The 54847-nt window shown below is 68.3% G+C and carries 54 protein-coding genes, 3 tRNA genes, 6 pseudogenes and 1 riboswitch (1 of these 64 cut by a window edge); of the genes and pseudogenes, 26 read left to right on the forward strand and 37 right to left on the reverse strand.

All coding sequences use genetic code 11. From position 1 onward, the window contains the following. Positions 1-320: 320 nt before the first annotated feature. Positions 321-1088: a PP2C family protein-serine/threonine phosphatase gene (locus MBEBAB_RS16970; RefSeq protein ID WP_021695961.1), complete on the forward strand. Its 768-nt coding sequence runs from the start codon at positions 321-323 to the stop codon at positions 1086-1088. After that, positions 992-1894 (forward strand): serine/threonine-protein kinase, encoded by a 903-nt coding sequence (locus tag MBEBAB_RS16975; protein WP_242397013.1) that lies wholly within the window; start codon positions 992-994, stop codon positions 1892-1894. The genes MBEBAB_RS16970 and MBEBAB_RS16975 overlap by 97 nt, the downstream gene beginning before the upstream one ends. Before the next feature lie 143 nt (positions 1895-2037). Here MBEBAB_RS16975 and MBEBAB_RS00535 read toward each other — a convergent pair whose 3' ends face one another. Beyond that, entirely contained in the window at positions 2038-2355 is a 318-nt protein-coding gene (locus MBEBAB_RS00535; protein ID WP_021695963.1) for a MarR family winged helix-turn-helix transcriptional regulator, read from the reverse strand. 110 nt (positions 2356-2465) lie between these two features. Between MBEBAB_RS00535 and MBEBAB_RS00540 the strand changes: the two genes are divergently transcribed. Continuing rightward, positions 2466-3065 carry a glutathione S-transferase family protein gene (locus MBEBAB_RS00540; protein ID WP_021695964.1) on the forward strand — a complete coding sequence of 200 codons (600 nt, stop codon included), beginning with the start codon at positions 2466-2468 and terminating at the stop codon, positions 3063-3065. Between the two features lie 72 nt (positions 3066-3137). Here the strand turns inward: MBEBAB_RS00540 and rpmG are convergent, their stop codons facing one another. After that, positions 3138-3305, reverse strand: coding sequence for a 50S ribosomal protein L33 (rpmG, locus tag MBEBAB_RS00545; protein ID WP_021695965.1), 168 nt, complete (start codon positions 3303-3305; stop codon positions 3138-3140). Between the two features lie 163 nt (positions 3306-3468). On the opposite strand from rpmG, the gene MBEBAB_RS00550 reads away from it, so the two are divergent. Continuing rightward, positions 3469-4083, forward strand: a complete 615-nt coding sequence (locus MBEBAB_RS00550; protein ID WP_021695966.1) for a hypothetical protein — start codon at positions 3469-3471, stop codon at positions 4081-4083. Here the strand turns inward: MBEBAB_RS00550 and MBEBAB_RS00555 are convergent. The 6 genes and pseudogenes from MBEBAB_RS00555 to MBEBAB_RS00575 form a co-directional block, all read right to left on the reverse strand. Beyond that, positions 4080-4943: an SMP-30/gluconolactonase/LRE family protein gene (locus MBEBAB_RS00555; protein ID WP_021695967.1), complete on the reverse strand. Its 864-nt coding sequence runs from the start codon at positions 4941-4943 to the stop codon at positions 4080-4082. The two genes, MBEBAB_RS00550 and MBEBAB_RS00555, sit on opposite strands and share 4 nt — an antisense overlap. Continuing rightward, positions 4940-5299, reverse strand: a complete 360-nt coding sequence (locus MBEBAB_RS15400; protein ID WP_081703363.1) for a type II toxin-antitoxin system PemK/MazF family toxin — start codon at positions 5297-5299, stop codon at positions 4940-4942. Before MBEBAB_RS15400 ends, MBEBAB_RS00555 begins: the two co-directional genes overlap by 4 nt. Continuing rightward, entirely contained in the window at positions 5286-5501 is a 216-nt protein-coding gene (locus tag MBEBAB_RS00560; protein ID WP_021695969.1) for an AbrB/MazE/SpoVT family DNA-binding domain-containing protein, read from the reverse strand. The genes MBEBAB_RS15400 and MBEBAB_RS00560 overlap by 14 nt, the downstream gene beginning before the upstream one ends. Before the next feature lie 23 nt (positions 5502-5524). Next, positions 5525-7599: pseudogene (gene parE / locus MBEBAB_RS00565) on the reverse strand (DNA topoisomerase IV subunit B). A 63-nt stretch (positions 7600-7662) separates the two neighbouring features. Next, a complete protein-coding gene (locus tag MBEBAB_RS00570; protein ID WP_242397000.1) occupies positions 7663-9015 on the reverse strand; it encodes an O-antigen ligase family protein in 1353 nt (450 codons plus the stop codon). 61 nt (positions 9016-9076) lie between these two features. Continuing rightward, positions 9077-11405: pseudogene (locus MBEBAB_RS00575) on the reverse strand (ATP-dependent helicase). 138 nt (positions 11406-11543) lie between these two features. Here MBEBAB_RS00575 and MBEBAB_RS00580 point away from each other — a divergent pair. After that, positions 11544-11726, forward strand: a complete 183-nt coding sequence (locus tag MBEBAB_RS00580; protein WP_021695973.1) for a hypothetical protein — start codon at positions 11544-11546, stop codon at positions 11724-11726. A 12-nt stretch (positions 11727-11738) separates the two neighbouring features. Then, positions 11739-12065 carry a hypothetical protein gene (locus MBEBAB_RS00585; protein ID WP_021695974.1) on the forward strand — a complete coding sequence of 109 codons (327 nt, stop codon included), beginning with the start codon at positions 11739-11741 and terminating at the stop codon, positions 12063-12065. Positions 12066-12114: 49 nt separating this feature from the next. On the opposite strand, the gene MBEBAB_RS00590 is transcribed toward MBEBAB_RS00585, so the two are convergent. Together MBEBAB_RS00590 and hemF are read right to left on the reverse strand one after the other, a co-directional pair. Then, positions 12115-12339 carry a ribbon-helix-helix domain-containing protein gene (locus MBEBAB_RS00590; RefSeq protein ID WP_021695975.1) on the reverse strand — a complete coding sequence of 75 codons (225 nt, stop codon included), beginning with the start codon at positions 12337-12339 and terminating at the stop codon, positions 12115-12117. 79 nt (positions 12340-12418) lie between these two features. After that, positions 12419-13297 carry an oxygen-dependent coproporphyrinogen oxidase gene (gene hemF / locus MBEBAB_RS00595; RefSeq protein WP_021695976.1) on the reverse strand — a complete coding sequence of 293 codons (879 nt, stop codon included), beginning with the start codon at positions 13295-13297 and terminating at the stop codon, positions 12419-12421. Positions 13298-13410: 113 nt separating this feature from the next. Here hemF and MBEBAB_RS00600 point away from each other — a divergent pair, with 113 nt between their 5' ends. Next, entirely contained in the window at positions 13411-14649 is a 1239-nt protein-coding gene (locus MBEBAB_RS00600) for a dipeptidase (RefSeq protein ID WP_021695977.1), read from the forward strand. Here the strand turns inward: MBEBAB_RS00600 and rsmA are convergent. From rsmA to MBEBAB_RS00630, 7 genes and pseudogenes are all read right to left on the reverse strand, one after another. Beyond that, positions 14646-15455: a 16S rRNA (adenine(1518)-N(6)/adenine(1519)-N(6))-dimethyltransferase RsmA gene (gene rsmA, locus MBEBAB_RS00605; protein ID WP_021695978.1), complete on the reverse strand. Its 810-nt coding sequence runs from the start codon at positions 15453-15455 to the stop codon at positions 14646-14648. The genes MBEBAB_RS00600 and rsmA overlap by 4 nt on opposite strands. Then, positions 15452-16455, reverse strand: a pseudogene (gene pdxA, locus MBEBAB_RS00610) (4-hydroxythreonine-4-phosphate dehydrogenase PdxA). The gene rsmA and the pseudogene pdxA overlap by 4 nt, the downstream one beginning before the upstream one ends. A 27-nt stretch (positions 16456-16482) precedes the next feature. Beyond that, positions 16483-17829 (reverse strand): peptidylprolyl isomerase, encoded by a 1347-nt coding sequence (locus MBEBAB_RS00615; RefSeq protein ID WP_021695980.1) that lies wholly within the window; start codon positions 17827-17829, stop codon positions 16483-16485. Positions 17830-17971: 142 nt separating this feature from the next. Next, complete coding sequence (locus MBEBAB_RS00620; RefSeq protein WP_021695981.1) at positions 17972-19540, reverse strand: LPS-assembly protein LptD; 1569 nt, start codon at positions 19538-19540, stop codon at positions 17972-17974. Positions 19541-19593: 53 nt separating this feature from the next. Then, positions 19594-20292, reverse strand: coding sequence for an LPS-assembly protein LptD (locus MBEBAB_RS16980; RefSeq protein WP_242397001.1), 699 nt, complete (start codon positions 20290-20292; stop codon positions 19594-19596). Between the two features lie 93 nt (positions 20293-20385). Beyond that, positions 20386-21492 carry an LPS export ABC transporter permease LptG gene (gene lptG / locus MBEBAB_RS00625; protein ID WP_021695983.1) on the reverse strand — a complete coding sequence of 369 codons (1107 nt, stop codon included), beginning with the start codon at positions 21490-21492 and terminating at the stop codon, positions 20386-20388. Continuing rightward, positions 21489-22634, reverse strand: coding sequence for an LptF/LptG family permease (locus tag MBEBAB_RS00630; RefSeq protein ID WP_021695984.1), 1146 nt, complete (start codon positions 22632-22634; stop codon positions 21489-21491). Before MBEBAB_RS00630 ends, lptG begins: the two co-directional genes overlap by 4 nt. 137 nt (positions 22635-22771) lie before the next feature. Here MBEBAB_RS00630 and MBEBAB_RS00635 point away from each other — a divergent pair, with 137 nt between their 5' ends. The 5 genes from MBEBAB_RS00635 (at position 22772) to MBEBAB_RS00655 (ending at position 25682) form a co-directional block, all read left to right on the forward strand. Further along, positions 22772-24247: a leucyl aminopeptidase gene (locus MBEBAB_RS00635; protein ID WP_045318607.1), complete on the forward strand. Its 1476-nt coding sequence runs from the start codon at positions 22772-22774 to the stop codon at positions 24245-24247. Between the two features lies 1 nt (position 24248). Further along, positions 24249-24713, forward strand: a complete 465-nt coding sequence (locus MBEBAB_RS00640) for a DNA polymerase III subunit chi (RefSeq protein WP_021695987.1) — start codon at positions 24249-24251, stop codon at positions 24711-24713. Further along, positions 24695-25066: a hypothetical protein gene (locus MBEBAB_RS16985; protein ID WP_231378940.1), complete on the forward strand. Its 372-nt coding sequence runs from the start codon at positions 24695-24697 to the stop codon at positions 25064-25066. Before MBEBAB_RS00640 ends, MBEBAB_RS16985 begins: the two co-directional genes overlap by 19 nt. Before the next feature lie 17 nt (positions 25067-25083). Next, entirely contained in the window at positions 25084-25383 is a 300-nt protein-coding gene (locus MBEBAB_RS00650; RefSeq protein WP_045318623.1) for an I78 family peptidase inhibitor, read from the forward strand. A gap of 104 nt (positions 25384-25487) precedes the next feature. Further along, complete coding sequence (locus MBEBAB_RS00655) at positions 25488-25682, forward strand: hypothetical protein (RefSeq protein ID WP_021695990.1); 195 nt, start codon at positions 25488-25490, stop codon at positions 25680-25682. Here MBEBAB_RS00655 and MBEBAB_RS00660 read toward each other — a convergent pair. Both MBEBAB_RS00660 and MBEBAB_RS00665 read right to left on the reverse strand, forming a co-directional pair. After that, positions 25679-25930, reverse strand: coding sequence for a DUF2164 domain-containing protein (locus MBEBAB_RS00660; RefSeq protein ID WP_021695991.1), 252 nt, complete (start codon positions 25928-25930; stop codon positions 25679-25681). The two genes, MBEBAB_RS00655 and MBEBAB_RS00660, sit on opposite strands and share 4 nt — an antisense overlap. Continuing rightward, positions 25927-27816 carry an ABC-F family ATP-binding cassette domain-containing protein gene (locus MBEBAB_RS00665; protein ID WP_021695992.1) on the reverse strand — a complete coding sequence of 630 codons (1890 nt, stop codon included), beginning with the start codon at positions 27814-27816 and terminating at the stop codon, positions 25927-25929. The genes MBEBAB_RS00660 and MBEBAB_RS00665 overlap by 4 nt, the downstream gene beginning before the upstream one ends. A 178-nt stretch (positions 27817-27994) precedes the next feature. Here MBEBAB_RS00665 and ndk point away from each other — a divergent pair, with 178 nt between their 5' ends. Continuing rightward, entirely contained in the window at positions 27995-28414 is a 420-nt protein-coding gene (gene ndk / locus MBEBAB_RS00670; protein ID WP_021695993.1) for a nucleoside-diphosphate kinase, read from the forward strand. Between the two features lie 69 nt (positions 28415-28483). Then, positions 28484-28681: a YMGG-like glycine zipper-containing protein gene (locus tag MBEBAB_RS00675; RefSeq protein WP_021695994.1), complete on the forward strand. Its 198-nt coding sequence runs from the start codon at positions 28484-28486 to the stop codon at positions 28679-28681. A gap of 38 nt (positions 28682-28719) precedes the next feature. Here the strand turns inward: MBEBAB_RS00675 and purN are convergent, their stop codons facing one another. Both purN and purM read right to left on the reverse strand, forming a co-directional pair. After that, positions 28720-29355, reverse strand: coding sequence for a phosphoribosylglycinamide formyltransferase (gene purN, locus MBEBAB_RS00680; RefSeq protein ID WP_021695995.1), 636 nt, complete (start codon positions 29353-29355; stop codon positions 28720-28722). 7 nt (positions 29356-29362) lie between these two features. Then, complete coding sequence (gene purM, locus MBEBAB_RS00685; RefSeq protein WP_021695996.1) at positions 29363-30400, reverse strand: phosphoribosylformylglycinamidine cyclo-ligase; 1038 nt, start codon at positions 30398-30400, stop codon at positions 29363-29365. A gap of 81 nt (positions 30401-30481) precedes the next feature. Here purM and rnd point away from each other — a divergent pair, with 81 nt between their 5' ends. Next, the gene (gene rnd, locus MBEBAB_RS00690) at positions 30482-31633 is read left to right on the forward strand and encodes a ribonuclease D (protein ID WP_021695997.1); all 1152 of its coding nucleotides are present in this window, start codon (positions 30482-30484) and stop codon (positions 31631-31633) included. Positions 31634-31639: 6 nt separating this feature from the next. Here the strand turns inward: rnd and MBEBAB_RS00695 are convergent, their stop codons facing one another. From MBEBAB_RS00695 to phaC, 11 genes and pseudogenes are all read right to left on the reverse strand, one after another. Further along, positions 31640-32002, reverse strand: a complete 363-nt coding sequence (locus MBEBAB_RS00695) for a VOC family protein (protein ID WP_021695998.1) — start codon at positions 32000-32002, stop codon at positions 31640-31642. Positions 32003-32016: 14 nt separating this feature from the next. Continuing rightward, positions 32017-33504: a Ppx/GppA phosphatase family protein gene (locus MBEBAB_RS00700; protein WP_021695999.1), complete on the reverse strand. Its 1488-nt coding sequence runs from the start codon at positions 33502-33504 to the stop codon at positions 32017-32019. Positions 33505-33520: 16 nt separating this feature from the next. Next, positions 33521-35740: an RNA degradosome polyphosphate kinase gene (locus MBEBAB_RS00705; protein ID WP_021696000.1), complete on the reverse strand. Its 2220-nt coding sequence runs from the start codon at positions 35738-35740 to the stop codon at positions 33521-33523. 45 nt (positions 35741-35785) lie between these two features. Further along, positions 35786-38401 (reverse strand): type I DNA topoisomerase, encoded by a 2616-nt coding sequence (gene topA / locus MBEBAB_RS00710; protein WP_021696001.1) that lies wholly within the window; start codon positions 38399-38401, stop codon positions 35786-35788. A 95-nt stretch (positions 38402-38496) separates the two neighbouring features. After that, a complete protein-coding gene (gene dprA / locus MBEBAB_RS00715; protein WP_021696002.1) occupies positions 38497-39582 on the reverse strand; it encodes a DNA-processing protein DprA in 1086 nt (361 codons plus the stop codon). After that, positions 39579-40217 (reverse strand): glycerol-3-phosphate 1-O-acyltransferase PlsY, encoded by a 639-nt coding sequence (gene plsY, locus MBEBAB_RS00720; protein ID WP_021696003.1) that lies wholly within the window; start codon positions 40215-40217, stop codon positions 39579-39581. The genes dprA and plsY overlap by 4 nt, the downstream gene beginning before the upstream one ends. A gap of 12 nt (positions 40218-40229) precedes the next feature. Continuing rightward, positions 40230-41531 carry a dihydroorotase gene (gene pyrC / locus MBEBAB_RS00725; protein WP_021696004.1) on the reverse strand — a complete coding sequence of 434 codons (1302 nt, stop codon included), beginning with the start codon at positions 41529-41531 and terminating at the stop codon, positions 40230-40232. Next, a pseudogene (locus tag MBEBAB_RS00730) lies at positions 41528-42501 on the reverse strand (aspartate carbamoyltransferase catalytic subunit). Before MBEBAB_RS00730 ends, pyrC begins: the two are co-directional and overlap by 4 nt. Positions 42502-42556: 55 nt before the next feature. Beyond that, a pseudogene (locus MBEBAB_RS17880) lies at positions 42557-42679 on the reverse strand (AEC family transporter); the annotation flags it as partial. 92 nt (positions 42680-42771) lie between these two features. Beyond that, on the reverse strand, positions 42772-43149 hold the full coding sequence (locus tag MBEBAB_RS00735) for a hypothetical protein (RefSeq protein ID WP_021696007.1): 378 nt from the start codon (positions 43147-43149) through the stop codon (positions 42772-42774). After that, positions 43146-44894, reverse strand: a complete 1749-nt coding sequence (gene phaC, locus MBEBAB_RS00740) for a class I poly(R)-hydroxyalkanoic acid synthase (protein WP_021696008.1) — start codon at positions 44892-44894, stop codon at positions 43146-43148. The genes MBEBAB_RS00735 and phaC overlap by 4 nt, the downstream gene beginning before the upstream one ends. 6 nt (positions 44895-44900) lie before the next feature. Here phaC and MBEBAB_RS00745 point away from each other — a divergent pair, with 6 nt between their 5' ends. The 7 genes and pseudogenes from MBEBAB_RS00745 (at position 44901) to MBEBAB_RS00775 (ending at position 49113) form a co-directional block, all read left to right on the forward strand. Beyond that, positions 44901-45173: a hypothetical protein gene (locus MBEBAB_RS00745; protein ID WP_045318609.1), complete on the forward strand. Its 273-nt coding sequence runs from the start codon at positions 44901-44903 to the stop codon at positions 45171-45173. 26 nt (positions 45174-45199) lie between these two features. Continuing rightward, entirely contained in the window at positions 45200-45631 is a 432-nt protein-coding gene (locus tag MBEBAB_RS00750) for a hypothetical protein (RefSeq protein WP_231379017.1), read from the forward strand. A gap of 75 nt (positions 45632-45706) precedes the next feature. Continuing rightward, positions 45707-47526: pseudogene (recJ, locus tag MBEBAB_RS00755) on the forward strand (single-stranded-DNA-specific exonuclease RecJ). Positions 47527-47583: 57 nt separating this feature from the next. Then, positions 47584-47658: transfer RNA gene (locus tag MBEBAB_RS00760), tRNA-Glu, on the forward strand. 176 nt (positions 47659-47834) lie between these two features. Beyond that, complete coding sequence (locus tag MBEBAB_RS00765) at positions 47835-48413, forward strand: cold-shock protein (RefSeq protein ID WP_021696012.1); 579 nt, start codon at positions 47835-47837, stop codon at positions 48411-48413. Positions 48414-48453: 40 nt separating this feature from the next. Further along, a complete protein-coding gene (locus MBEBAB_RS00770) occupies positions 48454-48966 on the forward strand; it encodes a DUF192 domain-containing protein (protein WP_231379016.1) in 513 nt (170 codons plus the stop codon). 70 nt (positions 48967-49036) lie between these two features. Next, positions 49037-49113 (forward strand) — tRNA-Pro (locus MBEBAB_RS00775). A gap of 46 nt (positions 49114-49159) precedes the next feature. Here the strand turns inward: MBEBAB_RS00775 and MBEBAB_RS00780 are convergent. Further along, complete coding sequence (locus MBEBAB_RS00780) at positions 49160-49927, reverse strand: EAL domain-containing protein (protein ID WP_021696014.1); 768 nt, start codon at positions 49925-49927, stop codon at positions 49160-49162. A 78-nt stretch (positions 49928-50005) separates the two neighbouring features. After that, on the reverse strand, positions 50006-50569 hold the full coding sequence (locus tag MBEBAB_RS00785; protein WP_021696015.1) for a manganese efflux pump MntP: 564 nt from the start codon (positions 50567-50569) through the stop codon (positions 50006-50008). 73 nt (positions 50570-50642) lie between these two features. Beyond that, positions 50643-50739, reverse strand: a riboswitch (yybP-ykoY riboswitch). A 95-nt stretch (positions 50740-50834) separates the two neighbouring features. On the opposite strand from MBEBAB_RS00785, the gene MBEBAB_RS00790 reads away from it, so the two are divergent. The 3 genes from MBEBAB_RS00790 to MBEBAB_RS00800 all read left to right on the forward strand — a co-directional run bounded on the left by MBEBAB_RS00790 (position 50835) and on the right by MBEBAB_RS00800 (position 52628). Continuing rightward, complete coding sequence (locus MBEBAB_RS00790) at positions 50835-52040, forward strand: potassium/proton antiporter (RefSeq protein ID WP_021696016.1); 1206 nt, start codon at positions 50835-50837, stop codon at positions 52038-52040. Between the two features lie 71 nt (positions 52041-52111). Then, positions 52112-52417 carry an ETC complex I subunit gene (locus MBEBAB_RS00795; protein WP_021696017.1) on the forward strand — a complete coding sequence of 102 codons (306 nt, stop codon included), beginning with the start codon at positions 52112-52114 and terminating at the stop codon, positions 52415-52417. 134 nt (positions 52418-52551) lie between these two features. After that, positions 52552-52628 (forward strand) — tRNA-Arg (locus MBEBAB_RS00800). Positions 52629-52639: 11 nt separating this feature from the next. Here MBEBAB_RS00800 and MBEBAB_RS00805 read toward each other — a convergent pair. The 3 genes from MBEBAB_RS00805 to MBEBAB_RS00815 are packed head-to-tail and all read right to left on the reverse strand — an operon-like array spanning position 52640 to position 54312. After that, on the reverse strand, positions 52640-53419 hold the full coding sequence (locus MBEBAB_RS00805) for a tetratricopeptide repeat protein (protein ID WP_021696018.1): 780 nt from the start codon (positions 53417-53419) through the stop codon (positions 52640-52642). Further along, positions 53386-53841 (reverse strand): hypothetical protein, encoded by a 456-nt coding sequence (locus MBEBAB_RS00810; RefSeq protein ID WP_045318611.1) that lies wholly within the window; start codon positions 53839-53841, stop codon positions 53386-53388. The genes MBEBAB_RS00805 and MBEBAB_RS00810 overlap by 34 nt, the downstream gene beginning before the upstream one ends. Before the next feature lie 42 nt (positions 53842-53883). After that, on the reverse strand, positions 53884-54312 hold the full coding sequence (locus MBEBAB_RS00815; protein ID WP_021696019.1) for a GSCFA domain-containing protein: 429 nt from the start codon (positions 54310-54312) through the stop codon (positions 53884-53886). A gap of 38 nt (positions 54313-54350) precedes the next feature. On the opposite strand from MBEBAB_RS00815, the gene MBEBAB_RS00820 reads away from it, so the two are divergent. After that, positions 54351-54847, forward strand: the start of a protein-coding gene (locus tag MBEBAB_RS00820; RefSeq protein WP_021696020.1) for a phytanoyl-CoA dioxygenase family protein. The gene runs 622 nt beyond the window's last position; only the first 497 of its 1119 coding nucleotides appear in the window; it begins with the start codon at positions 54351-54353; its stop codon lies off the right edge, out of view.

The raw sequence follows: 54847 nt of genomic DNA on the forward strand, positions 1-54847 counted from the left end.
GGGGAACCCTCAGTGGGGGGACCTTTACCCTGCACTGGTGAGTGGTGGGGCGCTGCCGTCCCGTCCCGGATAGCCGCTGGCGCGGCTTCCGGGATGACAAGGGGCTAGGCTTGGCTCCGTCGGGGCTGTCGGGATGCGCCCCATTGCCCTTTCGCACTGCACAATCCATGCTCGCTCCCCTGACGTCGCCAGCGAGGGGATATGCCGGACGACAGGCTGGAGGTCGCGGCGGGGTTCGCTACGGAGCGGGGGCCGCGGGCGGATAATCAGGACTTTGGCGGGGTGCACCTGGCTCGCCCGAGGAGCAGCGCCTGCATGGGGTGATCGCGGCCATTGCGGATGGCGTCGGCGGGGCCCGGGGCGGGCGCGTGGCGGCCGAGCTGGCGGTGCGCAGCTTCATCGACGGCTATCTGGACCAGAAGCCCCTGTCGGGGGTGGCGGCGTCGGCGACGGCGGCCTTGCGCGGGTTCAACCGCTGGCTCCATGCGACCGGGCGCAGCGACCCCAAGATGGAGGGCGCGGCGGCCACGTTCACGGCCATGATCCTGCGCGGGCGCGAAGCGACGGTGGTCCATGTGGGCGACAGCCGGGCGTGGCACTGGCGCGACGGGGTGCTGACCCGTCTGACCGACGACCATGTGCTGAACCGGCCGGGGCAGGACCACATGCTGTTCCGCGCCGTGGGCATCGAGTCCGACGTGAAGCTGGACGTGCGGGTGCAGGCGCTGGAGCCGCACGACCGGTTGCTGCTGACCACCGACGGGGCGCACCGGGCGCTGAACGAGGCCGAGATCGGCCGCATTCTGGGCCGCCGCGCCTCGCCGGACGCCGACGCCCAGGCCGTCGTCCAGGCGGCGCTGGCGGCGGACGGGCAGGACAACGCCACCGCCATCGTCATCGACGTGATCCGCACCGGGGCGCTGGACTGGGCGTCGCTGGGGCCCGCAGCGAGGCCCTGCCCATGCCGCCGCCGCCGAAGGCCGGCGAGATCGTGGACGACTGGCGGCTGGAGCGGCAACTGGCCGACGGGCGGCACACGCGGCTGTTTCTGGCGCGGGATCGGCAGGGGGGCGACCCCGTGGTGCTGAAATTTCCCAAGCCCGGAAAGCTGCCCGAGGCGGACCTGCGCGCCATCCTGCTGCGCGAGGCCTTCATCGGCCAGCATGTGGACAGCCCCCATCTGGGCCGGACCCTGCCGGTCGACCCGGCGCGTCAGAGCCGGCTGTACAACGTCCAGCCCTTCTATGAGGGCGGCACCCTGCACGGGCGGCTGTCGCGGGGCGAGCCCATCCCCATGGCCGAGGGGGTGGCCATCGCGGCCTGCATCGCGCGGGCGGTCATGGCCCTGCACCGGCAGGGGGTCGTGCACCGGGACATCAAGCCGGACAATGTGATCCTGGGCCCGGACGGCGGGGTCAAGCTGATCGACCTGGGCGTGGCCAGGGTGGAGCGGGTGGAGGAGACCGGCGCGCGGGCCCCGGGCACCCCCGGCTTCGTGGCCCCGGAGATGTTCGCGGGCGACAGCGACGGGGACGAGAAGACCGACCAGTTCGCCCTGGGCGTGACGCTGTACCGGCTGTTCGCGGGCGAGGCGCCGTGGGGCGAGATCGATCCGGACAGCCGCCTGCCGTACGAGCGGCCCACGCCCCTGACGCGGCGGCGGCCGGACGCGCCCGCCTGGCTGGAGGCGGCGATCATGCGGGCCATCGCGCCGGACCCGGCCCACCGCTGGGCCGACGTGCAGGATCTGGTGCAGGCGCTGGAGAGCGGCGGGGCGCTGGCGGTGGAGCCGGCGCGCGAGATGTCGCTGCTGGAGCGCGACCCGGTGCGGTTCTGGAAGGGAGTCAGCCTGGTGTTGCTGATCGCCCTGATCGTGTCGCTGGTGCTGGGGTAAGAGCACCGCGGATCAGGGGCACCCTACCGCGTTCAGGCCGGCTCGCAACGCGTCCCCACCGCCGTCCAGTTCGACCTCGAGCGCGCCGTGCACGGCGATCCAGATGGGGGTGGCGCGGGCCAGCAGGGCGCGGCCCTCGTCGGTCAGGGTCGCGCGGCGCTGCGCCGGTCCTCGGGATCGATTGAAACGGTCGCCAGCCCCTGACGCTCCAGCGGCTTGAGGTTGGCAGTCACGGTGGACCGGTCCATGGCCAGCAGGGTCGCCAGCGCGCTGATGGGCGGCGGCGTGGGGCGGTTCAGGCCGTTCATCAGCGAGAACTGTCCGCTGGTGATGCCGAGAGGGCGGAACGCCTCGTCGAATCGCCGCGCCAGCCGTCGCGCCGCCCGCTGGGCGTGCAGGCACAGGCAATGGTCGCGGATGTGCAGGGTGGCCTGGAAGGCGGCGGGGATCGTCTTTGACATAGCTGTAATTATGTTGATATCAACGTAAAACGCAAGCAGTGAAACGGAGAGGAGTGCGTCATGATGCAGGTGTCCGCGTTTAAGTGGGTCCCGCCTTTCGCCCAAGGCTGGTGCGTGACCTCAGGGTCCGGTGGGCTCTGGAGGAGGCGGGGTTCGGCTATGACGACCACCTTCTGGGCCCCGAGGATCAGGCGTCGCCTACGTACCGGGCCTGGCAGCCGTTCGGTCAGGTGCCGGCCTTTCGCGACGACCGGGTGGAGATGTTCGAGTCCGGCGCCATCGTCCTCTATCTGGCCCAGAAGTCTGATCAGTTGATGCCTCGGGATGAAGCCGGGCGGGCCATGGTCATGACCTGGATGTTCGCGGCCCTGAACAGCGTGGAGCCCTTCGTCACCAATCTGGTGCTGATCGACCTGTTCTATGAAGGCGAGAGCTGGACGGTGGAGCGCCGTCCGCAGGTCGAGGCCGCCCTGCGCCGCCGCCTGGATGATCTTCAGACGGCGCTGGGCGAGCGTCCGTGGTTCGTGGGCGGCCAGTTCAGCGCCGCCGACATCCTGATGGCCACGGTGCTGAGGAACCTGCGGCACCTGGACATCCTGACGGACTATCCGGCGCTGTCGGCCTATCTGGAGCGGTGCACGGCGCGGCCGGCATTCAGGCGGGCCCTAGCCGAACAGATGGCGCCGTTCAAGGCGAACGAGCCCGCCTGAGCCGGGGGTCAGGCAAAGCAAAACGCCCGGTCGGGCGACCGGGCGCTTTCAATTCAGTCAGCAGATCAAGGATTACTTGATCTTGCCTTCCTTGAATTCGACGTGCTTCTTCGCGACCGGGTCGTACTTACGGACGACCATCTTCTCGGTCATGGTGCGGGCGTTCTTCTTGGTGACGTAGAAGAAGCCGGTGTCCGCCGTGGAGTTCAGGCGGATCTTGATGGAAGCCGGTTTGGCCATCGGGACTACCTTGGAGCAAGCGTCGAAACGTGAGTCTCGGCCGCGAAAATCGGAGCGGCGGAACATACTCAGGCCCGCGCCAAAGTCAACGGCGGGGCGGACCTTGTGCGCGTGTGCGCCGGTTTTCCTTGTGCGGGGCGGCCTGGCCGTTAGGCTGACGGCCATGAAAAGCACCCTGAAGGCCTTCAGCGCCCCCGTCGTCATCCTGTCCGCCCTGGCCATCGCCGCCTGCTCCCAGCCCGCCAATGACGAGGCTCCGGCGGCGGAAACCGGGACCGCCGACGCCCAGGACGCCTTCTTCGCCAATCTGACCGAGCTGTGCGGCCAGCGGTTCGAGGGCGAGGTGGTCACCGACGACCCCGTGGACGACGATTTCCGCGCCCAGCGCCTGCTGATGCACGTGCGCGACTGTTCCGACACCGAGATCCGCATCCCGTTCTGGGTCGGCGAGGACCACAGCCGCACCTGGGTCATCACCCGCAACGACGACGGCGGCCTGACCCTGAAGCACGACCACCGCGACCCGGACGGCACGGAGCACACCCTGCACTGGTACGGCGGCGACACCGAGACCGAGGGCACCGCCACGCGTCAGGAGTTCCCGGTGGATCAGTTCTCCATCGACCTGTTCAACCGCACCGACGCCCAGGTTTCGACCACCAATGTCTGGGCGGTCGAGGTGAACCCCGGCGACACCTATGTCTATGAACTGGCCCGCGAGAACCGCCTGCTGCGCGTCGCCTTCGACCTGACCGAGCCGCTGGAGGACCAGGGCTAGTCCACCTCGATCTCGAAGATCGTCACGGACGAGGCGACAATCTGGGGGACCAGAAGGCGGCCGCGGCGGGTGTCGTAACCGATGGCGGCGGGCACGGGGATGTCGGCCGCCACCGCGCGGGCCTCGCCCCCGGCGCTGACGTGATAGACGTTGTGACCGTTCTGGCTGGCCACCAGCAGGCCGCCGTCGGCGAGGGGAACAATGCCGTCGATGCGGCCGGTGGGCAGGGTCAGTTCCCGCACCACCGCGCCGGTCTGCGCATCGCGGAAGGTCAGCACGTCCGACAGCAGGCCCCCGTGCACCACCAGGCCCTCCGCCGTCACCGCGACGCCGTTGACCCGGTGCAGGTCGGCCGATCGCGCGACGAACGCCTCCACCGTCCCGTCCGGCTGGATGCGGTACAGGGCGCCGGGGTCGGTGTCGGTGCCGGAATCGGTGACATAGGCGACGCCCGCCTCGGTGACGTACAGGTCGTTCAGGCGCACCGCGTCCGGCACGTCGATGGAGCGCAGCGGCGCGCCGGTGCGCCGGTCGAAAATCCGGATGGCTCTCTGGTCCGCCACATGGATCTCGTCGCCCCGGATGAACAGGCCCAAAGGCTCATGGAGGCTAAGGCCGTCGACGCCGCCCTCGATCCACTTCAGCTCCAGCACCGCGCCCTCGGGCGACACCAGCGAGACGAAGCCGTCGTTGCCGGGCCCGCGCGGCCCCAGGTTGGCGACGATGTAGCGATCCTCCGCCGCGTCGTAGCGGACCGCCTCGGAGTTCTGGAACCCTACGTCGGCGATCACCTGCTGGGCGGCGGCCGGCGCGGCGAAGGCCAGGGCGGTGGGCAGGGCGAGCCGGGCGAGGGTCTTCATGGCTGATCTCCGGGAGGAAGGGTCAGTATGGCGTCCAAGCGTCGATGCACTGCGCTCAAGACGATGGGCGGGGCTCGGCCGATTGGCGAGAGACGTCCGGTTTCGACGGTGGCGATTTTCGCCGTCCTGATCACCGACGGCGCCGGCAAGCCGGCTTCGCCATAGTCATCCCCAAAGGACACGTCGCCGTCCCATGGTCGATTTTCGGCGCTTGTGATCATGAGAATCCAGACCAGACGCCCCGCGGGTCCCAAGGGCATGCTGGAAACCACCAGCGCGGGTCGATGCTGCTCGGTATTCCGATCCGTGTAGGGAAAGGGAGCCCGAACGATATCGCCGGGCTCAAAGATCGGCATAGGCCCGACGATCCGCTTCGCCGTCCCACTCGTCAAAGGTCGCGAAGGGGTCGTCCTGAACGGGCGCTCTGGCCTTGATCAGCGTGACCCGGCCATCCTTGATCTCATAGGCCAGTTCATCGCCTTCCTTCAGACCAAGCGCGTTGCGGACGGCCTGAGGAATGGTCGTCTGGGCCTTGCTGGTAAGACGGCTGGTGATCATGACGTAAGGATAATCCTTACCTGCTACACGTCAAGCTCCGCCACCGCGAACCGCGCGTTCTGCTGGATGAAGTCGAAACGGGCCTCGGCCTTGCGGCCCATCAGACGCTCGACCAGATCCATGATCTCGTCCTCGCTCTCAGGCAGGGTGACGCGGGCCAGGGTGCGCTTCTTCGGATCCATGGTGGTCTCCTTGAGCTGGGCCGCCATCATCTCGCCCAGGCCCTTGAAGCGGCCGATCTCGACCTTCTTGCCCTTGAAGGTGGTGGCCAGCAGTTCGTCCCTGTGCGCGTCGTCGCGGGCGTAGTCGCTGAGCGGTCCGGCGCTGATGCGGTAGAGCGGGGGCAGGGCCATGAACAGCCGGCCCTGACGGATCAGGTCCGGCATGGCACGGTAGAAGAAGGTGATCAGCAGGGCGGCGATGTGCGCCCCGTCCACGTCGCGTCGGTCATGATGACGATGCGCTCATAGCGCAGGTCATCGACGCTGAACCGACTGCCCGCCTGCACGCCCAGCGCCAGCATCAGGTCGGTCAGCTCCACGTTCTGGCGCAGCTTGTCGGCGGTGGCCGACGCCACGTTCAGGATCTTGCCGCGCAGGGGCAGGATGGCCTGGGTGGTGCGGTCCCGCGCCTGTTTGGCCGAGCCGCCGGCCGAGTCGCCCTCGACGATGAACAGCTCTGTGCCCTGTGCCGCCTGGCGCGAGCAGTCCGACAGCTTGCCGGGCAGGCGCAGCTTGCGGGTGGCGGCGGCGCGCTGGACTTCCTTGTCCTTGCGGCGACGCAGACGGTCCTCGGCCCGGTCGATGACAAAGCCCAGCAGGGTCGAGGCCTGTTTGGGACTTTCGGTCAGCCAGTGGTCGAACGGGTCGCGCACCAACTGTTCGGTTAGGCGCTGCCCCTCGGGCGAGGACAGGCGGTCCTTGGTCTGGCCCTGAAACTCGGGATTGCGGATGAACACCGACACCATGGCCCCGGCGTTGGCGATCACGTCCTCGGCGGTGATCAGGCCCGCGCGCTTTTCGCCCGACATCTCGCCATAGGCCTTCAGGCCCTTGACCAGGGCCGAGCGGAAGCCGGCCTCGTGCGTCCCGCCGTCGGGCGTCGGCACGGTGTTGCAGTAGGACGAGACGAAGCTGTCGGCGTCGCCGAAACCGATGGGCGACCAGGTCACGGCCCATTCCACAGCCCCGGCCTCGCCCTTCTTCTCGACCCGGCCCGCGAAGGCGGGGGTCACGGTGTCGATCTCGCCGATGCGCTCGGCCAGGGCGTCGGCCAGACCGCCGGGGAAATGCAGGGTCGCCTCGGCGGGGGTGGCGTCGGTGATCCGCTCCGGCGCGCAGGTCCATCTGATCTCGACGCCCCGGAACAGATAGGCCTTGGACCGCGTCATGCGGTACAGCCGCGCGGGCTTGAAGGCCGCGCCGTGGCCGAAGATCTCCTCATCCGGGCGGAAGCGGATCAGGGTGCCCTTCTTGCGGCTGGTCCCGACCTGTTCGATGGGGCCCAGCGGGTGCCCCCGGCTGAACGACTGCCGCCATTCATGCCCGTCGCGCCAGACGGTGACGTCCAGCCGTTCCGACAGGGCGTTGACCACGGACACGCCCACGCCGTGCAGGCCGCCGGAGGTCTCATAGGCCTTGCCCGAGAATTTGCCGCCCGAGTGCAGCACCGTCATGACGACCTCGAGCGCCGACTTGCCCGGGTGCTTGGGGTGCGGATCCACCGGGATGCCCCGGCCGTCGTCGCGCACGGACAGGAAGCCCTCGGCGTCCAGATCGACGGTGATCAGTTTGGCGTGGCGGGCCACGGCCTCGTCCATGGCGTTGTCCAGCACCTCGGCGAACAGGTGGTGCAGGGCCCGTTCGTCGGTGCCGCCGATGTACATGCCGGGCCGCTTGCGCACCGGCTCCAGCCCCTCGAGCACCTCGATGGACGAGGCGGAATAGGCGTTGGCCGCCCCGCCCGTGGGGGCCGGATGCGTCTCTACCGGCGCGGCCACGGCCTCGGGCGCGGCGGGGGCCTGGACCTTCAGTTCGGGCTTGTCCGCCTTGGGGGCGGGCTCGGGAAGGTCGTCAAACAGGGAAGCGGGAGAAGTCATGCGCCAGTCTTGCCGCGATTCGGGGAGCGATCAGCTAAGCCCCGACGCCTTCGGTAGCAAGCGTCAGCGGTTCAGCGCGCGGGCATGGACGGGCAGGGGCCGCGCCACAGGCCGTCGTGCGGGCGCGCGCCGTCGGGGGTCGTCGATGACTTCCGGCGGCGTCAGGGGCGCAAAGGCCCGCGCCAGCACCGCCATGAACAGGACCCACGGCAGGTCCTGGTGCCGCAGCAGAACGCTTTCCGACAGGCTCAGCAGCAGGAAGGCGGCCAGATAACCCGCCGCCCAGAAGCCTTCCTGACGGCCCGCCACGGGCAGGCGCAGGAAGCTGCCCATGACGCCGATCACCACCACGGCGCCCACGGACCAAACCCCGATCCAGCCCAGCTGGATCAGCACCTCCAGCCAGCCCTGGTGGGCCGAGGGCACGTCCCACTGGTTCTGGACGCGGATGTAGTTGGCCGGGTCGGAATGGAGGCCCCAGAAAGCAGCGTAGCCGTAGCCGGTCATGGGCCGCTGCTCGCTGAAGCGGCCGATGGCCTCCCAGATTTCGGTGCGCCCGGTCAGGGACGGGTCCTTGCCCAAGGCCTCAAGAATGAACTCCGGCGCGGAAATCAGGATGCCCACGCCCGCCGCCACGGCCACCACACCGGTCCAGACCCCCGCCACGGCCAGAGCCGGCCCCACCTTTCTCAGCACCCACAGCCCGCCGATAATCCCGCACGCGGCCATCAGGCACAGCAGGGCGGTCTTGGACTGGGTGCCCAGGATCATCAGCACGCAAAACGGAAAGGCGACCATGGCCAGCGCCCGGTGTGGCCCCGGCGAGGCCAGCACGGCGGCGGCGGACACGGCCCCCGCCACCATGACCCAGCCCATGGTGTTCTTCTCGTACCAGACGCCGCGCCACAGCCCGGCGTTGACGTCCTGGTGAATGCCGATGGAGGGCAGGGCCACCACGAAGATCAGGCTGAGCACCGCCAGGATCAGCGCCGTCTGGGTCAGCAGCACCGGCAGCCGTCGCCCCGGCCAGGCGGCGGCCAGATAGACCGCGAAAAAGGTGCTCATCACCAGGGCGATCACCCGCCGGATGGTGATGTCCGGCGCCAGCGACCAGTAGCGCGAGGCATAGGCCAGCAACGCCAGAAGAAGCAGGAGAAACAGCGGAAACCACAGCCGCGCCATGGCCTCATACCGCGACGCCATCAGGCCGAGGATCGCCACATAGGCCGGCAGCCACATCAGCCGCAGCAGGCTGGAGTCCGCGCCCCCGCCGCTGGACGGCGCGAACACCGGCCCGAGGATGGCGCCCGACAGCATGATCAGCAGCCCGATCGACGCCACGCGCTCCCACAGGGCCGGCTCCCGGTAACCGGGCGGCGGCGTCCTGTGCGGGGGTGTGGCGGGTGTGCGAGTCACGCGGTGGAGGTTGCGCGCCGGGCGTTAAGGATTGGCTTACTGGGAAGCGTGGCCCTCGGGCCTACGTCTTCTCCACGAACGTATCGATCACCTTCTTCTCGCCGGCCTTCTCGAAGTCCACCACCAGCTTGTTGCCCTCGATGGCGCGGATCGCGCCGTAGCCGAACTTCTGGTGGAACACGCGCTCGCCGCGCGCCCAGTTGGACGACGCCTTCGGGTCCCCCGTGGCGATCAGGCGGCCCTTGCCCTCGATGACGGCGTTGCGGGCCATGCGGTCGCGGGGCGTGGTGGAGGCGGTGAAGCTCTGGGCGCGCTTCCAGCCGGGGCTGGAGTATCCCGCGCCGAACACCGGCGTGTCGTCCCAGCGGGACTTGGCTTCCTTCAGACCCGGCCCGGCGCCGTAATAGCCGGTGTCGCTCTCGGCCTGCACATGGTCGATGGGCAGTTCGTCCACGAAGCGGCTGGGCAGCTGGCTGGTCCAGCGGCCATAGACCAGACGGTTGGCGGCGAAGCTGATGCGCGCGTCCTCGCGGGCCCGGGTGACGCCCACGTAGGCGAGGCGCCGTTCCTCCTCCAGACCCTTCTCGCCCTTCTCGTCGATGCTGCGCTGGGACGGGAACACCCCTTCCTCCCAGCCGGGCAGAAAGACCAGCGGGAACTCCAGCCCCTTGGCGGCGTGCAGGGTCATGATCTGCACCGCATCCTCGCCCGCGCCCCGGTCCAGATCCATGACCAGCGAGACGTGCTCCAGATAGGCCTGCAGGCTGTCGAACGCCTGCATGGACTGGGTCAGCTCCTTGAGGTTGTCCAGCCGGGTCTGGCCGCTCGCCCGGTCGGCGCGCTGCATGTCGGTGTAGCCGCTTTCCTCCAGAATGGTTTCGGTCAGCTCGCCGTGGGTCACGGTCCCCGCCATGGCCCGCCAGCGGTCCAGGTCGCGCACGAAATTGGACAGGGCCGTGCGGGTGCGGGCCTGCAGTTCGTCGGTGTTGATCAGGCCGCGCACGGCGGTCAGGGCGGACAGGTTGTGCTGGCGCGCGATGGCCAGGATCTTCTGCACCGAGGTGTCGCCGATGCCGCGCTTGGGCGTATTGACGATGCGCTCGAACGCCAGATCGTCGTCCTCGGACTGGATCAGGCGCAGATAGGCGTGGGCGTCGCGGATCTCGGCCCGCTCGAAGAAGCGCGGTCCGCCCACGACGGTGTAGGGAATGGCCAGCAGGACGAACCGCTCCTCGAACGCCCGCATCTGGAACGAGGCGCGCACCAGAATGGCGATGTCGCTGTATTTGCGGCCCGCGCGGCGCTGGGTCTCGATCTCGTCGGCGATCAGGCGGCTTTCGGCCTCGCCGTCCCAGACGCCCTGCACCCGCACCTTCTCGCCGCCGTCGGCCTCGGTCCAAAGGGTCTTGCCCAGACGGCCCTTGTTGGCCTCGATCAGGCCCGAGGCGGCGCCGAGGATGTGCGAGGTGGAGCGATAGTTGCGCTCCAGCCGGATCACCTTCGCGCCCGGGAAATCCCGCTCGAAGCGGAGGATGTTGTCCACCTCGGCGCCGCGCCAGCCATAGATGGACTGGTCGTCATCGCCGACGCAGCAGACGTTGCCGGTGGAGGACGACAGCAGCCGCAGCCACAGGTACTGGGCCACGTTGGTGTCCTGATACTCGTCCACCAGGATGTATTTGAACCGCCGCCGATAGTCCTCGGCCAGGCCGGGTTCTTGCCCAGGATGGTCAGGTTGTGCAGCAGCAGGTCGCCGAAATCGCAGGCGTTCAGTGACACCAGCCGCGCCTGATAGGCGGCGTACAGACCCTTGCCCTTGCCGTTGGCGAAGTCCTCGCCCGCCGGCAGGGTGTCCGGGGTCCAGCCGCGGTTCTTCCAGTGGTCGATCATCCCGGACAGGGATCGGGGCGTCCACCGTTTGGTGTCGATGTTGGCCGCTTCCAGCAGCTGTTTCAGCACCCGTTCCTGATCGTCCATGTCGAGGATGGTGAAGCTGGATTTCAACCCCACCAGCTCCGCATGGCGGCGCAGGATCTGGGCGGCCACGCTGTGGAAGGTGCCCAGCCAGCGCAGGCCCTCGGCCGACGGCCCGATCAGATGGGTGATCCGCTCTCGCATCTCCCGCGCGGCCTTGTTGGTGAAGGTGACCACCAGCAGCTCCCACGGCCGGGCCTTGCCCGTGGCCAGGATGTGCGCCAGCCGGGTGGTCAGGACCCGCGTCTTGCCCGTGCCCGCGCCCGCCAGCACCAGCACCGGCCCCTCGGTGGTCTCGACCGCCAGCCGCTGTTCGGGATTGAGCCCGGCCATGTAGTCGCCGGCGCCCTGCGGGGCGCCTCGGGCGGGCGGGCGCGGGCCAGGTCGGAAATGCGGGGAGACGGAAGATCGGTCACGAAACGAAAGGCTGCCTGATGCGGATTCGGAAAGGGAGAACATAAGTAGCACGCAGCGACGCGCCAGCGCGACCGCAGGGAACCGCAAGGCTTCGATCCCGTTCCGGCTCCATCAGAAAACAATGGGAGGATTCAATCATGGCGGAAGACGGCAAGGGAGGCGGCAACTCCGGCCTGGCGTTCATCGTCGGCGGACTGCTCGTGGTGGTGATCGTCATCGCCTGGTTCCTGTTCGCGGGCGGCGGCATGCCGGGCGGCGAAAAGGACGTGGACATCGATGTCAGCATGCCTGAGGCGCCCGCAGCGCCCGCCGGCGAATAAGGAGCACGCTTCATGACCGACCCCAACCTGCCTCCGACCTCGACCCCGCCCCCGGAAGAGCCCCGGCCCCAGACGACCATCCACAACAATGCGCCGCCGCCCGAGAAATCCGGCGGGGGAGGCAGCGGCTGGCTGATCTTCATCGTCGGCGGCCTGGTTGTGCTGGTGGCGATCCTGGCCTGGGTGTTCTGGTCCGGCGGCGCCATGACCCCGACGTCCGAGGACCGCGACGTGGACATCAGCATCGAGGCGCCCACTCTGCCTGATATGCCCGAGCCCCCGGCCAACCCGCTGCCGGAGGCCCCGGCACCGGATCCGGCGCCCGCCACGGCGGAATAAGCTTCGGAAAACAGACTGACGTCCCGGTCCCAGCGGCCGGGGCGTTTTTCTATGGCCCGACCGGATGGCGACCGCGCCAGTCCAGGGCGGTCAGGCGACAGGCCGAGGCGAGGGGCCGTCGACCGCGGTTCGCATCGATACGGGCCACCAGGCCCGCGGCGGTCAGGCCGTCATGGGCTGCGATCTCGTCCAGCACCGCCCAGAATTCCGGCTCCAGCGCCACCGAGGTGGCGTGGCCGGCGAGCAGGACGGAGCGCTTCTTCAGGGTCGACACAACACGGTCCCATCAATCCGGGTCAGGTTACGCAGGTTCGTTCGCAACTTCGGGCGGGTCATCATGAGGCGGCCCGATCCTACGGCCATTTCACCTCGGGCGGCATTGAGCTGAGGATCGAGTCCACATTGCCGCCGGTCTTCAGGCCGAAGGTGGTGCCCCGATCGTAGAGCAGATTGAATTCCACGTATCGTCCGCGTCTTATGAGCTGTTCCTCGCGTTCAGCCTCCGTCCACGGTTCGCCCATCCGCGCGCGCACCAGCCGGGGATAGACGTCCAGAAAGGCCAGACCCACGTCGCGGGTGAAGGCGAAGTCCCGGTCCCAGTCGCCGCTGTCGTGGTGGTCGTAGAAGATGCCGCCGACGCCGCGCGGCTCGTTGCGGTGGGGCAGGAAGAAATACTCCTCGCACCAGGCCTTGTATTTGGCATGCCAGTCCGGGTCGTGGGCGTCGCAGGCTCCCTGCATGGCCGCGTGGAAATCGACCGCGTCCGGGAAGTCCTGCTGACGTTGCCAGGCCAGCAGCGGGGTCAGGTCGGCGCCGCCGCCGAACCAGCTTTTGGTCGTGGCGATGAAGCGGGTGTTCATGTGCACGGCGGGCACGCGGGGGCTCTTCATGTGGGCGATCAGGCTGACGCCCGTGGCGAAGAAGCGGGGATCGTCCGCCGCGCCCGGCACCTGTCTGGCGTAATCCGCCGGGAACTCGCCGTGGACGGTGGAGACGTGCACGCCCACCTTCTCGAACAGGCGGCCGTGCATCATGCCCATGACGCCGCCGCCGCCCGCTTCGCGGTTCCAGGGGGTGCGCACGAACCGGCCCGGCTCGCCCGGATAGAGATCGGCGGGGGCCTCGTCCTCCAGCGCCTCGAAGGCGGCGCAGATGCGGTCGCGCAACTCTTCGAACCAGGCGCGGGCGCGGGCTTTGCGGTCATCCATGGCGGGATCAGGGGTGTCGGTCATGGGGCGATTGAAACCACGGTTGAGCCCCGCGCAACAGAGCCGGCGATCGCGGGCGCTTGTGTCGCAGGACCGGGGCGGACACTCTGGCGCCGTTCGATCAGGGGAGTCGCTTCATGAACCGTTTCGCCGCCGCCGCCGTTGTCAGCCTTGTCATGGCCGTCCCCGCCGCATCCCAGACGCCCGAACAGGCGCGCGCGATCCTCGAGACCACGCCGCTGGTCGACGGGCACAACGACCTGCCCTGGGCGCTGCGCCAGCGGTTCGGCTCGGACGTGCACGGGGTGGACCTGACCCAGGACCAGTCGGGACTGGCGCCGTCGCTGCACACGGACATCCCCCGCCTGCGGTCCGGCGGGGTGGGGGCGCAGTTCTGGTCCGTGTATGTGCCCGCCGGCATGGAGCCGCTGGAGGCCGCCCGGGCGACCTTCGAGCAGATCGACGTGGTCAACCGGATGCTGGCCGCCTATCCGGACGCCTTCGCTTTCGCGGCCACGGCGGACGATGTGGAGCGTCTCCATCGGGAGGGCCGCATCGCGTCGCTGATCGGCATCGAGGGCGGATACTCCATCGCGGAGTCCATGGGTCTGCTGCGCCAGTTCTTCGAGGCGGGCGTGCGCTACATGACCCTGACCCATTCGGCGACCACCAGCTGGGCCGACTCGGCCACCGATGCGCCGCAGCACGACGGCCTGACGCCCTTCGGCGAAGCGGTGGTGCGCGAGATGAACCGGCTGGGCATGCTGGTGGACCTGAGCCATGTGTCCGAGGCCACCATGATGGACGCCATGCGGGTGTCCGCGGCGCCGGTGATCTTCTCCCACTCCTCGGCCCGCGCCGTGACCGACCACCCGCGCAATGTGCCCGACAGCGTGCTGCGCCTGATGCCCGAGGACGGCGGGGTGGTCATGGTCACCTTCGTGCCGGGCTTCGTGAACGAGGATGTGCGGGCCCACGGCGCGGCCATGGCGGCCGAGCGGGCGCGGCTGCAATCGCTCAACCCGGGTGATCCCGAGGCCGTGACGGCGGGGCTGGCCGCGTGGCGTGACGCGAATCCGGCGCCGGTCGCGACCATCGCCGACGTGGCGGATCACATCGACCACATTCGTCGGGTAGCGGGGGTGGATCACGTGGGGCTGGGCGGCGATTTCGACGGGGTCGGGTCGTTGCCCGAGGGCCTGACCGGGGTAGAGACCTACCCCGCCCTGCTGGCTGAACTGATGCGGCGGGGCTGGTCGGAAGCGGACATCCGCAAGCTGTCGGGCGAGAACGTGCTGCGGGCCATGCGAGCGGCGGAGGCGACGGCGGCGCGAATGGCGGACCAGCGTCCGTCCCTGGCCCGCATCGACGACTAGATCTCGGCGCGGGCCATGCGCAGGAAGCCTGCCACGTCGACGGTCTCGGCCCGCGCGTCGGGGTCGATGCCGGCGGCTTCGCACAGGGCCGCGCCGCCCAGGGTCTTGAGGCTGGACCGCAGCATCTTGCGGCGCTGGCCGAAGGCGGCGGCGGTGACCTGCTCCAGCCGCTTCAGCACAGCGGGCTCGGGCCGGTCGGGCCGGGGCGTCAGATGGACCACGGCGGAGTCCACTCGCGGCGGCGGGGTGAAGGCGCGGGCCGGCAGATCCATGACCACGCGCGCCTCGCACACCGCCTGGCTGATGACCGCCAGACGGCCGTAGGCGTCGTCGCCCACGTCGGCGGCGACCCGCTGGGCCACCTCCTTCTGGAACATCAGGGTCAGGGCGTGGGGCGTCCACGGGCCGGTCAGCCACTTGATCAGCAACGGCGTGCCCACATTGTAGGGCAGGTTGGACACCAGATGCGCCGGGCCATCGACAAGCTCGGCTTCCTTCACCTTCAGGGCGTCGGCCTGGATGATCTCGAGGCGACCCGACCCGTCGTCCAGTTCGGTGAGCAGGGGGACGAAGCGGGGGTCCTTCTCGACCAGCACCACCTTGCCCGCATCGCTTTCCAGCAGGGCGCGGGTCAGGCCGCCGGGGCCGGGGCCCACCTCGATCACCGCACGGCCCTCGAACGGCCCGGCGAGGCGGACGATCTTTCGCGTGACGTTCAGGTCCAGCAGGAAGTGCTGGCCGAAGCTCTTCTTGGCCGACAGCCCGTGGGCGTCCAGGGTTTCGCGCAGGGAGGGGAGGTCGGTCATGAGGCGGCGTGGCGGGCGTCGGCCATGGTGGCGGCCAGACGGATGGCGGCGATCAGGCTGTCGGGCCGAGCGACGCCCTTGCCGGCGATGTCGAAGCCTGTGCCGTGGTCCGGCGAGGTGCGGATGATGGGCAGGCCCAGGGTGGCGTTCACCCCGCCCCAGAAGTCCAGTGTCTTGACCGGGATCAGGGCCTGATCGTGATACATGCAGAGGGCCGCGTCATAGGCGCGGCGCGCCTCGTCGTGGAACAGGGTGTCGGCGGGCAGGGGATCGGTGATCTGTATCCCCTCGGCGCGCAGGGCCTCGGCCGCCGGCTTCAGGATCTCGATCTCCTGCAGGCCCAGCGCCCCGCCTTCACCCGCGTGGGGGTTCAGGGCCGCCATGGCCAGACGGGGGCGGGCGATGCCGAAATCACGCTTGAGGCACTCGTGGACCACCCGCGCCGTGCGGCGGATGCGGGCGTCGGTGACCAGTTCTGGCACCTCGTCCAGGGAGACGTGGATGGTGACCAGACAGGCGCGCAGGTCCCTGGCGGTCAGCATCATCACCGGCCCCCGCGAGCTGGATAGGGCGTGTCGGCGGTCAGTTCGGCGATGAACTCGGTGTGGCCCGGAAAGCGAAAGCCGGCGGCGTACAGCGGCGCCTTGGCGATGGGGGCGGTGACGAGGCCGGACACGTCTCCCACCAGGGCCAGATTGACCGCCTGCTCGATCCAGTCGGCCACCGCGCCGGCGTTGGCCGCGTCGGGGCGGCCCGGCGTGACGGACGCGGGCGCGGGTCTGTCGAGGATGGGCAGGGCCTGCCCGAAACGGGCCCTCGCCTCGGCGGGATCATGGATTGAAGCCAGGGGTGAGGCACCCGCCGCCGCCAGGGTCCTGCTGTCGCCGATGACGACGAAGGCCGCGTCCGGGTCGTCCCTAAGTACAGCCCAGGCCTTGTGGATGATCTCCGGACCGACTCCGGCGGGTTCGCCCAGCGTCAGAGCCAGGGGCGCGCGCATGGATGCGGCGGGCGCCCCCGTCATGGCTCAGCTCTTGAAGTCGATATGCGCATCTTCCCGAAGATCGCGGATATAGCGACGCGCCAGCATGGAAAGCTGCTGACCCCTCAGGCGGTTTTCGACCTCGTTGAAATTCGGGGCCTCGGGGCCGCCCGCGCGACGATCGCAGACCGCAAGCAGGTGCACGCCCAGCGGCGTGCGCACAGGAGCGCTGATCGCGCCGACCTCGGCCGAGCGGGCCACCTGCTGGAACTGCGGCGCAAGGTCATCCACATCGGACTCGCCGAGATCGGCGCCCAGCATGTCCGTCTCCTGACGGGAGCGCTCGAGGATGTTGTCGCAGGTCAGCCCGGAGCGGAAGCCGTTGAGACGCTCGGTGGCGGCGGCGATGACCTCGTCGGAAGCGTCCGCGTCCGCCTCGATCATCACCTGACGCAGGTTCACCAGGCTGGTGGAAGAGCCGTCACGCTTGTCGCGGAGATAGATGATGTAGACCCCGCCATCGACCGGAATGGGGCGCGAGAGCTGGCCGGCTTCCATATTGTCCAGGGCGACTTGCAGGCCCTGGGGCACTTCACCCTGGATCAGCCAGCCGGCGTCGCCGCCGCTGGCGGCCGACGGGGCGGCGGAGAACTGGCGGGCCACCGCCATGAAGGGCGCCCCCTGGATGATCTGCTGCACCAGCTGGTTGGCGCCGTTCATGGCCGCCTGCTGGCCGCCGACGCGCGATGCGTCGAGGAAGATTTCGCCGACCAGATACTGGGGGCGGCTGGCGGCGGCGGAGATGCGCTGAATGGTCTGGTCCACCTGGTTCCGACCGACGCGCGCGCGGGGACCGAACCGGCCCCGCACAAGGGCCTCCCATCCGATGCGGACCCGCATCTCCTCGCGAACGGTTTCGGGCCGGACGCCGGCCTCCCCGAGATAGCTGAGATAAGCCTCGGGCGTGATGCCCACGGATTGGGCGAGCATGGCGAGCTCGGCGTCCACATCCTCATCGGGAATGTTGACCTCGTAACGTGTCAGCTCCTGCCGTTGCAGCTTCTCGTCGATAAGGTTGTTCAGAGCCTGCTGCTGGATGGCCGGCAGGTTCTCGGCGGTCGGCTGGACCTGGGTCATGGCGATGAGCAGCAGCATGCGCTGACGCAGCTCATAGCTGGTGATCGGCACGTCATTGACGAGCACCACCAAGCCTTCGGCCAGATCGAAATCCGCAGCCGGGGCCGGACGCTGCGGGGCCTGCTCCGCGGAAGGGTCCAGCTGGCCGGCCACGGGCGTATTCGGCGCGGTCTGCGCCACTGCCAACTGGCCCGGCGCCGCAGAAGCCAACATGGCCGCGACCGCGACCCCCGCCGTGTAACGCTTGAAAAGCATGTCTCGTCTTTGTCCCTGGATCCGCTCAGTGCACATTTCGGCGGAGCGTACCGATGAATGGCGCCCATATCATGGTTCGGACGGACGTCCGATCACCACATGTCATCGCGTTGATAACCTGTACCGCCCAATGTGGCGAGGGTTAGGCGCACATAGGCCCCGGTGCGCGGTCCGGACGGGTCCACACGCGTGTTGTCGCGGCGGTATCCGATCTCGAAGCGGATGCAGTCATCCTCGAACAGGAGGCCGACCTCGCCCCGCGTGAAGCGGTCCTCCTGAAGGTCCACGATGCCGCGACTGGCCACACCCCAGTTGCCGCTGACGAACTGCTGGCCGCTGAACTGAACGAACTCGTAGTTCCGGTAGGTCCGGGTGGCCAGGGGCAGGCTGGGGTCGACATCGACGGGGTTAGAGCGGTCGACGATATAGCTGACCGTGGCCAGGTTCCGCGCGCCCCAGGAGCCATCCACCATGACCTCCGCCCGGCGGACCTCGCCGTCTTCGTCGATCTGGGCGTGGGCCCAGCCCCGGATCTGCGATCCGGGCGAGAAGGTCGCCGAGACGACCCAGTCCGAGGCCCGATCCGCCAGGCCTGAGGGGTCGAAGAGCTTCCGGTTCCGTCGCCGGTGGGCACCAGGTAGCGGTCCTCCCGTTCGTCACGCCAGCCGCGCCCAAGGAAGATGCTGGCCGAACGATCGTTATCCCAGCGCAGGCTGGCTCGTCCTCCCGCCACAAGGCGCAGGCCGCCTTCGTAAAGGTCGTGGCCGGTGAAACGGTCGACCGCGAACAGGGAGGTCTCATCCAGATCCGTCACCTGACTGTCCTCGTTGGGCAGGCGGGGATCGAGGTCGGCGCGATTGGAGATCGAAATCTGTGCCAGGGGCTCCAGGACCAGATCCGCACCGTTCTCGAACCGGCGGATCAGCGGATAGCTGACATCAAGCCCTGCGGTGGCCCGCACACGAGTCGTCGTCACGGCGTCATCGCCCGCCGAGGGAAGATCCTCCACCGCGTAGGCGTCGCCGCGCAGATTGATGAAGGGCTCCCATCTCAGTCCGATGGGGGACGTCAGTATGCGACGCCAGTCCGCGCTCAGCACGATCCGCGCGCTGTCCACGCCCGGATAGCCGGAGAAATTCGGGTCGGAAGGGTCGGCTGAGGGGACCTGATCCGGCGCCAGGACCGGCGCGCCCACATAGTTTTCGCGAATCAGCACCGCCGCATTTCCGCTCAGGCGAAGCCGGCCCCCGAGGATGTCCTGACGCGGCTCCCACATGGCCTCGATCACCGGGGCCGCGACCGGCGTGACGCCGTCACGCTCGAAGACATTGTTGGCCGGGTTGGCCCGATCGACCTCCAGGACCCGGAGGCTCTGAATGGTGAAGGCCGCCGCTGACAGGTAGGATCGTTCCGTCTGATGTTCGGCGTAGACCTGCGAGATCAGACGGCGGCGGTCGCCGTGATAGAGACCGTTGTCCTGATAGGGGTCTTCCGTCCCGTAGCGGTCGAACAGCGTCTTGTCCGACGCCCGCTCCGCGGTGAAGCCCCAGCGCCATGGTCCGGCCGGATCAAAGGCGCCATGGGCCAGCAGATAGCCGCGATGATCCTGATCCTCGACCCCGGGGATGTCCTCGTATGTGTAACCGGCCCTGGCCTCGACGATCCCGTCGCCGAAATGACGGCGCCACTGAAGGTTCAGAAACGGGTTCACATCGGTGTTGAACTGGGGGCTGATGATCCAGTCCTCGGACGGCGAACGGACGATCAGATAGGGCTGTTCGTACGAAAGCCTCGCGCCTCGTCGTACTCGATGCCGGGGACCAGGAAGCCCGAGGCGCGCTCCACCGTCGGGTCAGGATGCGCGAAGAAGGGCAGCCACAGCACCGGCACGCCGCCCACGCGGAACAGGGCGTTCTCGTACAGGATGGCGCGCAGGCTCTCGTCCTGCACCACCTTCCGGGCCTGAATGGACCAGGTCGGCTCCTTGCGCCGGCCGTCGTCGTCGCAGATGGGGCAGGGGGTGAACAGGGCGTAGTTCAGCTCGTTGACGGCCTGCGACCGCCGGACGGCCGTCGCCGCCATCAGATGACTGCCGTCGACGCCGCGGACTGCCAGATTCACAGCCACGCCGGTCTGCAGATTCTCGTTCAACTCGAGCCGATCTGCGGTCACCACCGTGCCGTCGACGTCGATCAGTTCGACATCGCCCGACGCCGTCGCGACACCGGTGTTGAGATTGTAGGTGACCTCCCGACCGCGAAGATTCCGACCTTCGAACCGGGCCAGGACGCGCTCATTTTCGCCCCGAGCCGCAACTTCGCCGGTGTCGCCGTCGCGAGTGACGTCCTCCGCCTCTATATAGAGGGCTTCCGGCGGAAGGCGTTCGGATGACGGTTGCTGGGCCAAGGCGACGCCGGGCCCGAGCAGCACGACAGCCGCACCCGTGAGCAGGCGTCGACGCATGGTCGATCCGCTGTTCAAACGCCAGGCCTGCGGCATGCTCACCAAGTCTTGCTCCCGGCCGAAACGACGCGGCTTTCCGGTTCCGTCGTCCGGTTACCCGTCTTCGGTATAGAAGAGCAAGGTGAAGGCGGACAGGGCCGTCAGTATGGGCGGGAGCCAGGCGGCGAGGAAAGGCGGAATCGCCTCGGCCGCGCCCAGAGCCGCCGTGAACTGATTGATGAAAAAGAAGGCGAAACCGAGGATCACCGCCGCGACGCTCATGCGGGCCAGATCGCCGAGCCGCATCAACCGCAGGGAAAAGGCCGCCGCCAGGATCGACATGGCGGCGAACATCAGGGGCGTGGCCAGCAGTTGCTGGAATTTCAGGCGGTGTTCGGTGGCCGAGAATCCTGCCGCTTCAATCCTCGCGATCTGCGGCGGAAGGGACCAGAAGGGCGTGGAGTCCGGGTCGGCGAACTGGTTGAAGGCGTCGTCATCCGCAATGCTCGAGGGGAGGTCCAGCGAAGCGTAGGCGCGCGCCTGCTGCCCCACCGAAGCGCCCCGCGCGTCGGTCAGCCGCCAGCTGCCCGACGACAGGGTGGCCGTGTCAGCGTCGATTCGTTCCGAGAAGCTCCGGGCCCCGTCCTGCCCCACGGTGTAGATGAAGAAGGACACGTCGTTCAGCCGGCCCGTCGCGCGATTTCGGCTGTCGGCCCGAATGACGATCTGGCGGTTGTCGTCGCCTTCCCGCAACCAGATGGCCGATTGCTCCGCGCCTCCCGTTCCGCCCCGGATTCTGGCGCGTTCACGCTCGTAGCCCCCGTCCAGCGACGCGGCCAGCGGATGAAGGGTCGTCACGGTGAGCACCCCGATGATGAGCGCCGCCACGCCCGCGGGGAACACGAACCTCCAGGCCGACACGCCTGCGGCGCGCATGGCCACCAGCTCGCTGCGGCGGTTCAGGCCAACGAAGGCGGCAAGGGTGCCGAACAGGAACACGAAAGGCAGCAGTTGAAGGATCACCGCCGGAGACTTCATCAGGGTCAGGCCGAACAGGCGCGCGGCGCCCAGGTCGGCGTAACGACTGACGGAGCGGGACACTTCCACGAAGTCGATCAGCATGACCAGGCCCGCGATCACCGCAAGCGAAACGCCCAGGGCCTTCAGGACCTGGAACAGGACGTAGCGCTCGATGCGGGTGAAGGTGTAGCCGCCGGTCATGAGGCGGCTCCAGCGGGGCGGGGACGCGGCAGGGCCCCCAGGGCCCGCCGAACATTGGCGACGGGGCTGGACTGACGAAACACCATGCGCAGCGCCAGGGCGGCGACGCCCAGAGGTATCAGATACTGCAGGGGCGCCAGCCACACGTTCCAGGCGCTGGCGGCCACCACGCCGTATCCGGCGACGCGCGTGACGAGGAAGGCCGCCGCCGCCGCCGCAACGCGCCCCCCGTAGCCCGTGCGCCGGAACTGCCCGCCCAATACGGCGGCGAGGGCCAGAGCCATGGCCGTCAGGGCGTACAGGGGAGAGGTGATGCGGGCGTGCGCTTCGGCCAGAAGCTCCTCCCGGCTGCCCGTCCGCTCCAGCATGTCGGCGCTGGGGTGCACCAGCTCCGCCAGCCACAGATCCGACTCCCGGAAGGCGATGACCTCCTCGGTTCCCGTAAAGGGTGTCAGGTCGAAGGCGTACTCATCGAAGGAGAGAAAATTCAGAACCCCTCGATCAGAGAACTGCTGCATCGAGCCTGGCCCCATCAGGAGGGCCGGCGCGCCGTCTATGCGGGTGAAACGGGCGGTCGTGGCGTCCCAGGTGGTGACCTCGTCTCCATCCTGGATATGGACGAACAGGTTCCGGATCAGGCCGCTCTGCTCGATCTGCTGCACATAAACGGTGAGGCCGCCGCCCGCCTGGACGAACTGTCCCTCCTGCACCAGCAGCGAGGCCAGGTCGGTGCGTATGGCGAACGCCGTCTCGCGCGCTTCGCGCTGGGCGGCGGGCTGGATGTACAGGGACACGAACAGGCTGATCAGGGTGACGATGACCGCCAGCCTCATGCCCGGTGCGATCACGCGCCAGCGCGTCACCCCGCCTGCGAAACAGGCCGTCAGCTCCTGTTCCCGTTGAAGACGGGTCAGGGCCATCAGCCCGCCCACCAACACGCCGATGGGCAGCACCACCGCCATGAGCTGGGGCGTGGCCAGGGCGGTCAGCTTGAGCATGACCCATGCGCTCTGGCCCCGTTCGACGATGACTTCGAGCTGATTCAGGCTCTGACTCAGGATGCCGATGCCGCACAGCGCCGCGCACGCCGCCGCAACGGGCAGGGCGATCTGGCGGAAGAGATAGCGGCTTATAAGGTTCATTTGCAGCGTCGGCGCCGGTTGCGGCCCGGCGGTTTGGGGGGCATGTAATACAGCATCCTTGCGCGCCGGGAAGCTCAGCCGGTGCGTGTTCGCTTATCCCAAGACCGGGACTGGAACCCGGCCAGGAGTTCGTTTCCATGAAAGTAGAATTCGTCGCCGACGTCGGCGCTGCCGAGATCGTCGCGTTGCTCGTCCATGAAGGCCGCGCATTCTCGGGCGAAACGGCCGGGTACGACACCGCGTCGTCCGGCGCCCTGACCCGCGCCATGAAGGCCAGCCGCTTCACCGGCGGCGCCCTGAGCCATCTGGCGGTCGCGGCGCCCGCAGGCGTGGACGCCGGTCAGGTGCTGCTGGTGGGTGCGGGCGACAAGGCCAAGCTGGACGAGCAGGCCATCGAGAAGGCCGGGGCCCAGGCCTATTCCGCCGTGAAGATGTCGGGGGCCGAGACCCTGACCCTGGACCTGAAGCATCTGTCGGCCGCGCAGGCCGCGCAGGCCGCCTTCGGCGCGGTGCTGGCCGCCTATCGCTTCGACAAGTACCGCACGACCCTGAAGCCGGAGAAGATTCCGTCGGTCAAGACAGTGCGCGTGGTCACCGCGGATCCCAAGGCCGCCGAGGCCGCGTTCAAACCCCTGTCGGCGGTGGCCGACGGCGTCATGTTCGCCCGCGATCTGGTCAGCGAGCCCCCGAACGTCCTGTATCCCGCCGAGTTCGCGCGCCGGGTCAAGGATCTGGAAAAGCTGGGCCTCGAGGTCGAAATTCTGGGCGAAGCCGAGCTCGAGAAGATCGGCATGCGCACCCTGCTGGCCGTTGGCGAGGGCAGCGAGCGCGAGAGCCACGTGGCCATCATGAAGTGGAACGGCGGCAAGACCGGCGATCAACCGCTGGCCTTCATCGGCAAGGGCGTGTGCTTCGACACCGGCGGCATCTCCCTGAAGCCCGCCGAGGGCATGGAGGAGATGAAGTGGGACATGGGCGGCGCCGCCGCCGTGTCGGGCCTGATGTGCGCCCTGGCCGGACGCAAGGCCAAGGTGAACGTCATCGGCGTCATCGGCCTGGTTGAGAACATGCCCGATGGCAAGGCCCAGCGCCCCGGCGATGTGGTCACCTCGCTTTCGGGCCAGACGGTGGAGGTGATCAACACCGACGCCGAAGGCCGCCTCGTGCTGGGTGATTGCCTCTGGTACGTGCAGGAGCAGTTCAAGCCGAAGTTCATGATCGATCTGGCCACCCTGACCGGCGCCATGATCGTTGCGCTGGGTCATGAGTATGCCGGTGTCTTCGCCAACGACGACGCGGTGGCGAACGCCATCCTCGCCGCCGGTCCCAAGGTGGACGAGCCGGTGTGGCGCATGCCGCTGCCCGACCGCTATGACCGCCATGTGGACAGCCAGATCGCCGACATGCGCAACGTCGGCAACGGCCGCGCGGGCGGTTCCATCACGGCGGCGCTCTATCTGCAGCGCCACGTGAACAAGACACCATGGGCCCACATCGACATCGCGCCCACCGCCTGGGTGAAGGACTCGAAGAACCCGATGGTGCCGGACGGCGGCGTCGGCTTCGGCGTGCGTCTGCTGGACCGCATGGTCGCGGATTCGTACGAAGCCTGACGTGAGCGAGGCGGGGTCCGGCGAAATCTGGTTCTATCACCTGGAGCGCTCGACGCTTGATCAGGTGCTGCCGGAACTGCTGGACCGGACCCTGCAGCGGGGCTGGCGGGCGCTGGTCCGCGTCGGCGATCCCGGCCTGATGGAGACCCTGGACGAACGGCTGTGGGCGTGGCGGGAAGACGCCTTCCTCGCCCACGGCCGCGCCGACCAGCCCCATTCGGAGCGCCAGCCCATCCTGCTGACCTCGGACTCGGCCAACGGAAACGGGGCTCAGGCCCTGTTCATCGTCGATCGCTCAGACATGGATGCATCCGAACCGTTCGAGCGGTGTTTCATCATCTTCGACGGCCGGGACGAGGAATCGCTCCAGCATGCGCGGGGGCGTTGGAAGACCTTGAAGGAGGCCGGGGCGAACCTGGCCTACTGGAAGCAGACGGAGCAGGGAAAATGGGAAAAAGCAGCCTAGCCTGGGTCGTCGCCGCGGCGTTTGTGGCGGCATCCTGTTCGTCCGCCCCGACGCCTGACAGCCCGGTCCGGACGCCCGTCGCCTCGGCGCCGGCCACCGAGGTGGTCGACTACGCAGCCGCGACCCAGCCCATCGGCACACGCATGCCGCAGATGGACGGCGACCTCTGCCGCGCGGCGGAGTTGCAGAGCCTCGTCGGGCAACCTCGCACCGAGATTCCCGTTCCTGTGGATGTGATCAACCGTCGGGTGGCCTGCACCACCTGTCCGATCACCGAGGACTATTCGCCCTACCGCCTGAACATCTTCTTCGACCAGGAAACCGGGATCGTGGAAGAGGTCCGTTGCGGCTGAACCCGAAAGGCTCATTCATGAAGACCGTCATCGCCGCCTTGTTCGTCGCGAGCTCAGCTGTTCTGGCCGCCTGCAGCGGATTGCCCGCGCATGAGGGCGGATCGGGCATGCCGCCGACGACCGATGACCAGTGCCGCGCCAGCGACTATCAGAGCCTGATCGGTCAGAGCCGCACCGAGATTCCCCAGGCGCCCGCCGGTGCGACCTGGCGCGTGACCTGCACCAGCTGTGCGATGACGATGGATCACCGTCCCGATCGCTTGAACATTCTCTATGACCAGCAGACGGGCATCGTGGAGGACGTGAAATGCGGTTGATGTCTTCGTCCATTTTCGCCGGCGCGGTCGTGGCGCTGGCGGCGTGTGCGCCGCAGCCCGTCCCGCCCGAAAGGCCGGGCTCCGGACCTGATGAGGAGGCTGGCATGGCCTGGCGCTGCGACGCTGAAGCCGCGCGGTCGCTCATCGGCTCGCACGTCGGCGCCGTGACCTTCCCCCGGGAGTCCAACGTCCGCATCGCCTGCACGACGTGTGCGGTGACGCAGGACTACCAGGAGGATCGCCTCAACCTGTTCTTCGATGAGGACACGGGCGTCATCGAACGGGTCAGCTGCGGCTAACGCAGACTGGTCTGGCGCTCCAGGCCGTACAGGGCTTCGTCCAGGTCTTCGGCCCGCCCGGCGACCACCGCCCGGGCGTCAGCGACGCCCCTATTGTAGAACAGCGGCCCGAGTTCCGCGGCGAGTTCATCCAGCAGCATCTCGGCCTGAAGCCCGCCGACCTCCTGATCCAGCTCATCCTTGAGCCAGGCCTGCAGGCGCGTGGCCGCAGCCGCTCGCGCTTCTCGCGTCAGCTCGATAGGTTTCATGCGGTCGCCTCCGCCAGCGCCTCTTCGGCCTGCAGCCATTCCGCCTCGGCCGCGTCCAGATCGCTCTGGGCCTTGGTGCGGGCGCGGGTCAGGCCTTCAAGCGCCTTGGGATTAGTGATGGAAGCATTGGCCATGTCGTCGTCGATGCGGGCGATATCAGCCGTCAACTGGGCCATTCGCTCCTCCGCCTTCTTCACCGCGTGACGGAGGGTCGAAGGCGAGGGGCCTGATTTCTTGTCGTTCTTCTTGCGCTTGTTGTTCGAACTCGGGGCGGCGACCGCAGTCTCGTCCTTGATCTGGCTGGGCTTGACGGCAGCCTGCTTGGCGCGGTCCAGAACGAATTTGGCGTAGTCGTCCATGTCGCCATCCCATGGCTTGACCGTACCGTCGGCGGCCAGCCACAGGCGATCGGCGACCATCTCCATCAGCGACCGGTCGTGGGTGATCAGGATGACGGCGCCATTGTAGTCGTTGAGCGCGTCGAGCAGGGCGCGGCGGCTGTCGATGTCGAGGTGGTTGGTAGGTTCGTCGAGGATCAGGATGTGGGGCGCATCCATCGCCACCTGGTTGAGCAGCAGGCGCGCGCGTTCGCCGCCGGACAGGCTGGCGACGGTGGTTTCCTGCTTCTCGTAGCCCAGACCCCATTGCGCCAGTTTCGAGCGGCGGGCGCTCTCGGGGGCGTCGGGCATGGCGCGGCGGATGATCTCCAGCGGCGTGTCGGTCGGGTCCATGGCCTCGATCTGGTGCTGGTGGAACCAGCCGACGCGCATCTTGCGGTCGCGGTGCAGTTCGCCCTCGGAGACTTTCAGAGCGCCGGCGATCATCTTGGCGAAGGTCGACTTGCCGGCGCCGTTGACGCCCAGCAGGCCGATTCGGTCGTCCAGATCCATGCGCAGGTTGAGATTGCGCAGGATCGGCTTGCCGGTCTCATAGCCGACATTGGCGCGCTCCAGCCGGATCAGCGGCGGGGCCAGGGGGCGCGGCGGCGAGGGCAGGATGAAGGGGGAGACGCGCTCCTCGATGGTGGTGGCCACGGGCTGCATCTTGGCCAGGCGCTTCATGCGCGACTGGGCCTGGGCGGCCTTGGAGGCCTTGGCCTTGAAGCGGTCGACGAAGGCCTGGAGGTGGGCGCGTTCGGCGTCCTGCTTGGCCTTGGCCGACATCTGCAGCCGGGCCTTTTCGGCGCGGGCCTGTTCGAACTGGTCGTAGTTGCCCGTGTAGAGCGTCAGGGTGTGGTTCGCGAGGTGCAGGATGTGGGTGCAGACCTCGTTCAGCATCTCGCGGTCGTGGGAGATGATCAGGGCCGTGTGCGGGTATTTCTTGAGGCGAGCCTCCAGCCACAGGGCGCCCTCGAGGTCGAGGTAGTTGGTCGGTTCGTCGAGCAGCAGCATGTCCGGCTCGGCGAACAGGGCGGCTGCGAGGGCGACGCGCATGCGCCAGCCGCCGGAGAATTCCGACATCGGGCGTTGCTGGTTCTCCTGGTCGAAGCCGAGGCCGACGAGGATTTCGGCGGCGCGGGCCGGGGCGGCGTCGGCGTCGATCTCGATCAGCCGGGTCCAGATCTCGCCCATCTCCTCGGGCTCGGCGGTTTCGAGCCGGCCGAGCAGGGTGTGGCGCTCCTCGTCGGCCTCGAGAATGGTTTCGAGCACGCTGACGGGGGTGGCGGGGTGTTCCTGGTCGACCGACCCGATGCGCGCGGTCTTGGGCAGGCTGATCTCGTCGCCGCCGGCGGCCAGTTCGCCGAGGATGAGCTTGAACAGGGTCGACTTGCCGATGCCGTTGCGGCCGACCAGCCCGACCTTGGAGCCGGGCGGCAGGGAGACGGAGGCATCCTCGAGGAATTTCCGGCCCCAGGCGTTGAAGGTCAGTTCGGTGATCTGGAGCATGCAGGCGAACAATCAGTCAGGAGGGAGGTGAGCAGGCAAACGGAGATGCCCACAAGCAGCAAGGCGCAACGCGCCGGGCGACAGGGCCGAAAAGGAAGAACGCTCCCAGTTGGAAACCGGCAGCGGCGCGTCTATAAGCCCGCGACCCTCAAACCACCAAACCCAAGAAGTCACTCCCATGACCGAACGCACCTTCTCGATCATCAAGCCGGACGCCACCCGTCGCAATCTGACCGGCAAGGTCAACGCGGTGATCGAGGACGCGGGCCTGCGCATCGTCGCCCAGCGCCGCATCCAGATGACCGAAGACCAGGCCAAGAAGTTCTACGAAGTTCACGCCGAGCGCCCGTTCTATGGCGAACTGGTGGAATTCATGACCTCCGCGCCGGTGGTGGTGCAGGTTCTGGAAGGCGAGAACGCCGTGGCCCGCTACCGCGAAGTCATGGGCGCCACGAACCCCAAGGACGCCGCCCCCGGCACCATCCGCGCCCTGTACGCCGAAAACGTCGGCGAGAACTCGGTGCACGGTTCGGACAGCCAGGAAAACGCCAGGCTCGAGATCGCCCAGTTCTTCACGGACGCCGACATCGTCGGCTGATCGCCGTTTTTCGAGGAACCGTCACGACGGGGGATCGTTTTTGTGGCCTCTCTCACGGAGAACAACGCCATGAAGACGATCATCAAATTCATCCCCGTCGTGGGCGCCGTGGCGCTTCTCGCCGCTTGCGGCACGACGATGGAGCAACGCGCGGCCACCGGCGCCATCGCGGGCGCCGCAGCCGGCCAGGCCATCGGCGGCAACACTGAGTCCACTGTTGCCGGCGCCGTCCTCGGCGGCGCGGCGGGCGCGGCCCGGCCCGACTAGGCGTCGGACATATCTTCAGAAGGGAAGCGGCGTCGGTCTCAGACCGGCGCCGTTTTTCTTTGCAGGATGAAGGTGGCCAGGGTCTCGGGATAGAGCCGGTGTTCCACCGTGCGGACTCTCGCGGCCAGGGTTTCGGCCGTGTCTTCAGCCTCTACGGGCACGCGGGCCTGACCCAGCACCGGACCTTCATCCACGCCCTCGGTCACCAGATGCACGGTGCAGCCCGCCTCCGCATCCCCCGCCGCGATGGCCCGGGCGTGGGTGTCCAGACCGGGATATTTCGGCAGCAGGCTGGGGTGGATGTTGAGCATCCGCCCTTCCCACGCCCGCACCAGATGAGCGGTCAGGATGCGCATGTAGCCGGCCAGCACCACCACCTCGACCCCGCGCAGACGCAGGGCGGCGTCGATGGCCAGTTCGTGAGCATGGCGCTCCTTGCCGAACGGGCGATGGTCGATGGCCAGCGCCTCGATCCCCGCCGCCCGAGCCAGCGCCAGGCCCGGCGCGTCGGGGTTGTTCGAGATGACCACGGCGATCTCGGCCGGATAGTCCGCCGCCTTCGCCGCTTCGATGATGGCGGCCATGTTGGAGCCCGCGCCCGAGATCAGGATGGCGACGCGGGACTTGCCCGTCTTTGCGTGCGGCGGCGCATGATCGTGACCACAGCCGGGCATGCCGGGATCAGGCCGCTTCCAGCTGGCCGCAGACGAAGGCGGCTTCGCCCGCGTTCAGCAGCGACGCCAGAACGGGCTCGGCATTCTCGGGGCTGACGATCAGGATGAAGCCCACGCCGCAGTTGAAGGTGCGGCGCATTTCGTGGTCGCTGATCCCGCCGGTCTCGGCCAGCCACTGGAACACGTGGGGCAGGGGCCAGGCGTCCCAGTCGAAAGAGGCTTTCAGCCCTTCGGCGATGCAGCGGGGCGGGTTCTCGATCAGGCCGCCGCCGGTGATGTGGGCGCCGCCCTTGATCAATCCGGCCTTCATCAGCGGCACGATGGATTTCACATAGATGCGCGTTGGGGCCATCAGCGCCTCGGCCAGGGTGTGGCCGGGAGAGAAGGGGGCTTCGTCGCCCCACTTCAGGCCGGATTTCTCCACCACCTTGCGGACCAGCGAATAGCCGTTGGAGTGCGGGCCCGACGAGGCCAGGCCGATGATCACGTCGCCGGTGTTCTGAAGGTCCAGTCGGGGCAGCACGTGCCCCCGCTCCACGGCGCCCATGGAGAATCCCGCCAGATCGTAGTCGCCGTCGCCGTACATGCCCGGCATTTCGGCCGTCTCGCCGCCGACGAGGGCGCAGCCGGCCTGACGACAGCCCTCGGCGATGCCCGCCACGACCTGGGTCGCGGCCTCCACGTCCAGCTTGCCGGTGGCGAAATAGTCCAGGAACAGAAGGGGCTCGGCGCCCTGGGCCAGCAGGTCGTTGACGCACATGGCCACCAGATCGACGCCGACGCCGCCGTGCAGGCCCGTCTCGATGGCGATCTTCAGCTTGGTGCCGACGCCGTCGGTGGTCGACACGATCAGGGGGTCGATGAATCCGGCCGCCTTCAGGTCGAACAGGGCCCCGAATCCGCCCAGCGAGGGCTCTGCGCCCGGCCGCGCCGTGGACTTCGCCAAGGGTTTGATGGCCTGGACCAGCCGTTCGCCCGCGTCGATGTCCACCCCTGCTTGCGCATAGGTCAGGCCGTTGGGGCGGGTGTCGTTCGATGCGCTCATGTCACGCGGGCCTTCGAAATCGTGTCGGAATGTGGGTCGCGCTCTTGCCACGACCGGCTAGCGCCGGGCTATAGCATCCTCATGACGCCGATCACCACAAATGAGGCGCTGGCCGAGTTCTGCGACCAGCTGTCCGGTTCCGAATTCATCACGGTCGACACCGAGTTCATGCGGGAGACGACCTACTGGCCGCGCCTGTGCCTGATCCAGGCGGCGACGCCGGTGAATGCGAGCATTATCGATCCGATGGCGGAAGGCCTGGACCTGACGCCGTTCCTGGATCTGCTGCGCGATCCCGCGATCACCAAGGTTTTCCACGCCGCGCGCCAGGACGTGGAGATATTCAACAAGCTGGGGGCCATGCCCACGCCGCTGTTCGACACCCAGGTGGCGGGCATGGCGGCGGGCTTCGGGGATCAGGTGGCCTATGATTCGCTGGTCCGGCAGATGCTCAAGAAGGACGTGGACAAGGGCAGCCGCTTCACCGACTGGGCGCGTCGTCCCCTGTCGGAGTCCCAACTGACCTATGCCCTGGGCGACGTGACCCACCTGGCGGCGCTGTATCCCCGGTTGCGGGACCGTCTGGCGCGCGAGGGGCGGTTGGACTGGGTGTCGCAGGAAATGGAGGCGCTGATCGATCCGGCGCTTTACGACACCAGTCCCGAAAACGCCTGGAAGCGCCTGAAGCCCAAGCGGTTTTCCGCCAAGTACCTTGCCGCGTTTCAGGCGACGGCCGCCTGGCGCGAGCGCGCGGCGCAGGAACGGGACCAGCCCCGCGGCCGCATCCTCAAGGATGACGCCATCGACGAAATCGCCACCCAGGCCCCCACCGACGCGGACGCCTTCAGCCGTCTGCGCGCCCCGCCCAAGGGATTCGGCGGTTCACGCCTGGGGCAGGATCTGATCGAGGTCCTGCGCGACGTGCTGAAAAACCCCGAGGAGCACGCGCCCGAGATCCAGAAGCCCGCCGGCCGGGAACCGGCCCCGGCTTCGGTGGTGGAACTGCTGAAGGTGCTGCTCAAGGCCAAGTCGGAACAGGCCAATGTGGCCACCAAGCTGCTGGCCAATGTCTCGGACCTGGAGAAGATCGCGCTCAGCGACGACGCCGACGTGGATGCCCTGAAGGGCTGGCGGCGTCAGCTGTTCGGCGAGGACGCGCTCAAGCTCAAGCGTGGCGAGATCGCCCTGGTCCTGAACGGGGCCAAGGTCGAGGTGGTCGAGATCGAAAACTGACGGCTTCTATTCTGCCGTGGGCTCCCACAACTCGATCGGATTGCCCTCGGGGTCGTGTATGCGGGCGAATCGACCCACCTCGGGCGCGTCCCATTCCGCCTTGGTCAGCACCTCGATCCCGGCCGCCTTCAACGAGGCGATGAGGCCGTCCAGGTCGTCAACCCGGAAATTGATCATCCACTGGCGATCGGCGGGGAAGTAGTCGCTGTCGGCCTTGAACGGCGCGAACACCGTCGGTCCGGCCTGTTGCGGCCAGATCCAGGGATTGTCCTCGGTGGGGCCCACGCCGAGATGCTTCACATACCAGTCGGCCAGCGCCTTCGGATCTTTCGACCGAAAGAACAGTCCGCCTATGCCTGTCACCGCCATGATCGTTCCTTCCGTCAGCCGATTTCGAATGTGGCGCCCAGGGTTTCGGCCAGCGCCTTGACGCGCCGCCGGGTCTGTTCGCCGAGCAGGGCGTCGGCGTGATCGGCTGTCGCCTTCAGCCGCAGGACGCCGCCCTTCAGACTGACCACCGTGCTGGCCAGGATTTGCGGCGACCGCACCGACATGTCGCTGCCCAGCCGCATGGCCAGACCAAGGGCTCGGGCGCGCAGCCTCTGGTCGTCATTCAGCAGGCGTTCGACGACGCGCGGCGCCGGGGTCTCGGCCGATCCGCCGTATCTGGCGTTGATGGTGCTTGCCAGGAAGGCCCGCTCGGCATGGGTCTGGCCCGGCGCGGGCGCACGCAGCACCTGATCGAACGCCAATTCTACCCGGTGGTCCGGATGAAGCCGGGCTCCCACATCGGCCAGGCGGCAGGCGGCGGCGGTCAGGACGCCGTCCCGCTCCTCGCCGAACGCGGTCGGCAGGGCGGCCATGACGCCCGTCAGCCAGCCTTCCAGCGCCCCGGGCAGGCCGGGGGACACGCCCTGGCGCAGCCCGATGGCCTCGCAACTGGCCAAGAGAGGATCGGCGGACACCAGCGACGGCGCCAGGCTTTCGAACAGCAGCCCCTCGCGCAGACCCCAGGCCGAAAACTCCACCCGGTTGAATCCGCAATGCTCCAGCAGCCCCTCCAGCACCAGGGCGGCGTAGGGCAGGGTCTCCACCCGCCGCTTGGACACCCCCGGCGTGCGCGCCAGTGAGGCGGGCGACTGGTGGGCCACCAGATGGGCGGTGTCGTGGGCCTGCTGGGCCGTCATGGCGTACTGGTGCACGATCCGCAGCGGGTGATCGACCATGGACATGTGGATCTGGGCCAGGCTGCGCCAGCCGCCGCCCACCGCGTGCAGCACGGCGCCGGAATAGTCCCGGGCCATGGGTTTCAGGCGCTCGGCGATCAGGGCGCGGGCGTGATCGGCGTCAAATCCCTCGGGCGTAGCGAGGGAGAACGGACCCAGCGGCAGGGTCACCCCGCCCTCGACCTTGCCGCCGCCGACCCGGCAAAGCTCCAGGCTGGCGCCGCCCAGGTCCGCGGCGATCCCTTCGGAGTCCGGCGCTCCGGCCAGCACGCCCAGGGCCGCATAGCGGGCTTCCTCCTCGCCGGTCAGGACACGCACCTGAAGGCTGGTCTCGGCGGCCACGCGCTGGCGGAATTCCTCGCCGTCCTCGGCGTCGCGCACGGCGGCGGTGGCGGCGGTCAGGACGGCGGCCGGGCGCACCCCCTCGACGATGGAAGCGAAGCGGCGCAACGCCGGCAGCGCCATCTTCACCCCTTCGGGCGACAGGCGGCCGGTGGCGGCGATGTCGCGTCCCAGACCCGCCAGAACCTTCTCGTTGTAGACCGTCCAGATGGCCCGGCCCTCGAGCCGGTACAGGACCAGGCGAACCGAGTTGGAGCCCACGTCGATGACCGCCACGTCGTCGCGGCCGTCGCGTCCATCCACCTTGCCCGGCGGAGGCCTATCGATAGGGACGGTCAAACGTGATCACCTTGGGCAGCACCTTCACCTTGCGCCCCCGGCCCGACAGGCTGGGGTTCTTGATGAAATAGTCGTGTGCGGAGAAGGGGCGCTCGGGATCAGCGGGTTTGACCCGGTGATAGTTCCCGGAAGAATCCAGAACCCAGCTCTGGGCGTCGTCCTTGAGGTTGGCGACCATGATCTGGTCCAGCACCTGATCGTGCACCGTGGCGTTGGTCACGGGCGCCATGACCTCGACCCGGCGATCCAGATTGCGGGTCATCCAGTCGGCGGATGAGATGTAGACCCGGGCCTTGTCGCTGGGCAGGGCGTGGCCGTTGGCGAAGGCCACAATGCGGCTGTGCTCAAGGAAGCGGCCGATGATTGACTTGACCCGGATGTTCTCCGACAGGCCCGGCACGCCGGGGCGCAGACAGCAGATGCCCCGGATGACCATGTCGATGCTGACCCCGGCCTGGCTGGCGCGGTAGAGCGTGTCGATAATCTCGGGATCGACCAGCGAGTTCATCTTGACCCAGATGGCGGCGGGCTTGCCCGCGCCCGCGGACTCCATTTCCTGCTCGATCATGCGGATCAGGGACAGCTTCATCCGCAGCGGCGAAACGATCAGGCGCTCCATCTCGCCGGGCTGGGCATAGCCGGTGATGTAGTTGAACACCTTGACCGCGTCGCGCCCGATGCCGGGATCGGTCGAGAACAGCGACAGGTCGGTGTAAACCTTGGCCGTGACCGGGTGATAGTTGCCCGTGCCCGCGTGCACATAGGTCTTCAGCCCGTCGGCCTCGCGCCGCACCACCACGCTCAGCTTGGCGTGTGTCTTGTACTCCACGAAGCCGAAGACGACGTGGACGCCCGCCCGCTCCATGGCCCGCGCCCAGCGCAGGTTGGCCTCCTCGTCGAAGCGCGCCTTGATCTCCACCAGGGCGGTGACGTTCTTGCCGTTTTCGGCCGCCTCGATGAGGGCGGCGACGATGGGGCTGTCCTTGGAGGTGCGGTACAGGGTCTGTTTGATGGCGATGACGTTAGGGTCGCGGGCGGCCTGACGCAGGAACTGGACCACCACGTCGAAGCTCTCGAACGGGTGGTGGATCAGGATGTCCTTCTCGCGGATCGCCGCGAAGACATCGCCGCCCTGGTCGCGGACCCGCTCGGGATAGCGCGGCTCGAAGGGCGGGAATTTCAGCTCGGGCCGGTCGCCGGGAATCAGCTCCGACAACTGGGCCAGACCCAGCATGCCGTCGACCATGACCACGTCCTGCGGCGCGGCGTCCAGCTCGCGGATGATGAAGTTCTTGAGGTCCTCCGGCATGGACGCCTCGATCTTCACCCGCACCACCGAGCCCAGGCGGCGCTGCTTCAGCGCCTCTTCGAACTCCAGCACCAGATCCTCGGCCTCTTCCTCGATCTCGATGTCGGAATCCCGGATCAGGCGCAGCACGCCCTTCTCCAGAACCTCGCAGCCGGGGAACAGGTGGTCGATGAACAGCAGCAGCAGGGCTTCCAGCGTCACGAACCGCCGCCGTCCCTTCACCGAGCGCCCGTCGGTGGCCAACTCCCAGAAGCGCCGCACCTGGGTCGGCACGGGGACCAGGGCGTAGAGGATGCGGTTGTCCCGTTCCCGACGCAGCTTCAGCGCCAGCGAGAAGCCCAGGTTGGGCAGGAAGGGGAAGGGATGCGCCGGGTCGATGGCCAGGGGCGTCAGGACGGCGAACAGCTGGTTGAGGAACTCCGGCTCCAGCCGATCGCGCTCGGTCTTGGTGATCTTGGCGGGATCGACCACCTCGATGCCGGCGTCCTTCAACTCCCGCCAAAGGGCCCGCCACTGGGCCTGCTGTTCGGCCATCAGGGCGCCGGCGGCGGTGTTGATGCTCTCCAGCGTCTCGGCGGGCGTGAGACCGTCGGCCGAGACCACGCGCAGCCGTTGACGCACCTGGCCTTTCAGGCCCGCCACGCGGACCATGTAGAATTCGTCCAGGTTGTTGGCCGAGATGGACAGGAACCGCACCCGCTCCAGCAGGGGGTGCGCGGGGTTGGCTGCTTCTTCCAGAACCCGTGCGTTGAACGCCAGCCACGACAGTTCGCGGTTGAAGAACCGCTCGGGCGAAGCCAGCAGCGCCTCGTCGAGCTTTAGCGGGCGAGCATGGGAGGAGGGGACCTCCTGGCCGGTGGTACGGTCGGCGATGGGAGAGGCGTCACTCATGCCGGTGGTTGTGGCAAGTCGGTGTGACGGCCGCAAGGCGCAGCGTCAGTCCTCGGCCGCCTTCTTCTTCGCCGCCGGCTTTTTCGCCGTTGTTTTCTTCGCTGGAGCCTTCTTCGCCGCCGCCTTCTTGGGCGCCGCCTTCTTCTTCGCCGGCGCGCTTGCCGCCTTGGCGGCCAACAAGGGCAAAGCCGCTTCCAGGGTCAGGTCCTCGGGCGCGGTTCCCTTGGGCAGGGTGGCGTTGATCTTTCCCGATTTCACATAGGGGCCGTAGCGCCCGGCCATGACGTGGATCGGATCGCCCGTCTCGGGGTGCGCGCCCAGATCCTTCAGCGGCGCCATGGCCCCGCCGCGGCCCGCGCCGCGGCTCGCGCGCTTCTCGGCCAACAGGGCGACGGCGCGGTTCAGACCCACGTCGAACACCTCCTCGATGTCCGACAGGTTCGCATAGGTGCCCTCGTGGGCCACGAAGGGGCCGTAGCGCCCCAGACCTGCGGTGATCAGCTTGCCGTCTTCCGGGTGGGTCCCGACCTCGCGCGGCAGGCGCAGGAGACGCAGGGCCTTTTCAAGGTCGACCGACGCGGGCGACCAGCCCTTGGGCAACGATGAGCGCTTGGGCTTCTCGGCTTCCGGCGGGGTGGTCTCCACATAGGGACCGAAGCGGCCGATCTTCAGGTGCACCGGCTGGCCGGTCTCGGGATCCAGGCCCAGTTCGCGGTCGCCGCCGTTCTCGCCGTTCTCGCCCGCGTCAGGCGAGGCCACGGGGCGGGTGTAGCGGCACTCCGGATAGTTGGAGCAGCCGATGAAGGCGCCGAAGCGGCTGGTCTTCAGGCTCAGGCGGCCGTCGGCGCAGGAGGGACAGGCGCGGGGGTCGGTCCCATCGCCCTTGTCCGGGAAGATGTGCGGGCCCAGGGCGTCGTTCAGATGATCGAGGATAGCGGTGGTGCGCAGTTCGCCCGCCGCCTGGGTGGCGGCGTGGAAGTCGTCCCAGAACCGGCGCAGCAGCAGCTTCCAGTCCAGTTCGCCCGCCGACACCTCGTCCAGCTGGGTCTCCAGCGCGGCGGTGAAGTCGTATTCCACCCAGCGGGCGAAGAACTGCTCCAGGAACGCCGTGACCAGCCGTCCCTTGTCCTCGGGATAGAACCGGTTCTTGTCCATTCGGACGTATTCGCGGTCGCGCAGGGTGGTCAGGATCGAGGCGTAGGTGGAGGGTCGCCCGATGCCCAGCTCCTCCAGCTTCTTGACCAGGGTGGCCTCGGAATAGCGCGGCGGCGGCTCCGTGAAGTGTTGTTCCGTGCGGATCGCTTCCGGCCTGGCCGCAGCGCCTTCCTTCAGCGCGGGCAGGCGACCGCCGTCGTCGTCCTCGTCTTCGGCGCCCTTGACCCGCTCGTCGCGGCCTTCCTCATAAACGGCGATGAAGCCGTCGAAAGCCACCACTTGGCCAGTGGCGCGAAGGCCGGTCTGGCCGTCGGACGTTTCGATATCCACCGTGGTGCGGTCCAGTCGCGCCTGCTCCATCTGGCTGGCGACCATGCGCTTCCAGATCAGCTCGTAGAGCCGCTGCAGGTCGCCATCCAGGCGCAGGGTCTCCGGGGCGCGGGCGATATTGGTGGGGCGGATGGCTTCGTGCGCTTCCTGGGCGTTCTTGGCCTTGGTCTTGTAGTAGCGCGGCTCGGACGGGACATAGGCGGGCCCGAAACGTTCGCCGATGACTTCTCGCGCCTGGGCGATGCCCTCGGGGGTCACATAGACCCCGTCGGTCCGCATGTAGGTGATCAGGCCGCCCTGATCGTCCACGCCTTCGTAAAGCTTCTGCGCCGCCTGCATGGTGCGCTGGGCGGTGAAGCCCAGCTTGCGCGAGGCTTCCTGCTGCAGGGTCGAGGTGGTGAAGGGCGGCGACGGGTTGCGCTTGACCGGCTTCTTCTCGATCGAGCGGATGGTGAAGGCGCCGGCTTCGATGGCGGCGCGGGCGGCCTGGGCCGTCGCTTCGTCGGTGATGTCCAGGCGCTGGACCCGCTTGCCGGCGTGCTTGACCAGACGGGCGGTGAACGGCGGACTGTCGGCGGTCAGGTCCGCTTCGACCGACCAGTACTCCTGCGCCTTGAACCGCTCGATCTCCATCTCGCGGTCGACGACGATGCGAAGGGCGACGGACTGCACACGTCCTGCCGACCGGGCGCCCGGCAGCTTGCGCCACAGCACCGGCGACAGGGTGAAGCCCACCAGATAGTCCAGGGCGCGGCGGGCCAGATAGGCCTCCACCAGCTCCATGTCGATGTCGCGGGGCTGGGCCATCGCCTCCAGCACCGCCGACTTGGTGATGGCGTTGAAGGTGACGCGCTGGACGACCGCGTCCTTCACGGCCTTCTTCTTCTGGAGGATCTCGAGCACATGCCAGCTGATGGCCTCGCCCTCGCGGTCGGGGTCGGTGGCCAGGATGATGCGGTCGGAGGATTTGGCCGCCTCGGCGATCTCGTTGAGCCGCTTGGAGGCCTTGGCGTCGATCTCCCAGGACATGGCGAAGTCCTCGTCCGGCTTCACCGATCCGTCCTTGGACGGCAGGTCCCGCACGTGGCCGTAGGAGGCCAGCACATGGTAGTCCGGGCCCAGGTACTTGTTGATGGTTTTGGCCTTGGCCGGGCTTTCGACGATGACGAGGTTCATGAAGTCGCAGTCTGGGAGGAGGGGAGCGCGAACGTGGTGGGGTCCGGCGCCGGTGTCAATCGCCAAGCCTGCGGCGCTTGCCTTGATCGCTCTGGTCAGGCCGCTGCGACCATGCCCCCCGGCAACAGAACCGCGCGGCCCGCCAGGGTCAGTTCCAGCAGTGCGGCGTTGGCGTCGCCGATGGAGGCGCCGGCGGCGCGGGCCAGTTCGTCCCGGGGCGCGGCAACGGGCGAGAGCAGGGCGGCCAGGCGTTCGATCAGGTCCAGATCCGCGTCGATGGGCCCGGGCTCCCACGCGGGGGCATCCGGCTCCAGCAGGGTGCGCAGGCCGTTGAAGGCGTTCAGAACATCGTCCACGCCCTCGCACAGGATCGCGCCCTGACGCAGCAGTTCGTTGGGGCCTTTCGAGCGCGGGTCGAGCGGTGAGCCGGGCACGGCGAACACGTCGCGCCCCTGTTCGCCCGCCAGCCGTGCGGTGATCAGCGAGCCGGATCGCAGTTCGGCCTCCACCACGATCACGCCCTTGGCCAGGCCCGAGATGATGCGGTTGCGGCGGGGAAAGTCGCGCGCCTGCGCCTTCGCGCCCATGGGGCTTTCCGAGACGATACAGCCTTGATCGACCAGACTTTCGTAAAGCGCGGCGTGCTCGGCCGGATAGATGTCGTCCACGCCCCCGCCCAGCACGGCGACGGTTCCGGTCGGCAGGGCGCCTTCGTGCGCGGCGCCGTCGATGCCGCGGGCCAGGCCCGACACCACGACGAAGCCCGCCTGACCAAGTCCGGCGGCGAGGCCTCGCGCAATCCTCTGGCCGCCTGCCGAGGCGATGCGCGCGCCGACGACGGCGAGGTTGTCGCGGTTGAGCAGGGCCGTGTCGCCCCGCGTCCAAAGCAGGGGCGGGGGCGGGTCCAGCGCGGCCAGCTGCGGCGGATAGTCGGGGTCGCCCAGCAGCAGCAGGCGTGCGCCCGCCGCTTCGCCCGCGTCGAGCTCAGCCTGGACGACATCCTCATCCGGCAGGGCGTGTCCGCCGCCGCCCCGTCGCGCCAGATCCGGCAGGGCGTCCAGCGCCTCGCGGGCCGTGCCGTAGCGCTGCATCAACTGGGAATAGGCCACCGGACCGACGCGGTCGGTGCGGGCCAACCGCAGGCGGGCGAAGCGTTCGGCCTCGTCCGCCGCCGGGGTCACTTCGACCTGGACCCGATACGGGGCTCCGTCCCCTTAATCAGCCGGCCGATGTTCTCATGGTGCCGGATCCAGATCAGCACGGCGGTGAACACGCTCAGGAACAGGATGGGGGCCGGGGCGGGCAGGCCCAGGGCCGCGAGGGGGAGCAGCGCATAGAGGGGCGTGGCGGCCGAGGCCATCAGGGCCGCCAGCGACGAATATCTCAGGGCGAAGGCCACGATCAGCCAGGTGGCGCCGGCCATAAGGCCCAACGGCCAGGCGGCGGCGATGATCAGGCCGAAGAAGGTGGCCACCCCCTTGCCGCCCTTGAAACCCAGCCAGACCGGGAACAGGTGGCCGAGGAAGGCCGCGCCGCCGGCGATGACGGCTACGGCCTCGTTGTCGAACAGCCAGCGCGCGATCAGCAGGGCGGCCGCGCCCTTGCCCGCGTCCAGCAGCAGGGTGGCCAGGGCCAGATCCTTGCGGCCGGTGCGCAGCACATTGGTCGCGCCGATATTGCCCGAGCCGATGCTGCGCACGTCGCCTGCGCCCGCCGCGCGGGTGAGGACCACTCCGAACGGAATGGAGCCCAGCAGGTATCCGCCAAGGGCCGTTAGCCCCAGCGTCAGCATCGCCGGTCCGACCAGATCCTGCACCCGAATGCCCCTTTAACGTGCGTCGTGCACGATGCGCCCGCCGACGACGGTGAGCAAGACCTTGCCCTGCAGCACGCGTCCGTCGAAGGGCGAGTTCTTGGACTTGGAGCGGAGTTTGTCGGCGTTGATGACCACCGGCGCATTGGGATCGAACAGAACCAGGTCGGCCGGAGCGTCCGCCTGCAGCTCGCCCGCCTCCAGCCCCAGCAGGGTCGCCGGGCCGCTGGTCAGGGGTCGCAGGATGTCGATCAGGTCCAGCCCCGCCTCGTGGTGCAGGCTGAGCACGGCGGGCAGCAGGGTTTCCAGCCCCACGGCGCCGGGCGCCGCCTCGCTGAACGGACGGCGCTTGTCCTCGGCCGGGGCCGGGGTGTGGGCCGAGGTGATGACGTCGATCAGCCCCTCGCGCACAGCCTCGATCATGGCCTGGCGGTCGCTCTCGGCGCGCAGGGGCGGGTCCAGCCGGTAGAAGGTGCGGTAATCGCCGATGTCCACCTCGTTGAAGCACAGGTGGTTGATCGAAACGCTGGCGGCGACCTCGAGCCCGCGGGCGCGGGCGCGGGCCAGGCAGTCCAGCGCCGCCTCGGTCGAAATCTGGTCGGCCAGGAACCGGGCGCCGGTCTGTTCGACCAGCGCCAGATCGCGCTCCAGCTGGATGCGCTCGGCAATGGCCGGCGCGCCCGACAGACCCAGCCGCGTGGCCAGTTCGCCCGAGGTGGCGCAGGCGCCCTCGGACAGCCACGGGTCCGCCGGGCGGTGGGCGATCAGGGCGTTGAACGCCGAGGCGTAGCTCATCACCCGCTGCAGGGTGCGGCTGTTGGCGATGACCCGGTCGCCGTCAGTGAAATACAGCGCCCCGGCCTCGGCCATCAGGCCGATTTCGGCCATGCGCTCGCCGTCCAGCCCGCGCGTGGCGGCGCCCGCCGCGCGCACATTGACCAGGTTCAGGGCCGCGCCCCGCCGCTGGATGAAGTCGACCATGGCCGGGTCGTCCACGGCCGGATCGGTGTCCGGCTGGATGACGATAGTGGTGACGCCGCCCGCCGCCGCCGAAAGGCTGGCCGACTTCAGGGTCTCCTTGGGCTCGGCCCCTGGCTCGCCGGTCTTGACCCGGATGTCGATCAGGCCCGGCGCCAGCACCATGCCGCCCGCGTCGATGATTTCGACCCCGTCCGGGGTCCGGGTCGCGGCGCCGTGGATGACCTCGACGATGCGGCCGTCCTGGATCAGCACTGCGCCGGGACCGTCATAGTCGCCAGCCGGGTCCACCAGCCGGGCGTTGATGATCGCCAAAGCCTTGGAGGATGGGCCGCTCATCGTTCCGCCTCCTGCCGCGCGGACAGGGAGGCCAGCACCGCCATGCGCACCGCCACGCCCATCTCCACCTGATCCTGGATCAGGGAGACGGCCGGGTCGTCGGCGACGCCGGAGTCGATCTCGACGCCCCGGTTCATGGGGCCGGGGTGCATCACCCTGGCCCCGGGCGCCGCCCAGGCCAGCTTCTCGGCGTCCAGCCCCCAGAAACGGTAGTATTCGCGGGTCGATGGGGCCAGGGCGCCGTCCATGCGCTCCAGCTGCAGGCGCAGCATCATCACCACGTCGCAGCCCTTCAGCCCCTCGCGCATGTCGTGAAACACCTCGCAGCCCCAGCGGTCGGCGTCGCCGGGAACCAGGGTCGGCGGGCCGATCAGGCGCACCCGCACCCCCATCATGGAAAGCAGGGCCACGTTCGAGCGCGCCACCCGGCTGTGGGCCACGTCGCCGCAGATGGCCACGGTCAGCCCGCCCACGTCGCCAAAGGCGCGGCGCAGGCTCAGCATGTCCAGCAGGGCCTGGGTCGGATGTTCGTGGCGACCGTCGCCGGCGTTGACCACGGCGCAGCCACCTTCTGGGAGAGCAACTCCGCCGCGCCGGACGCCGAGTGGCGCACCACCAGAATGTCCGGCTTCATGGCGTTCAGGGTCATGGCCGTGTCGATCAGGGTCTCGCCCTTGGCCACCGAGGAGGTGCGCGGGTTCATGCTGACCACGTCGGCGCCCAGCCGCTTGGCCGCGATCTCGAAAGAAGCCGAGGTGCGGGTGGAGTTCTCGAAGAACAGATTGACCACCGTGCGCCCGCGCATCAGGTCCAGCGCCTTGGCCCCCTGACGGTTCACATCCACGCAGGCGTCGGCCAGATCCAGCAACGCGGTCAGCGTCACGGGATTCAGATCGCCGGCGGAATTGAAATGGGCCCGGGGAAACGGCGTCAGCCGTGAACGGACAAGATCGGTGACGGCCTGGGTCATCGAGGCCTCGCTATAGGGCTGAGTCCCGCCGAACGCCAGCGCCGCGACGCTTCGGTCACAGGAATCCGAACAGGAACAGCATCAGGGGCATGGTGAACAGGGCGCCCAGGGTGGTGAAGGCCACCACCGCCGCCATCAGGGGCGCGTCTCCGCCCATCTGGCGCGCCAGCACATAGGAGGCCGCCGCGCCCGACCCTCATCCCCCGCGCAAGGACCTCCGCGCTGACGCGCTCCGGTGCGCGGGTTCCCCCTTCTCCCATCGGGAGAAGGTTATGCCTTGCGCAGGCTCATGATGGCGGACTCGATGGTGGAGCCGAGGAACACCGCCGCGATCACCACGGCCAGGCCGAAACTGACGCCCGGAAACAGCGGGGGCAGGGCGGCGGCGAGGATGATCAGGCCCGGATAGATGGCGGCCCAGACCGCTGAACTGGGCGCTTCAGCGATCACCAGCGGACCCTTCTTCATCTTCATGAAGCGGGGCACGAAGGGCTGAAGAACAAGGAAAACCACCGTCACCACCGCCGCCGTGGCCACATAGCGCCAGGGCGGATCGGCAGGGCCGAAGATGGTGGCGCTCATGACCAGCAGGGCCACAGCGAACAGGGTGGTTATGGCCAGGAGGACGTTGGGATCGATACGCTTCAAGATTTCACCTTCACATAGGCGCCGGGCGCCGGCTCGATGGGCTTCAGGGCGCCCTTTTTCGGATCGCGGGCGTCAACCCAGTCGCCGGACCGCTCATGCAGCCATGCGGCCCAGTGCGGCCACCAGGAGCCCGGGTGCTGCTCGGCGCCCGCCTGCCATTCCGCAAGGGTGTCGGGCAGGTCCGGATTGGTCCAGTGCTGGTACTTCACCGCCGCCGGGTGGTTGACCACGCCCGCGATGTGGCCGGAGCCGGCCAGGGTGTAGGTCACCGGCCCGCCGAACAGCTTCGTCGAGCGATAGACCGAGTTCATGGGCGCGATGTGGTCCTCGCGGCTGGCCTGGGCGTAGATGGGCGTCCTGACCTTCGACAGGTCCACGCGGACGCCGCCGATCTCGAAGTCGCCCCGGGCCAGGGCGTTCTGGCCGTACATCTTGCGCAGATAGGCCATGTGCAGGGCCTTGGGCATGCGGGTCTGGTCGGCGTTCCAGAACAGCAGGTCAAAGGACGGCGGATCCTTGCCCATCAGATAGTTGGAAACGAAGAACGACCAGATCAGGTCGTTGGCCCGGAGCGCGTTGAAGGTGTCGGCCATGGCGCTGCCCGGCAGGACGCCGCCGGCCTCGTCCATCATGCCCTCGATCTCGGCCAGCCAGTGGTCGTCCGTGAACAGCAGGAGGTCGCCGGCCTCCTCGAAATCATGCTGGGCGGCGAAGAAGGTGCAGGCGTTGATCCGCTCGTCGCCCTTCGCCGCCATATGGGCCATGGCCGCGCCCATCAGGGTGCCGCCGATGCAGTAGCCGACGGTGTTGAGCCGATCCGTGCCGCACTGCTCCATGACCCTGGAGGTGGCGCGGTAGATGCCCTTTTCCAGATAGTCGTCGAAGCCGAAGGCGGCCTTGTCGGCGTCGGGATTGACCCACGAACAGACGAAGACGGTGAAGCCTTGCTCCGACAGCCAGCGGATCATCGAGTTCGCGGGCTGCAGGTCCAGGATGTAGAATTTGTTGATCCACGGCGGGAAGATCAGCAGCGGAATGGCGCGCTGTTTGTCGGTGGCGGCGTCGTACTGGATCAGCTCGAACAGTTCGTCACGCCAGACCACCTGGCCGGGGCTGGTGGCCACGTTCTCGCCCACGCGGAACTTGCCGTAGTCCGCCTGGCTGATGGCCAGCTTGCCGCCGCCACGCTCAAGGTCGGCGGCGAAGTTCTGCATGCCCTTCACCAGGCTCTCGCCGCTGGTCTCGGCCAGAGCTTTGAGCGCCGCGGGGTTGGAGGCCAGAAAATTGGACGGGGAGAAGGCGTCTGTCAGCAGCTTTGTGAAGAACTCGGCCCGGCGGCGGGTGCGCGGGTCCACATCGTCTGCGCTGGAGATCAGAGTGTTCATCCAGTCGGCGGTGACCAGGTAGGACTGGCGCATCACATCGAACATGGGATTCTCGGCCCAGGCCGGGTCCTTGAACCGCTTGTCGGGGGCGGCGGTGACCGGGACGTCCTCGCCCGCCGCGCGCCGGGCGGTGTCGGTCCACAGGGTCATGTAGCGGCCGAACAGATCGGCCTGGGCCTGGAACAGACGTTCGGGACGGGAGGCCAGGCTGGTCATGACCGAGGTCATGGCGGGGCCGACATTGAGCGGATCGGCCGACAGGGCCGCAGGGCGGTCGGCCCGGCTGAGGGCCGCCTCGGCCAAGGCTGACTGGGCCGTCATGGCCGCCCGGGCGATGTTCAGGGACAGGGTCTCGATCATGCGGCGTTGTTCGGCGCCGATGGCGAAGGGGGCGAAGGCGTCCGGCTGGGACGGGGGCGGGTAGCCGCAGCGGCGGCGGCCTCAGGCTCCGGCGCAGGCTTTGCGGTCTTCGGTTTTGCGGTCTTCGGCTTGGCCGCTGCGCGCGGCGCGGCCTTCTTCGGCGCGGCCTTTTTGGCGGTGCGTGTCGCGGGCTTTTTCGGCGGCGTGGCCATGAACGGCTCCTGCTGGATCGATGCAAGGCGGCGTCGCCCTTCCTCGTCGCCCCATGATGGCATATGACCGGGCTCAAGATGAACGCATCGGCGATGAAAAATGCAGCCCGGGCCGCCGTGATGGGCGGATTGCTTCTGAGCGGGGCGTGCGCAGCGCCGTTCCAGACCGCGATGGATCCGCAGGCGCCGTTGTCCGATCGCATCCAGCATCTGGTGGACGCCAACCGCGAGTATCCGCGCTGGGCTGATTTTCCGGCCGCGCCGACCGACGTGCCGGCGCCCGGCGTGATCGCCACGCGGGTTGCCGGGCTGGACCAGACCGGACAGGCGGTCAGCCAGAGCGCCGCCGCCATAGACTGGACCTTTGTCGATGATCCCGACGCCTGGGCCGCCTCGGTGCGCGGCCGGGTCGCGGGCGCGCGCATGAGCCTCGCGACGGCCCGTACAGCGGCCGAGATCGAAGCCTTCGCCCAGTCCCTGCGCGAACGCGCCGAACCGCCGCCGCCCATTGATCCGCGGCAATAGGATCGGTTCACGCCTGCGACCGAATCCGACGACCCTGCGGGCCAGACTGGCATGGATGATGAGGTACAAGGGCGCATGGCGGACGGCGGCGTGGCGACAGCGGTGAATTTCCTGGGCGTGTCGTGCTCCCTGTCCGGCCGCGCCTGGCTTCAGCGCCCGGCCGAGGCGGAGACGGTGCGCGCCCACATGCAGGGGCTGGGCCTGGCCGAGCCGCTGGCCCGGGCGCTGGCGGCGCGGGGCGTGACGGCGGACCAGGGCGAGGATTTTCTGAGCCCGACCCTGCGGGCGCTGTTTCCCGATCCGTCCAGCTTTCTCGACATGGACAAGGCCGCCGAGGTCATTCTGGACGCCCTGACGGCGGGCCGGAGCATCCATGTGTTCGCCGACTATGACGTGGACGGGGCCTCCAGCGCGGCGCTGCTGGTGCGGTGGTTCCGGGCCATGGGGGCGGACCTGCCCATCTATGTGCCCGACCGCCTGACCGAGGGGTATGGCCCCAGCCCGAAGGCGTTCGAGACGCTGAAGGCGAGCGGGGCGGACCTGGTCATCACCGTGGACTGCGGGGCGGCGGCGGTGGAGGCGGTGGCCCACGCCGCGGCCATCGGCCTGAAAGTGGTGGTGGTGGATCACCACCTGATGCGCGAACAGCCCCCCGCCTGCGAGGCGGTGGTCAATCCCAACCGGCCGGGCTGCAACTCGGGCCAGGGCAATCTGGCGGCGGCGGGGGTGGTGTTCGTGCTGCTGGCCGCCCTGAACCGGGCGGCGCGGGCGCGGGGCCTGTTCGCCGCGCGGGCCGAGCCGGACCTGCGCCAGTGGCTGGATCTGGCGGCGCTGGGGGCCATCTGTGACGTCACGGCGCTGAACGGCTTCAACCGGGCGCTGGCGGCGCTGGGGCTGAAGGTCATGTCGGACTGGCGCAATCCGGGGCTGGCGGCGCTTCTGGCCGTGGCGGGCATGGAGCCGGGGCCGGCCAAGGCCAGCCATGCCGGATTCATCCTCGGGCCGCGAATCAATGCGGGCGGGCGCATCGGCCGGGCCGATCTGGGCGCGCGCCTGCTGTCCACGGACGATCCGGCCGAGGCCGCGCGCATCGCCGCCGAGCTGGACGCCTGAACACGTCCCGCCGCGAGGTGGAGCGCGAGGTGACCGAGGCGGCGGTGCGCCAGGTCGAGAGCCGGGGCCCCGACGCGCTGGACCGCGCCATCATCGTGGTGGAGGGCGAGGGGTGGCATCCGGGCGTGGTGGGCATTGTGGCCGGGCGGCTGCGCGAACGCTGGCGCAAGCCGGTGATCGTGATCGGGGTCGATCCCGCCACGGGCGTGGGCAAGGGCTCTGGCCGGTCGCAGCCGGGGGTGAACCTGGGCCGGGCGGTGCAGGCTGCGTGGGAAGCGGGGCACCTGATGGCGGGCGGCGGCCACGCCATGGCCGCGGGCCTGACCGTGGCGGGGGACCGCATCGAGGCCGCGCGCGCCTTTCTGGAAGAGGCGCTGGCCGACCAGCAGGCGGCGGCCGAGGTTCTGGACGTGGTGGATGTCGATGCGATTCTCGATTGTCGCGCGGCCAGCCGGAGTCTGTTCGAGGATTTCGAGCGCCTGGCGCCGTTTGGCCCGTCCAATCCCGAGCCGCTGTTCGCCCTGGACCGGGTCACGGCGCGCGAGCCCGTGGCCATGACCGGCGGCCATGTGCGCTGCCGGCTGACGGCGGCGGACGGCGCCTCGGTCAAGGCCATCGCCTGGCGTTGCGCTGACCTGCCGCTGGGGCGGGCGCTGCTGTCGGGCGCGACGGGGCTCAGCGTGGTCGGTCGGCTGAAGGCGGATGACTGGAACGGCCGCCGGGGTGTGCAGTTCGAGGTCGAGGACGCCCACGACCCGCGTCGCGAAACCAGCGATTTTTAGTCCGACCCCGCTTGCAACGCCGGAAACAGGCCGCTATATCGCCGGCTCTCGCGCAGCGGTCCCTTCGTCTATCGGTTAGGACGTCAGGTTTTCAACCTGAAAAGAGGGGTTCGATTCCCCTAGGGACTGCCACGCGGGGTTTCCCCGAAATCCTGGTTTCTTTGCCCGCGAGCCGCGGCGAATCATGACGCGTGGCGCGGATTTTTTCTCGCGTTTTGCGCGAAATTTTGCTTTCTGGCTCTCCCGCGTTCACCGAACCGTGTTAAGCATAATCCGTCTGCAAGGGGTTTGTCGCAGGCGGGGGACTTATGTCAGCGTACGAATTGGATGAGGACGTCACGGCCGAAACGGTCCGCATGTCCGGTCACGTCAAATGGTTCGACCCCGCCAAGGGGTATGGCTTCATCGTGCCTGAGGATCCTTCCCTCACAGGCATGAAGGATGTGCTGCTGCATGTCTCCAGCCTGCGCGACCACGGCTGCGAGACCGCCGCCGAGGGCGCCGCCATCACCTGCGACGCCGTGCGCCGCCCAAAGGGCTGGCAGGCCACCCAGATACTGGATCTGGCGGAGCCCGATCCGAACCAGGCTTCGGGCTATGACGGCCTGCGGCGGTCCAGCAGCAATCTGGACGCCTTCACTCGCCGCCCCACGCGCCCGCCGGTGCAGGCGGACGGTCCCATGGAGCCCGCGACGGTGAAATGGTTCAACCGCGCCAAGGGCTATGGTTTCGTGGTGCGGGACGGCGACCAGGACGACATTTTCATCCACATCGAGACCTTGCGCCGCTGCGGCCTGGATGACCTGCTGCCGGGTCATACCGTGCGGGTGCGTTTCGCCCGGGGTCCCAAGGGACTGGTGGTCGCCGAGATCGAACCCGGGGAATAGACCGCATTTCCGGTTTATTTCCGCGCGCGGCTGAGGCGTAATGCCGCCCGTTGATCGCGCCATCCGGGATACGCCCATGCACCGCCGCCTGTTGCTGACCGCCGCCCTGGCCCTGGCCCTGTCGGGAGCCGCCTGCGCCCAGTCCACGCCCATGGACGAGGCGGGCAATCCGCTGGAGGCCCTGACCGTGGTCACCGACAGCGGCGAACACGCCTTCTGGGTCGAGATCGCCGACACCGAGGAAGAGCGCGCCCGGGGCCTGATGTTCCGCGAACCCCTGGCCGACGACCGGGGCATGCTGTTCCAGTTTCCGGATATGGCCGAGCGCGGCTTCTGGATGGAGAACACGCCCAGCTCGCTGGACATCGTCTATATCGACGATCAGGGACGCATCGTCTCCATCGCCCGACACACCACGCCGTATTCACGCCAGAACCTGCCGTCCTACGGCGCCGCCAAGGGGGTGCTGGAGGTCCGCGCCGGCCGCACGGAGGAGATCGGCGCCGAACCGGGCGACGTGGTCCGCCATCCCTTCTTCAACAACGCCGACTGAGGTTCGCAGACAGCCGCGCAGACGGGCGATTGCGGCCGGCGCCCGGCCATGCCTATAAGCCCCGCCTGATCGGAGCGTAGCGCAGCCTGGTAGCGCATCTGCTTTGGGAGCAGAGGGTCGCAGGTTCGAATCCTGCCGCTCCGACCAGGGGCTCCTGTCCGGGAAGGCTCTTTCCAGACCTTCGGAACGCCCGTTATGCGGTGCGGGCCATGTCCTCGACAGGGCGGGCCCAGGAGACCGGGGGGAGGGCCTCGACCGCGGGTTTGGCGAGCAGATAACCCTGCATCAGCGAGACGCCGAGATCCTGCAGGGCGTTGTGCTCATCAAAGGTCTCGATCCCTTCGCAGACGGGGTCGATGCCGAGATCGCGCAGCATATTCAGGGTGTTGGCGACAATGGCGCGCTTGACCCGGTCTGTGTCGATGCCGCGAATGAGCGCCATGTCCAGTTTGACGATGTCGGGCTGGAATTTGCAGAGCAGCCCCAGCCCGGCAAAGCCGGCGCCGAAGTCGTCGATCGCCGTCTTGAACCCCATGGCCCGATAGGAGCGGAGGATGTTGAGGATATGGTCGGTGTCCATCGACTCATCCTCGGTGAACTCGAAGATGATCCGGCTCACCGGAAAGCTGGTGCGCATGGCGGCGGCCAGGGTCGCCCGGATGCAGGCCCGCGGCTCATACACGGCGTTGGGCAGGAAGTTGATGGACAGGCTCGCGCCGTCGGCCGCCAAGTCTAGCTTCGAGGCCCACTCGATGGCGGTCGTCCGGCAGAGCTGATCGAAGGCGTAGCGATTTTCGGCCGACACCTGCGCCAGCACGCTGCCCGCCCCGCCGCCGTCCTGGCCGCGAACCAGGGCCTCATAGGCGAACACGGTCCCGGTCCGCACATCGACAATGGGCTGGAACGCCATGGTGATCGGCAGCTCAAACCCGGCGCCGTCCCTGCAAGCCACACAACTCATCACAGAACTCCCTTTGAGCCCCATAATCATCTGAACGGGTTAAAAAATGCCGGATGCGTGCGCTGGAGGCGGTGTCCGTCAGGCCATCCAACCCATGTGCTCGGCCAGGATGAAGGCGCCGATGCCGATGAGGGCGAGGCCGCCCAGGAGTTCGGCGTGCTTGCCGATGCGGGCGCCGACGCGGGCGCCGATGAGCATGCCCAGGGTGGTCAGGGTGAAGGTGGTCAGGCCGATGCTGAGCGCGATGATCCAGATGTTCACCCCGATGAAGGCCAGGCCCACGCCGACGGCGGCCGCGTCGATGCTTGTGCCCACGGCGGTGGCGATCAGGGGCATCAACCCCCGGCGGACGGGGGGCTGCTCCTCGCGTTGGGGCCGAACCCCGTGCCAGACCATGTGCGCCCCGACGCCCGCCAGCAGCACGAAGGCGATCCAGTGGTCGATCTGCTGCACCACCCCGGCGGCGATCAGGCCCAGGCTCCAGCCGATCACCGGCGTGGCCGCTTCGATCGACCCGAAGATCAGCCCGGCGCGCAGGGCCTGGGCCAGCGACGGGCGGTGCGCCGCGCCGCGCCCCACGGACGCGGCGAAGGCGTCGGTGGACATGCTGAGCGACAGGATGGCGACGGCGCCGGGGGTCATGAGCTCACTCCGCCGGACGACGAGACGCGCATCCCACGCCGCCGGCGAGACGGTGGGACGCGCTGGTCTCGCCAGGCGGATGACCTCCGCTGACCGCGCCACGCGCCGAAGCGCGAATATGTTGACGTGGTCCCGGCCTTCAAGGCGGCCGGCGGCTACTCCCCAACGGGAGCGCCTGACTAGCGGCTGAGTCACGCGCGTTCAAGCGGCGGGACGCCGCATGGGGTGTTGCCTTCACGCGATTCGTCCGGTCCTTAAGAAACCCATGAACCCCATCGACTACGCCTTCCTCGCGGTCGCGGTGCTGCTGTTGTCCACGGTGCTGGCGGGCAGCCTGTCCAGCCGGTTCGGCCTGCCGGCCATGATCGGGTTCCTGGCCCTGGGCATGATCGCGGGGTCGGACGGGCCGTTCGGGATCGTGTTCTCCGACTACGCCTTCGCCCAGGTCATCGGGGTGGCGTGTCTGGTGTTCATCCTGTTTTCCGGCGGGCTGGACACGGACTGGAAGCTGGTGCGGCCGTCGGCGGGCCCGGCGCTGATGCTGTCCACCGTGGGGGTCATGATCAGCGCGGGAATCGTCAGCCTGGCTGCGGTCTACCTGCTGGGGTTCACGGTGACCCAGGGGTTCCTGCTGGGGGCGGTTGTGGCGTCCACTGACGCGGCGGCGGTGTTCGCCATCATGCGGGGGCAGGGGGGCGGCGACCTGCGCGAGGATCTGACCGGGCTGATCGAGCTGGAGTCCGGCTCCAACGACCCCATGGCGATCTTCCTCGTGGGGGCGGCGCTGGTGCTGGTGGCGACGCCGGACGCGTCCCTGTTGCCCTTCGTGCCCCAGTTCATCACCCAGATGGGGCTGGGCGCGGTGCTTGGCGTGGTGATCGGCTATGCCCTTCCGTCGCTGATCAAGCGGATGCGGCTGCGGACCAGCGGCATGTCGCTGGTCGTGTCCATCGGGGCGGCGCTGCTCAGCTACGGACTGACCGCCGTGCTGGGCGGCAACGGGTTTCTGGCGGCATACATCGCGGGGATCGTGGCGGGGAACCGCGAGTATCAGGCGCGGCGCACCATCGGCGTGTTCCAGGACGGCCTGGCCTGGCTGGCGCAGGTGGTGATGTTCCTGACGCTGGGTCTTCTGGTGTTCCCCAGCCAGCTGGGCGGGGTCGCGGCGCCAGGTCTGGCGGTGACGGCGGTGCTGATGCTGGTGGCGCGGCCGATCAGCGTTTTCATCTGCCTGGCGCCGTTCAGGCGGTTCGACTGGCGGGCCAAGCTGTTCGTGTCGTGGGCGGGGCTGCGCGGCGCGGTGCCCATCGTGCTGGCGACCTTTCCCATCGTGGCGGGCGTGCCCGGGTCACAGACCATCTTCAACATCGTGTTCTTCGTGGTGATCGTGTCCAGCCTGGTGCAGGGGCCGACCCTGGGCTGGGTGGCGCGCAAGCTGGGCGTCAACGCCTCGAGGCCGGTCGCCGCGTGAGCGCGCTGGACCGGGGCGGCGGCGCGCGCTATCTGGGCCGCTTCTGACATTCAGATTCTTCAGGGCCCGCCATGCTCGCGCGCATCTATCGTCCCGCCAAGACCGCCATGCAGTCCGGCCGCGCCAAGACCCGCGACTGGATTCTGGAGTTCGAGCCGGCGACGGCGCGCACCAACGACCCGCTGATGGGCTGGACATCGTCCACGGACATGAACGGCCAGGTGCGCCTGACCTTCGATACGGCCGAGGAAGCGGTGACCTATGCGGAACGGCACGGCATCCCGTTCAGGCTGCAGGAGCCGCAGGCCGCGCCGGTGATCCTGAAAGCCTACGCCGACAATTTCGCCCCGGGCCGCAAGCAGCCCTGGACGCATTGATTTGTTTGCGGCTACCGCGCCTTGCGCTACTTGAGCCGCGATTTTTCGTTTCGGCTACCGCGCCTTGCGCTACTTGAGCCGAGATTTTTCGTTGCGGCCGCCGCGCTTCGCGCTACTTCACCGCATGCCTGACGGCGCCCGTAGCTCAACCGGATAGAGCATCCGCCTTCTAAGCGGACGGTTGCAGGTTCGAGTCCTGCCGGGCGCGCCAGGGGCTAGCGGTCAGGCGGCCGCTTCGCCGCCCTCCAGCTCCTGCAGCTTGGCCCGGAAATTGGCGCGCTGCGGATCCATCTCGACCGCCCGCCGGAAGCAGGCGAGGGCGGATGTCAGGTCTCCACGTCGGCTGTGAATCTGCCCCAGGGCGAAATTGGCGCGCCCGCCGATGATGGGGTGGTCGGCGATCTGGGTGTAGGCGGCGACGGCTTCGTCCAGCCTGCCCATCCGCTCGATGGCGCGCGCGAGCTGGAGTCTGGCAGGAGTCAGTCCGCTGTTCAGCGCCACGGCGGCGGCCAGGGCGGTCTCGGCGTGGCTGAACTTGCCCAGATGAAGCATGCCCTTGCCGTGCAGGTAATTGGCGTAATCCGAGCGCGGGTAATAGTTCATCGCGCGTTTCGCCAGGCGCGCCGAGTCGCCCCAGCGGCGTTCGATGTCGGCGCGGTGAGCGTCATAGAGTGTCTCGGCGAACTGCTCATCCAGTCCCCAGCCGCCCTCGGGCATGCGCGGCAAATGCTGGTTGTCCAGGAAGGCGTCGATCATCGGGGCGAGGCGGCCCTTGCGGTGCAGATAGCTGACGACGCCGTGCTGCACGCGCCTCAGGGAGTCCGCGAAGACGTTCGGCAGGTCGGCGAGATTGAACGCCGAATAGAGATCAACGGGATCGCTTTCACCGGCGTAGAGGAAAATCGGCGCCCGGGCCTTTTCCACCATGGGCCTCAGGTCGGGAACGGGCGGCGTGAACCCCTTCTCCATCAACCGCTGCACATTGCCGCCGACCAGGTCCATCTGTGTCTCGCACGAGAAGGCCAGGACGCGGGCGCGAGAGGGACGCCGTGCAGGAAGGCCCCGGTTCCGCCCATTGCGGCGCCGACGGTGTACAGGCTTTGGGCGTCGAGATGCTTCGCCCACTGGCGGAATGACCGGGTCACCTCGGTGCGGTCGCCTCCCAGGCCGTCGATCCCGGCCTGATACCACTGGTTCGGGCCGTTGCTGACGACAATGGCGCTGGCGTCGATGCGCAGGGCCGTATCAAGCCACTCGAAAGAATGATCGGCCGTGTTGGAGCCCGAGAAGAAAATAGCGAGCTTCTCCGACTTGCGGGGAAAGACGCGAAAGCGCGGGTGATCCAGGGGCGTGGGAGAGTCTGGCAAGCTGGTCTCGAAACTGGGGATGAGGTCAGGGCTCGAAATTCGGCGACGCTCCGGCAAGGAGACCGTCGTCGGCTCAGAACGGATGGAGGGTTGCCGGGTTCAGCCCGTGGTGCAGTGGGCCGCCTTGAAGGTCTTGACGATCCTGGAGACGATCCAGTTGTCCACGTGGCGGCCGTCGTCCTCGCGCCAGCTGAAGGGCGAATTGGCCATGACCAGTTCATAGGACGGGAAATAGGTCACGGCGTCGAAGTCGCGGGCGATGGCCCCGATGGCGGCGCGCAGGATGCTCTTGCCCTCGGTGTTGGCCGCGACGATGTCATTGTCCGAGAAGGTGCGGGCCAGCGGCACCGGCGAGACCGTGAAGACGATACGGGCGTCCGGACGCACCTGGGTGATGATCTCCACGATGCGCCTGAGGTTGGCGTAGTTTTCCTCGTACGAGGACATGTGGAACTCGGTCTGCTCCTCGCCGCCGCCCTTGGCGTAGCCGGGCTTCTGACAGGCGATCTTGCCGCTCTGCTTGTTCATAGAGCTTGCCGCCTGATCTTTCGGTACAGGGAAAGCCCATGGCCTTCGGCGACAGGATTCTGGTTCAGGCGCGCAACTATTCCGTCCAGGTCGAGGGGCTGGCCGCAGCGGAGCTGAACCGTAATCTCGGTGAGTACCTGCCGCCCAACTATGCGGTGCGGAAGATGGCCGACGCCTATGGCGGCTACGCCCGCAAGCGCACCAACACCAACGACGAATACCTGCTGCTGCGCCAGACCTTCACCGAGACCCGGTCCAAGAGCCACCAGGTGTTCAGCTCTGTGATCGCCGACCACGTCCCGTCCGAGAAATATGTCCTGTCCCGCAGCATGTTCCAGATCGAGGACCAGGCGACCACCATCCGCGGCGCGGTGCGCTCGCTGCAGAAGACCGGCATGTGGAAGGCGAAATTCTCCATCCCGCCGGCCCTGGTCGAGAGCCTGCGCGACAAGGTGCTGACGCGGATGGAATCGATCCACGGCGACAAGCTGACCAAGATCCTGGAGGGGTCGCCCGAGGCGCCGCCCCAGATCAA

The sequence above is a fragment of the Brevundimonas abyssalis TAR-001 genome, assembly GCF_000466985.1.
Classification (GTDB): domain Bacteria; phylum Pseudomonadota; class Alphaproteobacteria; order Caulobacterales; family Caulobacteraceae; genus Brevundimonas; species Brevundimonas abyssalis.

Excerpts from the sequence above, each read along its gene's own strand:
- MBEBAB_RS00535 (WP_021695963.1), bottom strand. The coding sequence starts at position 2,355 with ATGTCAAAGACGATCCCCGCCGCCTTCCAGGCCACCCTGCACATCCGC.
- rpmG (WP_021695965.1), bottom strand. The coding sequence starts at position 3,305 with ATGGCCAAACCGGCTTCCATCAAGATCCGCCTGAACTCCACGGCGGAC.
- MBEBAB_RS00550 (WP_021695966.1), top strand. The coding sequence starts at position 3,469 with ATGAAAAGCACCCTGAAGGCCTTCAGCGCCCCCGTCGTCATCCTGTCC.
- MBEBAB_RS00555 (WP_021695967.1), bottom strand. The coding sequence starts at position 4,943 with ATGAAGACCCTCGCCCGGCTCGCCCTGCCCACCGCCCTGGCCTTCGCC.
- MBEBAB_RS15400 (WP_081703363.1), bottom strand. The coding sequence starts at position 5,299 with ATGCCGATCTTTGAGCCCGGCGATATCGTTCGGGCTCCCTTTCCCTAC.
- MBEBAB_RS00560 (WP_021695969.1), bottom strand. The coding sequence starts at position 5,501 with ATGATCACCAGCCGTCTTACCAGCAAGGCCCAGACGACCATTCCTCAG.
- MBEBAB_RS00580 (WP_021695973.1), top strand. The coding sequence starts at position 11,544 with ATGGCGGAAGACGGCAAGGGAGGCGGCAACTCCGGCCTGGCGTTCATC.
- MBEBAB_RS00585 (WP_021695974.1), top strand. The coding sequence starts at position 11,739 with ATGACCGACCCCAACCTGCCTCCGACCTCGACCCCGCCCCCGGAAGAG.
- hemF (WP_021695976.1), bottom strand. The coding sequence starts at position 13,297 with ATGACCGACACCCCTGATCCCGCCATGGATGACCGCAAAGCCCGCGCC.
- MBEBAB_RS00600 (WP_021695977.1), top strand. The coding sequence starts at position 13,411 with ATGAACCGTTTCGCCGCCGCCGCCGTTGTCAGCCTTGTCATGGCCGTC.
- rsmA (WP_021695978.1), bottom strand. The coding sequence starts at position 15,455 with ATGACCGACCTCCCCTCCCTGCGCGAAACCCTGGACGCCCACGGGCTG.
- MBEBAB_RS00615 (WP_021695980.1), bottom strand. The coding sequence starts at position 17,829 with ATGCTTTTCAAGCGTTACACGGCGGGGGTCGCGGTCGCGGCCATGTTG.
- MBEBAB_RS16980 (WP_242397001.1), bottom strand. The coding sequence starts at position 20,292 with ATGCGTCGACGCCTGCTCACGGGTGCGGCTGTCGTGCTGCTCGGGCCC.
- lptG (WP_021695983.1), bottom strand. The coding sequence starts at position 21,492 with ATGACCGGCGGCTACACCTTCACCCGCATCGAGCGCTACGTCCTGTTC.
- MBEBAB_RS00630 (WP_021695984.1), bottom strand. The coding sequence starts at position 22,634 with ATGAACCTTATAAGCCGCTATCTCTTCCGCCAGATCGCCCTGCCCGTT.
- MBEBAB_RS00635 (WP_045318607.1), top strand. The coding sequence starts at position 22,772 with ATGAAAGTAGAATTCGTCGCCGACGTCGGCGCTGCCGAGATCGTCGCG.
- MBEBAB_RS16985 (WP_231378940.1), top strand. The coding sequence starts at position 24,695 with ATGGGAAAAAGCAGCCTAGCCTGGGTCGTCGCCGCGGCGTTTGTGGCG.
- MBEBAB_RS00650 (WP_045318623.1), top strand. The coding sequence starts at position 25,084 with ATGAAGACCGTCATCGCCGCCTTGTTCGTCGCGAGCTCAGCTGTTCTG.
- MBEBAB_RS00655 (WP_021695990.1), top strand. The coding sequence starts at position 25,488 with ATGGCCTGGCGCTGCGACGCTGAAGCCGCGCGGTCGCTCATCGGCTCG.
- MBEBAB_RS00660 (WP_021695991.1), bottom strand. The coding sequence starts at position 25,930 with ATGAAACCTATCGAGCTGACGCGAGAAGCGCGAGCGGCTGCGGCCACG.
- MBEBAB_RS00665 (WP_021695992.1), bottom strand. The coding sequence starts at position 27,816 with ATGCTCCAGATCACCGAACTGACCTTCAACGCCTGGGGCCGGAAATTC.
- ndk (WP_021695993.1), top strand. The coding sequence starts at position 27,995 with ATGACCGAACGCACCTTCTCGATCATCAAGCCGGACGCCACCCGTCGC.
- MBEBAB_RS00675 (WP_021695994.1), top strand. The coding sequence starts at position 28,484 with ATGAAGACGATCATCAAATTCATCCCCGTCGTGGGCGCCGTGGCGCTT.
- purN (WP_021695995.1), bottom strand. The coding sequence starts at position 29,355 with ATGCCCGGCTGTGGTCACGATCATGCGCCGCCGCACGCAAAGACGGGC.
- purM (WP_021695996.1), bottom strand. The coding sequence starts at position 30,400 with ATGAGCGCATCGAACGACACCCGCCCCAACGGCCTGACCTATGCGCAA.
- rnd (WP_021695997.1), top strand. The coding sequence starts at position 30,482 with ATGACGCCGATCACCACAAATGAGGCGCTGGCCGAGTTCTGCGACCAG.
- MBEBAB_RS00695 (WP_021695998.1), bottom strand. The coding sequence starts at position 32,002 with ATGGCGGTGACAGGCATAGGCGGACTGTTCTTTCGGTCGAAAGATCCG.
- MBEBAB_RS00705 (WP_021696000.1), bottom strand. The coding sequence starts at position 35,740 with ATGAGTGACGCCTCTCCCATCGCCGACCGTACCACCGGCCAGGAGGTC.
- topA (WP_021696001.1), bottom strand. The coding sequence starts at position 38,401 with ATGAACCTCGTCATCGTCGAAAGCCCGGCCAAGGCCAAAACCATCAAC.
- pyrC (WP_021696004.1), bottom strand. The coding sequence starts at position 41,531 with ATGAGCGGCCCATCCTCCAAGGCTTTGGCGATCATCAACGCCCGGCTG.
- phaC (WP_021696008.1), bottom strand. The coding sequence starts at position 44,894 with ATGATCGAGACCCTGTCCCTGAACATCGCCCGGGCGGCCATGACGGCC.
- MBEBAB_RS00750 (WP_231379017.1), top strand. The coding sequence starts at position 45,200 with ATGAAAAATGCAGCCCGGGCCGCCGTGATGGGCGGATTGCTTCTGAGC.
- MBEBAB_RS00765 (WP_021696012.1), top strand. The coding sequence starts at position 47,835 with ATGTCAGCGTACGAATTGGATGAGGACGTCACGGCCGAAACGGTCCGC.
- MBEBAB_RS00770 (WP_231379016.1), top strand. The coding sequence starts at position 48,454 with ATGCCGCCCGTTGATCGCGCCATCCGGGATACGCCCATGCACCGCCGC.
- MBEBAB_RS00780 (WP_021696014.1), bottom strand. The coding sequence starts at position 49,927 with ATGAGTTGTGTGGCTTGCAGGGACGGCGCCGGGTTTGAGCTGCCGATC.
- MBEBAB_RS00785 (WP_021696015.1), bottom strand. The coding sequence starts at position 50,569 with ATGACCCCCGGCGCCGTCGCCATCCTGTCGCTCAGCATGTCCACCGAC.
- MBEBAB_RS00790 (WP_021696016.1), top strand. The coding sequence starts at position 50,835 with ATGAACCCCATCGACTACGCCTTCCTCGCGGTCGCGGTGCTGCTGTTG.
- MBEBAB_RS00795 (WP_021696017.1), top strand. The coding sequence starts at position 52,112 with ATGCTCGCGCGCATCTATCGTCCCGCCAAGACCGCCATGCAGTCCGGC.
- MBEBAB_RS00805 (WP_021696018.1), bottom strand. The coding sequence starts at position 53,419 with ATGGACCTGGTCGGCGGCAATGTGCAGCGGTTGATGGAGAAGGGGTTC.
- MBEBAB_RS00815 (WP_021696019.1), bottom strand. The coding sequence starts at position 54,312 with ATGAACAAGCAGAGCGGCAAGATCGCCTGTCAGAAGCCCGGCTACGCC.